The following is a 57,415-nucleotide window of genomic DNA, read 5'->3' on the forward strand; positions in this document are numbered from 1 at the left end:
CGTCCCGCAGGATTTCCAGCACGTCCTCGACGGACTCAGGCCCGCTGGAGAAGGCCTGTGATATACGTTCCAGCCAGGACTTGCCGCCCTGACTGCGACTCGACTGATCGTCGCTCATGAGTCTTGTTCCGTTTCCTCTGCTTCGTAGGGATTGCCAAATCCAAGCTGCGCCAACAGCCGGATTTCGAGGGCTTCCATGACCTCGGCATCATCGTCTTCAATATGATCAAAACCCTGGAGATGCAACATGCCGTGCACCACCATGTGAGCCCAATGGGCGTCCAGGGTTTTGTCCTGCTCCCTGGCCTCTGTCTCGACGACGGGCGCACAAATCACCAGATCTCCGGCCAATGGCACCGTTATACCGGCTGGCGCCTCAAATGGGAAGGACAACACGTTGGTCGGATAGTCCCGCCCGCGATACTGGTGGTTCAGGGCCTGGCTCTCTTCGGTTCCGACAATACGGACCGTCACCTCGGACGGATCCTCGCCCTGCCAGGCCAGTTGCGCCCATTGTTGAACCTGAGACTCCGAGGGTATACCCGGCGCTTCAAAAACCTGTTGAAAATCCACAGTCAACTTGCTCACTGGCCAGTCGCACTCCCGTCATCAAAGGAATCGTAGGCCTCGACAATACGCTGTACCAGCGGGTGGCGCACCACATCTTTCGCTTCGAACCGGGTAAACCCGATGCCCGGCACCTTGCTCAGAACGCTGGCGGCATGAATCAGTCCGGAATTCTGGCCGCGGGGCAGGTCTACCTGTGTAGTGTCGCCGGTAATAACGGCGGTAGAGCCAAAGCCGATCCGGGTCAGGAACATCTTCATCTGCTCCCGGGTGGTGTTCTGGCTTTCGTCCAGAATGATGAACGAGTTGTTCAGTGTACGGCCCCGCATGAACGCCAGCGGCGCAATCTCGATCACGCTTTTCTCGATCAGCCGGGTGACATGATCAAACCCGAGCATTTCATAGAGCGCGTCGTACAGCGGGCGCAGATACGGATCCACCTTCTGGGCCAGATCGCCGGGAAGGAAACCAAGCTTCTCGCCGGCCTCGACTGCGGGCCGAACCAGCAAAATCCGCTTCACCTGCTCGTCTTTCAGGGCCTCAACCGCACAGGCCACCGCCAACCAGGTCTTGCCGGTACCCGCCGGCCCGATCCCGAAGTTGATATCGTGGGTGCGGATGTTATGAACATACTTCTGCTGGTTCGCGCCCCGAGGCTTGGCCTGCAGCTTCGGCGTCTTGATAACCGTCACAGCGCCATCGTAGGGCACGTCCTCCGGCAGGCGCTCAAAGCCGGTTTCCCGGATAAAAAGATGCACAGTATCCGGCGGAATGTCATCCGTGGCCTCGGTTTCCCGATACAGATGCCGGATAACCTCAACGGCCGCCGCCACATGCTCGGTTTCACCTTCCACCCGAAAATGATGACCCCGCCTGCCGACTTTCACGTGCAGGCGCTTCTCAATCATCTTCAGGTTTTCGTCAAACTGGCCACAAAGCGTCGCCAGCCGACGCTGGTCCACCGGGTGCAGGTCAAATTGTCTGTGATCGTTGGCGTTCAAAAGTGCTCCGTTTTGGTTTACTCCCGCTGGTTTCTCTTTCGGGAGTACGTGTTTCTGATGTTCGGGTAACGGGCAAGGGCCGGAGGGGCTTTCCAAAAAGCGCCCGCAAGTACTTCCCTGTAGGGCTCGGTCGCGCCATCCCTGGCGCTCCACGTTTTTGGAAAGCCCCTCCGGCCCTTGCCCTGATAAGTTTATGTGCAGGTCCGAATATGAAAAAACAAGTAGGTCGGATTAGCCGGAGGCGTAATCCGACAGGTTAACTCGTGACTGGCACATTGTTGGATTACGACTTCGTCTAATCCAACCTACAGCCCTATGCATTGCCATCTGGGCTTGGCATGCAAGGTAGTAATCAGCAGAGAGTGGTGGGGCCTTCTTCCCAAAAATGTCGGCGGCCATGGATGGCCGACGCCAAGCGCACATGGATGTGCTCGTAGCGGTTTTTGGGAAGAAGGCCCCACCACTCGCCAAACTCCCAAACCGGACGAATCCCGAATAAGGCCTAAAATAACTCCGAGTTCACAGGCACCCCGCGAAGAGAATTGGGATAGGCCTCCACAATATCGACATCAATAAAGTGCCCAACAACCTCCGGATTCTCATGCCGGAAATTCACAATCCGGTTGTTCTCGGTACGCCCCGCATACTCCCCGGGGTCCTTTTTGGACAGACCGGTCACCAGAATCCGCTGGGTGCTGCCAACCATCTTGCGGCTGATATCCATCACATTCTGATTCAGGCGATCCTGCAGGATGCTCAGACGCTGCTTCTTGACGTCCATCGGCGTATCGTCCGGCAGATCTGATGCCGGCGTACCGGGCCGGGCGCTGTAAACGAAGCTGAAGGACATGTCGAAGCCGATGTCGTTGATCAGCTTCATGGTGTCCTCAAAGTCCTTCTCGGTTTCCCCCGGGAAGCCGATAATGAAGTCCGACGAGAAACTGATATCCGGGCGAATCTTGCGTAGGCGGCGGAGCTTGGATTTGTACTCCAGGGCCGTATGGCCACGCTTCATGGCGGCCAGGATCCGGTCGGAGCCGCTCTGGACCGGCAGATGCAGGTGGCTTACCAGCTCCGGAACGCGTTCGTAGACGTCGATCAGGGCATCCGAAAACTCCACTGGATGGGACGTGGTGTAACGGATACGATCAATACCGTCGATAGTGGCGATCAGTTCAATCAGCTCCGCCAGGTCCATGGTGTCGCCGTCATGGGTTTCGCCACGGTAGGCATTCACGTTCTGGCCCAGCAGGTTCACTTCCCGAACACCCTGGCTGGCCAGATGGGCGACTTCAGCAATGACGTCATCAGCCGGCCGACTGACTTCTTCCCCGCGGGTGTAGGGCACCACGCAGAAAGTGCAGTACTTGCTGCAGCCTTCCATGATCGAAACAAACGCCGAAGGGCCGTCTGCGCCGGGCTCGGGAAGGTTGTCGAATTTCTCGATTTCCGGGAAGCTGACGTCCACCACGCCAACACCGTTACCCTTCGCCCGCACTTCGGTAATCATGTCCGGCAGGCGATGCAGGGTTTGCGGGCCAAAGACCATATCCACGTAGGGTGCACGGTCAATGATGGCCTGGCCTTCCTGGGAAGCCACGCAGCCGCCGACACCGATGATCATCTCGGGCTTTTTGCTCTTCAGCTTTTTCCAGCGGCCAAGCTGGTGAAACACCTTCTCCTGGGCTTTTTCCCGAATGGAGCAGGTGTTTAGCAGCAGGATGTCGGCGTCATCGGGTGAATCGGTCATTTCGACGGTTTCACCGGTTTTGAGTAGGTCTGCCATGCGGGCAGAATCGTACTCGTTCATCTGACAGCCGTGGGTTTTGATGTACAGCTTTTTGGCCATGGGTCTCACGTAATCTGGTGGATGTTGCGCCGGGAACTGGGTGGTTGAAACGGGGCGCCAGCAAAAAGGAACTGCGTATTATAACGGGGTGCTTAAACTTCAACCACCTTTGTCTCGGCTAGTTGCTAGTCCGCTTGTGGTATTATTTCCCGCGTTCTTGCTTGGGTGCAGGAAGTGCTTGGGGGATTGTTTTCCAAAACACGCTACGAGCACATCCATGTGCGCTTGTTTCGGGCCGTCCTTGGCCCTCAACAGTTTTGGAAAACAATCCCCCAATCACTTCCTGGGCGCCTGAGTTGCTTGAAAAACGTAGGTCGGATTAGCCGAAGGCGTAATCCGACAACCTCGGTAACCCAAAACCAAAAAACCAAACACCAAAAAACCAAACACCAAAATGACCCCCGAACGCCTCGCCCGAATCAAACAAACCCTCAACACCCGGCAACCGGACCTGAGCGTCCTCACCGATCAGGTCCACAAACCCCGGAACCTCTCCGCCATCATCCGCTCCTGCGACGCCTTTGGCCTTGCCAACATGCACGTAGTCTGGCCGAAGGAAGGCTTTCGGGCGTTTCGGAAAACCGCGGGCGGCAGCTACAACTGGGTAACCACCCACACCCACCGAAGCATGGACGAAGCGATTGAAAGTCTGAAAGGGCAGGGCCACAAGCTCTACGCCGCGCAGCTTTCCGACCGGGCCATCGATTTCCGGGAGGCGGACTACACGGTGCCCTGTACGGTGATTATGGGTAACGAGGTGGATGGCGTTAGCGTCGATGCGGCAGCCCAGGCGGACGAGCACATCGTGATTCCGATGATGGGTATGGTGGAGTCGCTCAACGTGTCGTCGGCCTGCGCGATTATCCTGTCCGAAGCCCAGAGACAACGAAAACTGGCCGGTATGTTCGACCAGCGCCGGTTGCCGGACGATGAATACAACCGTCTGCTTTTCCGCTGGTGCCAGCCCACGGTTAAACGCTACTGCGACGACCGCAACCTGCCGTACCCGCCCATTGATCCCGAAACCGGCGAATTGATCGACGGCGTAGGCTGGATGCAGGAAGTCCGCAAACTGCGGGCCAGTCGTCAGAGGTGGAACGGTGAAGCCGGGGTCAGATGAAAGCTTTCATCTGACTCCATGTTCGGGCCTGTTTCACTCCTCCCGAGCCTCCAGATACCGCTGAAGCTGCTCCCGCAAAGCCTTGGGAAGCCGGGTAATCGTCAACGCGTCTTTGTCACGGTCATAGTAAACCGCCTGATTCACCAGGTCGGATGAAAACGACACGCTCATGCCACCCCCGGAGCCGGCAATGCGCACCAGCTTCTTCACCTTGCGATGGTCCGGGTGCAGCACTCCGCTTTCCGGCAGTTCGGCAGTTTTCGACGCAAACTCCTTGAACCGCTGCGGCTCGCTCTCGTCCAGGTAGCCTGAAAGCGCCTCGATTTCCACCGGCTCGCCCAGGGCATGTTGCTCCTTGCAGAACTCATAAGCCTTGTTGCGAACCTCGCCGGCCTTCTCCGGCTCCGAGGATTTCGCGAAGGCCTCCACCGCGTCCAGGAAGGTCATGGTTTCCTTTTCCACATCCACCTGATTGGTAAACCCGCACAAACGGATAAACAGCTCTCCTGGCTCCCCGGTGCCACGACCGTGCACCAGTGTCAGGTAACTTTCTGCCGGGTTGTTACCACGCCAGTCATCCAGCTCGATGCGGACGGCCAGATTCAAACGGGAAAGACTGAGGACGTCGGTGGCATCCAGTGCCTGATTGCCATCAAAACGCATGGCACTGTCGGTCTCCAGAATAAAAAGATAAACCACCTCGGCGTCCGCCAAAGCATCGTGGACAATCATCAGATGGCCGTCGAACTCCCCCTGGCTGCCGGTCAGCAGTTCCTGCCACTGTCCGAACAGGCGATCGGTCATGGCGCCGAAGGTTTGTTTGTCTTCCAGGTAGTCCTTCAGCCAGGCGCTGAACGGGCACTCACCCAGGTCCTCGGAAAACCGGCCGTATTTCTTGCCAGGCTTGCTGTTGAACAGACGCTTCATCTGCTTGTGCAGCCCCTCGTAATCGCCACCGGGCTCCTGCAGGGCCTCGCCGGTCACAAGGCGGGCAGGCTGGCCCGGCTGGTACTGGCTGGCGAAGGCAGTGCGGAGGTGTTTGATGGCCATTTTTGGCTCCTGTTCGTTGTTTCGGTTAACTCAGAGAGGCGGGATTCTGCCACGTATTGGCGTTGGATTCATTGGTAGTCTGCTGGTTCTGGGGGTGGGCCGCAGGGCAGGTGCGTATTTTTCTTACGAAAAAACAACTCGCTTCGCTCAGACATCTTTTTTCTAGAGAAAAATACGCACCTACCCCACGTCCACGGGCCTTTCAGTGGTCCGCCAAAAAAAGAATGAGTGTTTTGCTTTGGGAATTAACACCAGGGTATGCCGGCGACGGGGTGGGGGTATCTTTTTCTGCCGGAAAAAGATGTCTGAGCGAAGCGAGTTGTTTTTCCAAAGAAAAAGATACCCCCACCCCGGCGCCAGCCGCCAAAGTAGCCAGCCACCGAAGTAAGGGTATCTCCAGTCAATTCAAAATTTAAACCCGCTTGCTGCGAATCAACTCCTGAACAAGTTTGTTCACAGCCTCAGGAATCTCCTGCTCGCTGTCGGCAGTTGTTGCCGCATTGGCGATGTCAGTGCCGAGGTTAACGGCAATCGCAACCAGACCGTGGGAGGTCAGCAGCTGGGCAACGCGGCGGCGTTCGTCGGCATCGCCGGCGTTTTCTTCGGTGACCACCACGGCCGTTTTGCCCTGGTCGAACAGAGCGCGCTCAACAGCGAGTGCCAGTGCCGGCGCCTGTTTGCCGTTGCAGGCAATGATCGCCGGCTTCTGGGCCAGGCGGCGTTCGCGTTCTTCTACCGAAACCGGATCGAGGGATTCGCCGGAATCGGCCAGGCCTGCAACCATCCCTGCGCCGATGGTGACGTTGGACAGTCGGTCGATCACGATGAAGCTGCCGGTGGCATGGTTGCGCTGGTAGGCGTCGAATGCGATCGGTTGGTTCAGGGTCAGCTCACACAAGCCAATTTCGTTCAGTTGCAGCTGGCTCGGGTTGGCCTGCTGTTCCAGGGTGTTTACGTCGGTCTGATGGTGGATCTTTTTCACCGTACCGGAGGTGAAGGTTGGTCCCAGCTTGATATCGTACAGGCGGCCGGTTTCCAGTGGCGCATCGGTCATCCAGACAATATTGGCGTTGAAGCGGTTGCCAACTTCCGGCTCGTCCTCGACTTTGACCAGCATATCGCCGCGACTGATGTCGATTTCGTCGGTCAGGGTCAGTGTCACCGCCTGATCGATATAGGCCTCTTCGAGATTGCCATCGAAGGTTACGACTTCCTTGACCGTGCTGGTGCGCCGCGAGGGCAGGGCCATCACTTGTTCGCCCGGTCGGATCACGCCGGAGGCAATGGTGCCGCAGAAGCCACGGAAGTTGAGGTTCGGGCGGGTAACGTATTGAACCGGGAAGCGGAAATGCTCCAGGTTCTTGTCCCGGCCTACTTCTACCGTTTCCAGGATTTCCATCAGGGGTTGGCCGGTGAACCAGGGCGTGTTTTCGCTCTTGTTCACCACGTTGTCGCCTTCAAGGGCAGACAGCGGCACGAAGCGGATATCCTTCAGGCCCAGCTTGGCAGCAAACGCCAGGTAGTCGTCTTTGATTTCGTTGAAGCGCTCTTCGCTGAAATCCACCAGGTCCATCTTGTTCACCGCCACGACGATATGGCGGATACCAAGCAGGGAAGCGATGTAGGAATGCCGACGGGTCTGGGTCAGCACGCCGTGGCGGGCATCGATCATCAGGATCGCGACCTGCGCGGTGGATGCACCGGTGGCCATGTTACGGGTGTACTGTTCGTGGCCCGGGGTGTCGGCGATGATGAACTTGCGCTTGTCGGTGGAGAAGTACCGGTAGGCCACGTCAATCGTGATGCCCTGTTCCCGCTCTGCCTGCAGGCCGTCCACCAGGAGGGCGAGATCAAGTTTCTCGCCGGTGGTGCCCATCTTGGCACTGTCGGTTTTCAGGCTGGCCATATGATCTTCGTAGATCATCTTGGTGTCATGGAGCAGGCGGCCGATCAGGGTGCTCTTGCCGTCGTCCACGCTGCCACAGGTGAGCAGACGCAGGAGTTCCTTATTTTCGTGCTGTTTCAGGTAGGCCTGAATATCTTCTGCAATCAGATCAGACTGGTGTGACATCTTAGAAATACCCTTCCCGCTTTTTCTGTTCCATGGAGCCGGCTGAATCGTGGTCGATAACCCGACCCTGGCGCTCGGAGCTCTTGGCCAGCAACATTTCCTGGATGATGTCCGGAAGTGTGTTGGCTTCGGATTCAATGGCGCCCGTCAGCGGGTAGCAGCCCAGAGTCCGGAAGCGAACTGATTTCATCATCGGTTTCTCGCCTTCCTTAAGCGGCATGCGGTCGTCGTCCACCATGATCAGGGTGCCGTCGCGCTCAACAACCGGACGCTCGGCGGCGTAATAGAGCGGGACGATGTCGATGTTCTCAAGGTAGATGTATTGCCAGATATCCAGTTCCGTCCAGTTGGACAGTGGAAACACCCGGATGCTCTCGCCCTTGTTGATCTTACCGTTGTAGATATTCCAAAGCTCCGGCCGCTGGTTCTTGGGATCCCAGCGGTGGTATTCATCCCGGAACGAATAGACGCGCTCCTTGGCGCGGGATTTTTCCTCATCGCGGCGGGCACCGCCGAAGGCAGCATCGAACTTGTATTTGTCCAGCGCCTGTTTGAGGGCCTGGGTTTTCATGACGTCGGTATGTTTCGCACTGCCGTGAGTAAACGGCCCGATCCCCTGATCCACACCTTCCTGGTTGGTGTGCACAATCAGGTCGAGGCCAAATTTTTCAGCGACGTTATCCCTGAACTTGATCATGTCCCGGAATTTCCAGGTGGTATCAATGTGCATCAACGGGAAGGGTGGTTTGCCCGGGTAGAAGGCCTTCAGGGCCAGATGGAGCATTACCGCGGAATCCTTGCCGATGGAGTACAGCATTACCGGATTGTCGAACTCGGCTGCCACTTCCCGGATGATGTGGATGCTTTCCGCTTCCAGCTGTTTCAGGTGCGTGAGGTTGTATGTGGTCATGATAATCCGTTGCCGCCGTGCGGGCCGTTTTGGCTATGCGAATGAATACGGCAACTATACCAGAGGGGGTAAGGGCATAAGAAGACGGCCAACTAGACATTGGCGTTATAACAATATAGCAGTGGCGGGCTCTGGGCTTAAGGAAACCTAGGCTGGAAGCTCAGGCCGGATTGCGGGAATCAGCCAGCAACTTGGCCACGTAGCGGTCGACGTAATCGAAGCCGTTGCCTTCAAACTCAGCGAACTGGATGCCAAGCTGAAACTCATCCCTTGCGATGCGTCGCATGTGAACGATGTTGCCGTCGGCAATGATAGAGACAGGCTGCGTGGCAACGACCGGCACGGCGAAGCGCGTCTTTACCGAAATCCAGTTTCCGGGAGCCGGCGCCTTTTGCTCGGGGATGAGCTGTTTCACCGTTTCCTGGTTACAGGAAATCATCACGCCGGTGCGGGAGAGATTGGACACCGAACAAGTCAGGCAGCAGCCGTCCGGTTTCTCAATAGTAATGTCGGTGGCTACGTCCACCCGCTGTTGGTTGCGCAAATTCAGTTTGGCGGCGACAGGTTTCATGTTGACTCTTCTGGCGTGTCTGGTTGCAAATGAGGCTGCCTTTCCCATAAATCTCTTCCAGAAAAACACTTAAACGCATGAAAGTGTAGTTGTTTACTTTGTGATCAGCAAGAAGCCTGCCGCCTATAGTGGCAGATTTATTAAATCTTTCTGAACAAGACGTCACAAATTTTGATGTCTGTCAGATTATTCCGCCGGTGTTATTGGTCGGACTTTTGCTGCAGGCGGTCCCGTAGCTGGTGTAAAATATTGCCCTTCATTAATTTGTGGGCTCGCGCCGAGCTCCGGGAATTCCAAGCCTTTTATGACAGATAACACCCAGAACCCCGTCGCTTCCGGTAACGGCAAAGTCGGTTTCATCAGCCTCGGTTGTCCCAAGGCTCTCGTAGACTCCGAACGCATCCTCACCCAACTGAGGCTGGACGGTTACGACGTTGTGCCCACCTACAACGACGCTGATGTCGTTGTAGTGAACACCTGCGGCTTTATCGACGCCGCCAAACAGGAATCCCTGGATGCCATCGGCGAGGCCATCAGCGAAAACGGCAAGGTGATTGTCACCGGGTGTATGGGTGTGGAAGCCGACAAGATTCGCGGCACTCACCCCGGTGTACTGGCCGTTTCCGGCCCCCACGCCTATGAGGAGGTGGTCGGTGCGGTCCACCAGTTTGTGCCCCAGAAGAAGCAGCATGACCCGTTCACCGATCTGGTTCCGCCCCAGGGGATCAAACTGACCCCGCGGCATTATGCGTATCTGAAAATCTCCGAGGGCTGTAACCACCGCTGCACCTTCTGCATCATCCCCTCCATGCGCGGCGACCTGGTCAGCCGGCCCATCGGCGATGTGATGGATGAGGCCCAGCGCCTGGTGGACGCCGGTGTGAAAGAGCTGTTGGTAATCTCCCAGGACACCTCGGCCTACGGCGTTGACACCAAGTACCGTACCGGCTTCTGGCAAGGGCGGCCGCTGAAGACCAAGATGCAGTCCCTGTGCGAGGCCCTCGGCGAAATGGGCGTGTGGGTGCGCCTGCACTACGTGTATCCGTATCCCCATGTGGATGACATCATTCCCCTGATGGCCGAAGGCAAGATCCTTCCGTACCTGGACATCCCGTTCCAGCACGCCAGCCCGAAAGTGCTCAAGGCCATGAAGCGCCCGGCCCACGACAGCAAAACCCTGGAACGCATCCGCAAGTGGCGGGACATCTGCCCCGAGCTGACCATCCGCTCCACCTTTATCGTCGGCTTCCCCGGTGAAACCGAAGAAGACTTCCAATACTTGCTGGACTGGCTCGACGAGGCTCAGCTGGATCGCGTTGGCGCGTTCAAATACAGCCCGGTGGAAGGTGCTAAAGCCAACGAACTGGAAGGTGCGGTTCCCGAGGAAGTCAAAGAAGAGCGCCTTGCCCGTTTCATGGAAAAACAGGCAAAGATCTCCGCAGCCCGCCTGCAGGCCAAAATCGGCCAGACGATTGATGTGCTGGTTGATGAGGTCGACGAGGAAGGCGCGATTGGTCGCTCAAAGGCGGATGCGCCGGAGATCGACGGCATGGTTTACCTCAACGATGAGACCGACCTTGTGCCTGGTGAGATCGTTCAGGCGGTTGTTGAGCATGCTGATGAGCATGATCTTTGGGCTCGGCTTCTTTGATGGCTTCCGGCTTGGGCACCTAGCCTGCCGAATTTGGGGGTAGGCCTTGGCGGGGTGTGCCTCCCAAAAACCGCTACGAGCACATCCATGTGCGCTTGGCGTCGGCCATCCATGGCCGCCGACATTTTTGGGAGGCACACCCCGCCAAGGCCTCAAAACTATTGGGGATAGGCAGCAAGCTTGTCCACTGAGCGCAGCCCAATTCAACAAAGCGTCAGACCAGTAGGTCGGATTAGGCGTAGCCGTAATCCGACAAAGGAGTCGGCCGTTCAAAGATGTCGGATTACGCTTCGCTAATCCGACCTACGATTTTGTTTTGATGGTTTGTCTTCGCGAGGACACCACCTACGGTTTGAATGCCGTGGTGGGTAGAGCCTCCCAAAAATCTGGAGCGCCAGGGATGGCGCGACGAAGCCCTACAGGGACGTATTCACGGGCGTTTTTTGGGAGGCTCTACCCACCATGGCAGCCCTCCAAGCTAGCAGGCTAGGGTCGAAGCCAAGAGCCACGACCCAAGCCAAAAAGGTCACCCCCCAAGCTTGCGAACAAGAATCTCGTTGAAAAGCTTCGGATTCCCCTGACCCTTCGAGGCTTTCATCAAAGGCCCCATGAAGCCACCGAGCATCTTCTTGCGCTTCTTCGGGTCTTCCTCGTTCTGGTACTGGGCCACCTGATCCGGCATGCCGGCCAGAACCTCATCCACCATGGCTTCCAGAGCGCCAGTGTCAGACACCTGCTTCAGACCCTTGGTATCGATGATGGCGTCGACATTGTCGTTCTCACCAGACCAAAGCGCCTCAAAAACCTTCTTCGCGCCGGCCGATGAAATCGTATTGTCAGCAACCCGCACCACCAGATCACCCAATTGAGCACCGGTGATCGGCGAATCGGCAACCGATTTCTCTTCCGCATTCAGGCGCGCAGAGAATTCGCCCTGGATCCAGTTGGCAACCAGCTTGGCGTCTTTGCCCTGGCTGGCAGCTTCTTCAAAGAAGGCGGCCAGTTTCGAGTCGCCGCTGAGTAGGCCGGCGTCGTAGTCGTTCAGGCCGTATTGCTCCATAAAGCGGGCTTTGCGGGCGTCCGGCAGTTCCGGAAGGCTGTTGCGGGCTTCCTCAATAAAGGAATCATCAATTTCCACTGGCAACAGGTCCGGGCAGGGGAAGTAGCGGTAGTCGTTGGCCTCTTCCTTGGTGCGCATGGAGCGGGATTCGTCGCGGTCGCCGTTGTACAGGCGGGTTTCCTGCACGATGCTGCCGCCGTCTTCCAGAACGTCAATTTGGCGCTCGACTTCGTGGGCGATAGCCTGCTCCATGAACCGGAACGAGTTCAGGTTCTTGGTTTCGGTACGTGTACCCAGAGTGTCGGACCCCTTCGGTTTCAACGAAATATTCACGTCGAAACGCATGGAGCCCTGGGACATATCGCCGTCGCAGATGCCCAGTGACGTCACGATGCTGTGCAGCTTCTTCGCGAAGGCGACGGCTTCTTCCGCGTTGTTCATATCCGGTTCGGTGACCACCTCAATCAGTGGTGTGCCGGCACGGTTCAGGTCCACGCCGGTCATGCCGTGGAAATCCTCATGCAGGGATTTGCCGGCATCCTCTTCCAGGTGGGCGTGGTGGATTCGAACGCGCTTGGTCTCACCGTTCGGCAGATCAATGTCCACGAAACCGGGGCCGACAATCGGGCGCTCCAGTTGGGTGGTCTGGTAGCCCTTGGGCAGATCCGGGTAGAAGTAGTTTTTCCGCTCGAATACCGAACGGCGCTCGATCTCGGCGTTCACTGCCAGGCCAAACATGACCGCATAGCGGAACGCCTGCTCATTAGGCACCGGTAGGGTGCCGGGCATGGCCAGGTCAACCGCGTTGGCCTGGGTGTTGGGCTCGGCGCCGTAAGCGGTGCTGGAGCCGGAAAAAATCTTGGTCTTGGTGGCGAGCTGAACGTGAATTTCCAGCCCGATCACAATGTCCCACTGCATACTCGTTCTCCTGTCCCGGGCCTATTGCGGTTCACGCTGGTGCCAGTCGGTCACCTGCTGGAATTGATGGGCGGCGTTCAGCAAACGCGCCTCGGAGAAATAATCCCCGATGATCTGCAGTCCCACCGGCAAACCGTCCACGAAGCCGGCCGGTACCGACATGGCCGGAACGCCCGCCAGATTGATGGCGATGGTGAATACGTCTTCCAGGTACATGGTCACCGGGTCACTGGTCTTCTCCCCCTGAATAAAGGCAGGTGACGGCGTGGTCGGGCTCATCAGCACGTCCACTTCCTTGAAGGCATTGATGAAATCCTGCTGGATCAACCGGCGGACCTTCTGGGCCTTGAGGTAATAGGCATCAAAATAGCCGGCGGACAGAGCGTAGGTGCCCACCAGAATCCGGCGCTTCACCTCAGCACCAAAACCCTCCGCGCGGGAGCGGGTGTAAAGATCCATCAGATCCTTCGGATCCTCGCAGCGGTAGCCATAGCGCACACCGTCAAAACGTGACAGGTTGGCTGAGGCTTCTGCTGGTGCAATAACGTAATAGGCCGCAATTGCCAGCTTCGCGTTGGGCAGTGACACCTCTTTGACGGTGGCGCCCAGCTTCTCGTATTCCTTTACCGCGTTGCGAATCTGCTGCTCCATCGCCGGGCTGAGCTGGTCGCTGAAGTACTCCTTCGGCAAACCGATCTTCAGGCCTTTCAGCGGCTCGTTCAGCGTGGCCGTGTAATCCGGCACTTCACGGTCAAGCGATGTTGAGTCCTTCGGATCAAAGCCTGCCATCACATTCAGCATCAGCGCATTGTCTTCTGCCGTGCGAGCCATGGTGCCGCCCTGATCCAGACTGGAGGCAAAGGCAATCATTCCGTACCGGGACACCCGGCCATAAGTGGGCTTCAGGCCAGTAACACCACACAGTGCCGCCGGCTGTCGAATTGAGCCGCCGGTGTCTGTCGCAGTCGCCGCCGGGACCAGTCGAGCCGCAACCGCCGCAGCCGACCCGCCAGACGAGCCGCCCGGCACTCGCTTATTGCCCTCACTCAACCCCCAAGGGTTGGTGACCGCGCCAAAAAAACTGTTCTCGTTGGACGACCCCATGGCGAATTCGTCCATGTTGGTCTTGCCCAGACACACCGCCCCCGCCTGGCGGAAATTCGCCGTAACGGTCGCGTCGTAGGGCGGAACAAAGTTCTCCAGCATCTTCGAACCGCAAGTGGTACGAACGCCGTTGGTACAGAAAATGTCCTTGTGCGCAAACGGGACCCCCGTCCAGGGCGTCGCATTCCCCGCCGCCCGCTGCTCGTCCGCGACCCGGGCATCAGCCAGCGCCTGCTCTTCGGTCACGGTAATAAAGCTGTTGTACTTCGAATCTTCCCGCTTGATGCGGTCGAGGAACTCCTGGGTCAGCTCCACGCTGGAAACCTGGCCGCTCTCCAGCTCCCGGGAAAGCTCTGCTACGGATTTGTTATGCATGACTTGTCCTTTCACTCAATCACTCTGGGAACCAGATAAAGCCCGTTCTCGGTAGCCGGCGCAATCGCCTGGAACGCCTCCCGCTGATTGGTCTCGGTAACCTCGTCAGCGCGCAGACGCTGCACCGCATTCAGCGGATGGGCCATGGGCTCAACCGAATCGGTGTCGGCGGCACCCAGCTGATCCACCAGATCCAGGATATTGCCCAGATCCTTCTCCAGAGCCGAAACCTGCTCGTCATCCACACGAATGCGGGCGAGCACAGCGACTTTCTCAATGTCCTCACGGGAAATGGTCACGCATTGCCTCCCAGATAAATGAAATGTCGGTAATAAATCTTTTGAAAAAGCGGGCCATTCTTGAGCTGCGGGGCCGTTCGGGGAATCCTTTTCAAAATTGTAGAGGGCCATGGATGGCCCGAAACAAGCCCACATGGATGTGCTCGTAGCGTGTTTTGAAAAGGATTCCCCGAATGGCCCTCCACCGAGGCCAGAAAACCAAAGCGAGTATGGTAACAGATTCGAACAATGGCGGGAGGCCCCACCCCATAAGGTAAATGTGTGAACCGTAAGGCGTGAGGCCCGTTAGCGCCTTGCCTGCAGGGGTGCTCACTGCTAAAGTTGCCGCATCTTTTCTTTGCGACTGCAACTCTCAGGTTGAAACTACACGAATGTTGATAAAAAGACTCCGAGGTATCTTCTCCAGCGATCTGTCCATCGACCTGGGCACCGCCAACACCCTGATCTACGTGCGTGAGCGCGGAATCGTGCTGAACGAGCCCTCGGTAGTGGCCATTCGCACCAACAACTCCCAGAAAATGGTTGCCGCTGTTGGCGCCGAAGCCAAGCGCATGCTCGGCCGTACCCCGGGCAACATCACCGCCATCCGCCCCATGAAAGACGGCGTGATTGCAGATTTTGTGGTAACCGAAAAAATGCTCCAGCACTTTATCCATAAAGTGCATGAGAACAGCTTCATTACCCCGAGCCCGAGAGTGCTGGTGTGTGTTCCCAGCAAGTCCACCCAGGTAGAGCGCAAGGCCATTCGCGAATCCGCCCTTGGCGCCGGTGCCCGGGAAGTGTTCCTGATTGAAGAACCCATGGCTGCCGCCATCGGTGCCGGCCTGCCGGTCGAAGAGGCCAGCGGCTCCATGATCGTCGACATCGGTGGTGGTACCACCGAAATCGCCATTATCTCCCTGAACGGCATCGTTTACGCAGAATCCGTGCGGGTTGGCGGCGATAAGTTCGACGAAGCCATTGTTACCTACGTGCGCCGCAACTACGGCAGCCTGATCGGTGACTCCACCGCCGAGCGAATCAAGCACGAAATCGGCTGCGCTTACGAAGGCCTCGAGATTCGCGAGATCGATGTTCGTGGTCGCAACCTGGCCGAGGGTGTCCCCCGGGCATTCACCCTCAACAGCGAAGAAATTCTCGACGCGCTGCAGGAATCCCTGGCGCAGATCGTTCAGACCGTCAAAAGCGCTCTTGAGCAGTCTCCGCCTGAACTGGCGTCCGATATTGCTGAGCGCGGTATCGTTCTGACCGGTGGCGGCGCCCTGCTGCGCGGGCTGGACAAGCTGATCAGCGAAGAAACCGGCCTGCCGGTGATCATCGCTGAAGACCCGCTGACCTGTGTTGCCCGTGGTGGCGGCAAGGCGCTGGAAGTGATTGATCGGGGTGGCATCGGAATGTTCTCCCAGGAGGGATAATCCTGTGGGGAGGGCTCGCCATTAAAACCATCTTCGTCCAGGGGCCTGTTCCCGGCTTCAGACTCCTCATCGTTCTACTCGTATCGGCAGCCCTGGTGGTTGCCGATGCGCGTTTCGACAAGCTCTCAACCGTGCGAAGTACCATCGCAACCGGCCTGGCGCCAGTGTACTGGCTGGGCAATGCACCCTACGAGTTCACTGACTGGGTCGCCGGACTGTTTGAAAACAAACAGGATCTTCAGGAAGAGAACGAAGATCTCCGGGCCCGTTTGCTGATTCTCGAACGCCGTGCCCTGAAATACGCCGCTCTTGCTTCTGAAAACAACGAACTTCGCCGCCTGATGAACTCCTCCGAAGTTCTCGATGACCGGGTCATTGTGGGTGAGGTAGTCGGTGTCTCCCCGGATCCTTTTTCCCACGAGATTATTATCAACAAGGGACGAAGTGACGGCTTGTCGCCAGGCCAGGCCATTCTTGATGCCCATGGTCTGATGGGGCAGGTGGTGCAGAGCAGTCAGATCACCTCTCGCGTGCTGCTGGTCTCCGACAGCAGCCACGCCGTGCCGGTGGAGGTAGTGCGCAATGGTTTGCGGGCAATCCTGCTCGGCACCGGCGATACCGATACCCTGGATCTCGTTCATGTGCCGGATACGGCCGATATCCGTGAAGGCGATCTGCTGGTCAGTTCCGGCCTTGGTGGCCGGTTTCCGAGGGGCTATCCGGTCGCCGAAGTCAGCCGCATTTCCAAGGAGCCGGGCGAGCCCTTTGTGTCTATCGAAGCCACCCCAAAGGCGCAGCTGAACCAGAGCCGTCTGGTGCTGGTGGTTTTCCCGCCCGAGAACGCCGCCCCGATTGAAGCCGAGACAGATGAAGGCCAGCCTGCGGTCAATGTTGGCGCAGAAAACAGCCAGGGAGGGCAGGACTGATGTTATCGGTAATCAGCTATCCGGTTTTCGTGCTCTCAGTGGTTGTTGCCCTGGTGTTCAGCATTTCCCTGTTCCCGGTGGGGTGGTTCGAATTCCGCCCGGAGTGGCTGGGGCTCGTCGTTTTCTATTGGACATTCAGGGCTCCGGCCCAGTTTGGCATCCTGCTGGCGTGGTGTCTGGGCCTGCTGCTCGATGTGCTGGAAGCCACACCCCTTGGTGTGAACGCCATGGCCATGGCGCTGATCGCCTTTCTGGTACTCACCATTCATCAACGGTTGCGTATGTATCCGATGCCTCAGCAGTGCCTGATGGTGTTCCTGTTGCTGGGTATCAATCAGATGCTGGTGCATTTCGTGAAGCAGCTGCTGGGTGCCGACGATGCCGGTTTCAGCTATCTCTGGCCGGCCCTGACCAGCGCGCTGGTGTGGCCGGTATTCTGTATTCTGCTGGACAACATTAACCGCAAACTGGGTTAGCCATGCCATCAATCATTCTCGCCTCGGCTTCGCCGCGCCGGGCGGAGCTGTTGCAGCAAATCGGCCTGAATTTCTCGGTTCGTCCTGCAGACATCGACGAAACACCAGAGCCCGATGAAACTCCGGAACAGTATGTGGAACGATTAGCCCGGGAGAAGGCGCTGGCTGTGGCCGGGTCTTCGCCGGAATGCCTGGTTCTGGGGTCAGATACCTCCGTGGTGCTCGAAGGCAAAATCCTGGGTAAGCCGACAGACCCGGCCGATGCCAGGGAAACCCTGGCCCGACTCTCCGGTGCGACTCACCAGGTCATGACTGCCGTGGCGCTGGCCACCGAAGGCCAATGCCAGTCGGTTCTGGTCATTACCGAGGTTTGTTTCAGGCAGCTTTCTAGCGCAGAGATCGAAGCCTACGTGGCCAGCGGCGAACCCATGGACAAGGCCGGAAGTTATGGAATTCAGGGCCTTGGTGGTATTTTTGTTAATGAGCTCCGGGGTAGCTACAGTGCCGTGGTTGGTCTGCCGCTGCAGGAAACCGCCGCATTGCTGGCTGGTGCCGGTTACCCGGTCTGGAAAAACTGGCCGCGCAGTCTGGAGAGCCAAACATTATGAGTGAAGAGATTCTTATTAACGTCACGCCGGTGGAAACGCGGGTGGCCCTGGTTGAAAATGGCATGCTGCAGGAAGCCTACATAGAGCGCACCAGCAGGAAAGGCATAGTCGGGAACATCTACAAGGGCAAAGTGGTGCGTGTTTTGCCGGGCATGGAAGCGGCGTTCGTCGATATTGGTCTGGAACGGGCTGCATTTATCCATGCCTCCGATGTGGTTCCGAGTCAGTCCAATGGCGATGAGCCTGCCGACACCCCCAAAACCGTTCCCGATATCCGCAGTTTACTCCGGGAGGGGCAGTCCCTGGTGGTCCAGGTTACCAAGGACCCGATCGGCACCAAGGGCGCCCGTCTGACCACCCAGCTTTCAATCCCGTCCCGGTATCTGGTGTTCATGCCCGGTGTCAGCCACGTTGGTATTTCGCAGCGGATTGAGGACGACGCGGAGCGGGCGCGCCTGAAAACCCTCGTTGAGGCGGCCGCAGCGGAAGATCAGGATGTTCAGGGTGGTTATATCATCCGGACGGCAGCGGAAGCGGCGTCACCTGAAGACCTGATCGGCGACATGGCCTACTTGCACCGGTTGAGCCAATCGATCCATGAGCGGATTGCCCGGGTTCAGGCCCCGGCCGTTGTGTACCAGGATCTGCCTCTGTTTATTCGCACCATCCGGGACCTGATCCGGCCGCAGACTGAAAAGGTGCGCATCGACAGCCGCGAGAGTCACCAGAGGGTGATGGAGTTTGTTGAAGAGTTCGTTACGGAATTTGCCGACAAGGTCGAGTACTACCCGGGCGAGCGGCCCATCTTCGACTTGTACTCGGTGGAAGATGAAATCCAGAAAGCCCTGAGCCGAAAGGTCCAGCTCAAGTCCGGTGGTTATGTGATCATCGACCAGACCGAGGCCATGACCACCATCGATATCAATACCGGCGCGTTTGTGGGGCACCGGAACCTGGAAGAGACCATCTTCAAGACCAATCTGGAGGCCGCCAGGGCCATCAGCCGTCAGCTCCGTCTGCGAAATCTGGGCGGCATAATCATCATCGATTTTATCGACATGGAAGACCCAGAGCACCAGCGCCAGGTACACCGGATGCTTGAGAAAATGCTGGAGCGGGATCACGCCAAGACCAAGATCACCGGGGTGTCCGAGCTGGGGCTGGTGGAAATGACCCGCAAGCGCACCACCGAGAGCCTTGGCCAGGTACTTTGCGAGCCCTGCCCGATCTGCGACGGGCGCGGTTTCCTGAAAACTACCGAAACCGTGTGCTACGAAGTCTTCCGGGAAATTCTCCGGGTCAATCGCGCCTACGATGCCGAAAGCTATCTGGTGATGGCCTCCCAGAGTGTGGTGGATCGCCTGCTAGATGAAGAATCGGACAACGTGGCCGATCTTGAAACCTTTATCAGCAAGACCATTCGCTTCCAGGTGGAGCCGTTCTACAGCCAGGAGCAGTACGATGTTGTTCTGCTCTGATCCCGGGAAACTACGCCGGGTACTGGATTAAGGGGCCCGGATGTCCTCTGCCGATCAAGAACCGCCGCTTCCGGAGAACCTCCCTGAGAGTCCTCCCGTTCGGCTATTGGCGCGGCTGGCCAGCCTGATCTGGTGGCTGCTGTTGGCGCTGCTGGTGCTCCTGGCCCTTTACGCCGGGCTTGGTCGTCAGCTGACCCAGAACGTGGACAGCTTTCGCGATGATCTGGCTCGGGAGCTGTCAGATCGACTGGGCCATGATGTCAGTATCGGACGCCTTTCCTCCCAGTGGTACTGGCTCGATCCTTCATTCACAGCCCGCGACATTCAGATCAGCCATCCTGACACCGGCGTCGTTGTTGCCAACCTCCAGCATCTGAATATCCGCTTTGATGCGCTCGCCTCGCTGACCCGTCTGAGAATCGTCTTTGAGGATTTTCAGGCAGACGGTCTTGAGCTGACCGTCAATCAAGAGCGGGGTGGCGATGTCGCTGTCAGAGGTGCAGAAATACCGGAACCGGTTAGCAATCAGTTGCAGGAGTGGCTGGAGCTTGCCGGCAACTGGCTGTCTGACCCCTACGTGAAGATTACCCGCGTCAATCTGGGCATCCGGGACAACCAGGGGAGCCTTCGTCACCTGGATATTCCCCAACTTGACCTGGATTACCGCCGTGGCTTGTTCCATGCCTCGGGCCGCGCCATGCAGTCGGGAACCACCCAGCAGCTGGCCAGCTTTGCCCTCGTAGGCCGCCACTTTTTTCGAGGCGACTTTACCGGTCAGCTGTACCTTGATGTAGATTCCGGCCGGCTGTTTGATGGACTCATCGACGAGTACCAGTGGCGGACGCTCCGGGTGGAAGGGTTCGATCTTGGCGGTGAGGCCTGGCTAACGTTCCGCAATGGCCTTCTGCAACAGGTGACCGGGACGGTTCGAACACCCTATTTGCAGCTGGGTGTCGGGTACGAATCCCTGGCGCCCCTGGAAGACATCCAGGCAAGGTTTGGCTGGCGTCGCCACGACACTGTGATTACGGATGAGACGCTGGTCGAGTCCGGCGCCTTCGCTCTCGGGGAGTGGCATCTGAAGCAGCTTCAATGGACCTGGGACGGCGACGTGGTCTCCCCCTTCAGTCTCCGCCTGGCCCCCTCTGAGGGCGGTATGTCCGTTATTGCCGACGCCCTGCCGCTTGCGCCCACCCGCCGCCTGGCGGCCAGGCTCCCGATATTGCCGGACCGGGCACTCAGGGCTTTGCGCAACTACCGGCCCGGCGGCTTCCTGGATCAATTGAAGATATTCTTTCCCGAGGGAGCCCCGGAGGACTTTGAACTCTCCGGACGTTTGCGCGAAATCAGCGTCCGGGCCCACGGCGGTGCACCGGGCGTCACCTCGGTCAACGGAGACATCTTTCTCGACCGACAAAAGGGATATGTTCGCGTTGCAGCCGGAGAGTCGCCTGCCTCACTGGAGTTTCCGGAGCTTTTCGGTAGCGCCTGGTCATTTCCGCAACTGGACGGCCAGGTGGCCTGGCATCTGGATGGCCCCATTACCCGCGTGTTTTCAGACGGCGTTCGGATGCGCTATGGCGAAGCCACAGAGCTCGACGGTGCGTTTGACCTGAGGATGGACCGCGAGGGCGAGGATAACCTTGGCCTGAGGGTTTCAGTGGAAAACGGCAACGCCGGAATGCTGGCGGATTTTGTTCCGGTCAAAGCCGTCGACCCTGGGCTATACGATTGGCTCACTACGGCCATTCTCAAGGCAGATATCAGTTCGGGAACCTTCTTCGGCCACGGCCAGATAGGCTCTGATGCGCCGAAGGGGGCTTTTGTTACTTCCATGATCTTTGAATTCGATCAGGCATCCGTCCGCTATGATGGCGCATGGCCGGAAGTCACAGGTGCCCGCGGCAATGTCAGGGTTCACAACGGGAACACCGTGGTCCGTCTTGAAGCTGGCCGCACCGGAGGCCTGGACCTCGACTCCGGAACGGTTCGCGTGATTCCCTCCGATCAAGGCACCCGGGTAAGGGTGGATGTGTCGGCTCTGGTACCCGGCGAATCGGTTGATTTCTGGATGGCAAACAGCCCGTTGGGTGATATGGCAGGGACAGAGGTCCAGAAGCTGCAATATGGTGGTGAGTATCAGCTGAATCTTGGTATTGATCTGCCACTGGGTTCGGAACAGCCGCCGGTGGTTGAGGCGACCATTGACGTCGAGAAGGGTTCCGTATCCTATCCGGCTGCAGGGCTGGTCTGGCAATCGGTTCGTGGTGAGCTGACCTATCACAGTGAAGACGGGTTTTCCGGTGGTCCCCTGGCTGCGGAATTTTTCGGTGAGCCGGTTGCCATAGCTCTCAGCAAGGCTCGGGCCGGCAATGCACTCAGCATTCGCCAGTCCGGCTCCCTCCCGGTGCCTGATGTGTTCGCCAGGGCAGGGCTGTCCACCGACTCCGGTTTTGGCCTGCAAGGCAAGGTTGCCTACACCGCCGAACTGGATGTGGGGGCCCAGTCCACATCCGGCATTCGCGTGCGCTCCAGTCTTGAGGGCCTGGCAGTGGACTGGCCGGAACCTCTGTCAAAAACCGCGAGTGAGGCAGCGCCTTTGCGGGCGACCATCAATCCATCCGCTTCCGGCGGCCTTGGCATCACCGGTGATTGGGAAAACCGGGCCACTTTCGACCTGTTGTGGAAAGAAACAGGATTCGATCTGCGCCTGGGTCGTCTGTATCTCGGCACCGAGGTCCTGACCGACATCGATATCAATGCGCTCGATCTTGATGACCGATGGGTTGTTAACACCCGTTCGCAACGCGCCGAAGGCCGGCTGTTAATCCCGCAGAACGGCGATACTGTGAAGGCCGATTTTCAGGTGCTACGGCTCGTCCGTAGCGAGACAGCCCGTGATGATTCGCCGGAATTACTGACGCTGGAAGAGCAACTGGAAGCCTTCCGGGCCCTGGACATGGGCAGCTGGCCGGATATTGATGTGTCGATCGCCGAACTTCAGTTGAATGAGGAATCCCTCGGTCAATGGGGCTTCCGGCTTCGCCCCGAACCGTTCCGGCTGAAAGTGAACGATATTGAAGGTCGCCTCAATTCCCTGACATTGCTGGGAGATATAACCTGGAGCATAGTCGGCGACCGTGAAACCAGCCGGTTCAAGGGATCAATCACCGGCGGCGCCCTGGCGGACCTTAGTGAGCTGTTGAATGCTGAAATGCCGGTCACCAACGAGGGTACCAATATCGAGCTGGACCTGGACTGGCCCGGCCGCCCGGATGAGTTTTCCATACCCGAGCTCAGTGGCTCCGTGAGCCTGAGGCTGGATGAGGGCGTCATCCTTGAACGAAACAACACGGCCCAATTGTTCCGGGTTTTCAATCTGCTGAACTCCGACACACTCTGGCGCCGGCTGAAGCTCGACTTCTCTGATCTGTACGAGCGAGGGGTGGCCTTTGATGCGATCTCGGGCAAGGCGCAGATCATTAACGGGTTGCTGACCATGGACCCGGAGCTGCAGATTGTGGGCCCTTCGGGAGCCTTCAAACTCAGCGGTACCACCAACATGGCCAGCGAGGAGCTGGATATGCGGCTTGTGGTTGTGTTACCCCTGACCCAGAATTTGCCCCTGGCCGCGTTGCTTATGGGGGCAGGAGCGCCAATTGGCGGCGCCCTGTTTGTGCTGGACAAGATTCTGGGCGATCCTCTGAGCAAGCTGACCAGCGCAACCTACAGTGTGACTGGCACATGGGAGGACCCGGAAGTGGATCTGCAGCGGGTATTTGATACCGGAGAGTAACTTTTCTGTTCGGCAATAGCGGAGGCAGTTATGAGTAAGCGTGTTTCCAACCGGGTCGCAGCCATTCAGATGGTCAGCGGCCATGATATCGAGGCCAACCTGGCCGAATCGGAAAAGCTGCTGCACGAGGCGGCCGCACAGGGCGCGTCTGTTGCGGTTCTGCCGGAAAACTTCGCGGTCCTGGCCACGTCCCAGATGATCGATTGTGGTCGCCGGGAAGCGGGCCCGGAACCCATCATCCGATCATTCCTCGCGGAACAGGCCCGAAAACTGGGAATCTGGATCGTTGGCGGATCAATGCCTGTGGCCAAGCGACCGGATGGTTCAGAGATCGGCGATCGTGTCCGGGCAACCTGTCTGGTGTTTGACGACCAGGGCAGGGAAGTTGCCCGCTACGACAAAATCCACCTGTTCGATGCCATGGTAGAAGACGCCCATGGCCAGTACCGGGAATCCGACACCTTTGAGCCGGGCGAGGAGGTGGTTACCGTGGACACGCCCGCCGGCAAGCTGGGCCTGGCTATCTGTTACGACTTGCGCTTCCCGGAACTGTTCCGGCTGCTGCGAGAGCAGGACGTAGACTGGATTTGCCTGCCGAGCGCCTTTACCTGGCAGACCGGCGATGCCCACTGGTATCCGTTGATCCGGGGGCGAGCCATCGAAAACCAGGTGTGGGTAGTGGCGCCGGGCCAGGGTGGCCAGAACAGCGAGCGCCGGCGGACCTATGGCCACAGCCTGATCTGTGATCCCTGGGGCCGGGTGGTCACGGAGATGGGCGAAGGTCCGGGCGTGGTTGCCGCCGAGCTGGATTCAGATCAGGTAGCCAATCTGCGAACCCGCATGCCGGTGTGGGAGCACCGTCGGCTGAAGGGCTGAAACTCACACTGATTCAGCGTCGTCGATGCATTCCCGAAGATAGCGGAACAGTTTCCGGGCCTGGCCGGTGTTTTTCTGTTTCTCCACATCCTTGCGGGCGTTGCGGGCCAGGTTGCGCAGGTGCTGCATATCGGCGCTGGGGCAGTAGCTGAAGAATTCGCCAACAACTGAGTCGCCCTCGGCAATCATCCTGTCCCGCCAACGCTCTGCCAGGTGGTGCCTGCGGGTGTGTTCCTCGCTACCTGCATCAAAGGCGTCAATGGCTTTCGCCAGGGCCTCTGGGTCGTCTTCCTGGCGGATGACTTTGCCAATGTACTGCAGGTGCCGGCGTTTGGCCTCGTTCTGGCGGATACGCCGGGATTCCTCTATCGCCGCACGAAGGGTGTCGCTGATCGGCAGCGTTTCCAGCTGATCATTGCTCAGGTCCAGCATCCGTTTGCCGAGATCCTGCAGGGCGTGCATTTCCCGTTTCAGCTGGGATTTGCTGGGGCCGTCGTATTCCGGTGTTTCGTTGTCGTCTTTCATAAGTTCAGCCTGGTTGTCGGGTTACGCTGCGCTAACCCGACCTACAAAAAAAGAACACCCAACCGTAGGTCGGGTTAGCGCAGCGTAACCCGACACCCGATCAAGCAGAAAAATTCCCGCCAACCGTAGGTCGGGTTAGCGCAGCGTAACCCGACACCCGATCAAGCATAGAAATTCCCGCCAACCGTAGGTCGGGTTAGCGAAGCGTAACCCGACACCCGATCAAGCAGAAAAATTCCCACCAACCGTAGGTCGGATTAGCGAAGCGTAATCCGACAGATGATCAGGCATAGAAAATCGTCGCAAGGCCAAGAAAAGCCATAAACCCGACCACGTCGGTAACGGTCGTGAGAATCACGCTGCCCGCCAGGGCCGGGTCGATATTACGCGATTTGAGAAACAGTGGCAGTACCGTGCCCACCAGCGCCGCGGCAACCAGATTGATCACCAGCGCGGCGGCGATGATGGCACCGATCAGCACATCCTGGAACCAGAGCATGGCGGCACCCGCCACCACGGCGGCCCAGAGCAGGCCATTCAGTATCCCGGACAGGAATTCCCGGTTCAGTAGCCAGCCTACGTTGGCGCCGCTGATCTGGCCGACGGCCATGCCCCGAATCACCAGAGTCAGGGTCTGACTGCCGGCAATGCCGCCCATACTGGCGACAATCGGCATGAGCACCGCAAGCGCCACCACTTTGGCGATGGTGTCTTCAAACAGCCCGATCACGGCAGATGCAGTCAGTGCCGTAATCAGGTTGATGCCTAGCCAGACGGCCCGGCGACGGGTGGTTTTCCACACCGGCGCAAAGGTGTCCTCGTCTTCATCCAGACCCGCCATACTCATCAGGGAGTGGTCCGCATCCTCTCGAATAACGTCAACCACGTCATCGATGGTGATGCGACCCAGCAGTCGGCCTTCCTCATTCACCACCGGCGCCGAGATCAGGTCGTAGCGTTCAAACAAGGTCGCTACCTTGGTGTCGGAAAGGCTTACGGGAATAGGCTCGATGTCGGTATCCATTACTTCCCGCACAGTGGAGGCGGGGTTGGATACCAGCATTTTGGTGATAGGCAGCATGCCAATGAAATCATCCCGCCGGCTGACCACGATCAGGCTGTCGGTCATCGGTGGCAGGGTCCGGTGCCGGCGCAGGTAGCGCAGAACAACGTCAATGCTGATGTCCGGGCGCACCGTAATGGTGTCCGTGTTCATCAGACCGCCGGCGGTGTCCTCCGGGTAGGAGAGCACTTCCTCCACCCGCTGACGGTCCTGCTCGTCCATGGTGTCCAGTACTTCCTGGATCACCGTGTCCGGCAGTTGCTGCAGCAAGTCGGCCAGGTCGTCCGACTCGAAATCCTCGATAATATCCGCCAGTTCCTGGGCGTTCAGCTGGCTCAGGAAGTAACCACGGATATCGTCGCTCAGGTACTGGAGAACTTCGCCTTCCAGCTGCTTGTCGACGAGGTTCCACAGCAGGGCACGCTGCCGGGGCGGAGAGGACTCCAAGAGATGGGCAATATCACTGGGGCTCAGACCACCGTTCAGGATGCGGGCAACCTGCTTCAGTGCGCCACTGTCCAGGGCTTCGCTCAGGGAGCGAAGCCGCTGGCGGGCCTGGCTTTTTTCCAGAATATCGGTCATGAATCACCCGGCGTCAGAAAACGCCTGTATTATAGCGGAGTTAGGCGCTATCGGTGAGAAAGAGTTGTAGGTATTTTACTCGGGGTCAGATGAAAATGGGGTCATGAAGATGGGGTCAGATGAAAAGTTCATGTGACCCCATCTTAATTACTCACCCTCGCCGAAATAATCATTGATCAGTTCGGTCAGGGCCTCAATGGCCTGTTCCTCGTCCGGACCGTCGGCAATAAGCTCCACATCGGTTCCCTGGCTGGCTGCCAGCATCATCACCTGCATGATGTTCTTGGCGTCCACATCCCGGCCCTTGCCGCTTATTCGCACGCTGCTGTCAAACTCGGATGCCGTGGCAACCAGCTTTGCGGTGGCGCGCGCATGCAGGCCCAGTTTGTTGATAATGGTAATCGGGCGGCGAATCATGGTTTGATCAGATCTCTTCCCGGGTCTGCAGGTGTGGCAGTTCGGTATGGCGTACCTGCACATTGTTGTACCGTTGCCGGAAGTACTCACCTAACTGCTCGCACACATACACCGACCGGTGCTGGCCGCCAGTGCAACCAATGGAAATGGTCATATAGCTGCGGTTACTGTCTGCGAAGGAAGGCAGCCAGGTGTCCAGAAATGCCTTCAAATCGTCAATCATTTTCCGGCTTGCCGGTTCTTTTTCCAGAAATTCGATTACCGGCTGATCCGTTCCCACGTATTTCCGGAGGCTCGTATCCCAGTAGGGGTTCGGCAGGCAGCGGACATCGAATACGTAGTCGGAATCCAGCGGTACACCGTGTTTAAAGCCAAAGGATTGAAACAACAGGGCCAGTTCCTGGTCTTTTCGACCCACTACCCGCTGTTTCACCATGTCCCGCAGTTCGTACATGGACATACCGGTGGTGTTCACATACAGGTCCGAAAGCTTGGAGAGTGGTTCAAGAAGCTTCTTCTCGCTGGTAATGGCTTCCCGAAGGGAGGTCCTGTCGTCACTCAGCGGATGCTTTCTGCGGGTGGCATGAAAACGCTGAAGCAGAGACTGCTCGTCGGCATCCAGGAAGATAATTTCAACGGTAACCCCGGTTTCCTGAAGGCGCCGGTAAATCTCTTCGAAATTGGCCAGTTCCCCGGAAAGGTTGCGGGCATCGATACTGACGGCCATCTTGCCCAGCCGGCCAGGCTTGGTCTGGCTGGCTGCCTCCCGGGTGAGGGGGAAAAGCAGGCCAATGGGAAGATTGTCGATGCAATAGAACCCGAGGTCCTCCAGCACATGAAGCGCGGTACTCTTGCCTGAACCAGACCTGCCACTGACAATAATCAGCTTCATGACCAAATTACCTCCACTGCAATGAATATCAGCCGCCTGAGGCGGTCATGCGCTGGTACAGCGTGCTGGCGTCCTCGCATTGCCGGAGGCGATCACAGAATGACCGCTCATTGAACTTCTCGGCCAGTTGGCTAAGCAGCTCCAGGTGTTCGCTGGTTGCCTCCTTCGGGACGATCAGGGCAAAAATCAGATCCACCGGCTGATTGTCGATAGCATCGAATTCAACGCTTTCTTCAAGCGTCATCAGCACGCCCACCACGTGATCAAGGCCTTCCAGGCGGCAGTGGGGGATGGCAATTCCCTGGCCGATGCCGGTGCTGCCCAGGCGCTCACGGGAAATCAGATTGTTGAAAAGCTGGGTCTCGCTGAGCGTGTTGTCCTGATGGTTTATCTGCTCGGCAATAAACTCCAGGGCCCGTTTCTTGCTGGACGCAGGTACCCTGCAGAGGGTGAGCTCCGGAGCAAGAATGTTGTCTATGGTCAGGGATGTATCGCTCATGGATCGACTGCGTTTCCGTTAAAAAAAAGGCTGCGACACGTTAATCATGTCGCAGCTCGATTAGATGAATTGCATGAAAACAGCCAGTTAGCGAGAGCCGTTTCCGTGCATCCGGTCCACATTCTTTTCCTTGTGCTTGAGGATCTGACGGTCCAGCTTGTCGATGAGGGCATCGATGGCTGCGTACATATCCTCGTTTTCTGCCTTTGCGTGAATCTCACCACCAACCACATGCAACGTGGCTTCCGCAATCTGGCGCACCTTTTCCACTTCCAGGGTCACCTGGCAGTTGCTGATGTGGTCAAAGTGACGCTCGAGCTTTTCGAACTTCTCGGAAACATAATCCTTCAGTGCGGGAGTCAGTTCTACGTGATGGCCTGAAATATTGAGTTGCATAGGCGTCTCCTGTTGTCATCATGCCGGCTCCCGGGAGCCGGTCTGGGTGCTGGCGCATTGTGCGCCGGCGAATACGGTGTTGCGTCCCACCCCGGGGTATTCAGACCAGCCGCTTGCGCTCGTTGGACGGCGGAATGTGCATGGCCTCCCGGTACTTGGCAACGGTGCGTCGCGCAACCTTGATTCCCTGTTCCCCTAGCATGGCTGCAATTTTACTGTCGCTCAACGGCTTTTTGGGCGTTTCGGCTGCTATCAGCTTCTTGATCATCGCCCGGATGGCCGTGGAGGAGCATTCTCCACCCTCGTCAGTGCTGACATGGCTGGAGAAGAAATACTTCAGCTCGAAAATGCCCCGGGGGGTATGCATGTATTTCTGGGTGGTTACTCGTGAAATCGTCGATTCATGCATTTCTACCGCCTGGGCGATGTCCGAGAGGATCAACGGCTTCATGGCTTCTTCGCCATGATCCAGGAACCCCTGCTGGTGCTCGACAATACGGGTCGCCACTTTCAGCAGGGTCTCATTGCGGCTCTGCAGGCTCTTGATGAACCATTTGGCTTCCTGCAACTGATCGCGCAGGTAGGTGTTGTCTGCACTGCTGTCCGCACGCCTTATAAGTGAAGCATAGCTGGCATTGACCCGGATGCGCGGTGCAATTTCCGGATTCAGTTCAACACGCCAGCGGCCGTTGTGCTTGCGAACGATGACATCCGGAATGACGTAGTCGGGTTCGGCGCGGTCAATAACGTCGCCCGGCCGCGGGTTCAGGCCGGTGATCAATGCCAGGACTTCCCGCAGCTGGTCTTCTTTCAGGCGGCTGCGGCGCAGCAACTGGGCATAGTCCCGGTTGCCCAGCAGATTGATGTAATGGGTGATCACCAGTCGCGCCTGGGACAGCCAGGGCGTCTCTGGCGGCAGCTGGTTGAGCTGGATCAACAGGCATTCCTGAAGGTCCCGGGCAAACACGCCTGGCGGATCAAAGAACTGAAGGCGGTGCAGGACGGCCTCCACTTCATCCAGTTCAAGAGGGTCTTCCTCGTTCTCATCCAGCAGTCCGGCGTGAATTTCTTCCAGCGGGCTGGTGAGATAGCCCCGCTCATCGACCGCGTCCATCAGGGCATGGGCAATGGCCTGGTCCCGTTCACTCAGCGGGGTCAGATTGAGCTGCCATTCCAGGTGATCCTGAAGCGTTTCGGTGGGCGAGTTGCGGGTCTCGAAATCGTGATCGTTTTCGTCGTCATTGCGGGCTGCCGGGGCGGGGGCGGACTGGTAGATGTCGTCCCAGGCAGTGTCTACCGGCAGGTCGTCCGGAATGTTGTCCGGAATATCGTTTTCAGAGGACCAGTCCGGGCCGTTTTCCGATTCGTCCCAGTCGCTGGACGGTTCCGGCGCGGTTTCAGCAGCTGACTCGCTGGCGTTGGCTTCGCGCTCATCGTTCTCGTTAGCTGCGTCGGTCTGATCGTCGTCCTCGGAAGTCTCCAGCATCGGGTTAGATTCCAGTGCCTGCTGGATTTCCTGCTGGAGGTCGAGTGTGGAGAGCTGGAGAAGCCGGATCGCCTGTTGCAGCTGGGGCGTCATGGTCAGGCTCTGACCCAGCTTTAACTGTAAGGAGGCTTTCATAACCATGGTTCAGGATCCGTCACTCATCAGCGCTTTGTGTCATAAGTCGTGAAAAAATCTTTATATGCCGGTTACTTGCCGTAGTTTTATATTACCCTAGCAAGTTCTTTGCCGAGTTTACTTGCTACAGATCATCAAAACAATGAGCCATTCGGTGTCACAGCCTGAATTCGTCGCCCAGGTAAACTTCCTTGACTTGCTGGTTAGCCAGGATCGCGTCGGCATTGCCGGAGGCGATGATATGGCCGCCGGACACAATGTAGGCGTTTTCGCAGATGTCCAGGGTCTCTCGCACGTTATGATCGGTAATCAATACTCCGATACCCTTGTCCCGCAGGTGCCGGATGATGTGCTTGATGTCACTGACGGATATGGGGTCAACACCGGCGAAGGGCTCATCCAGCAGAATGAAGGCCGGTTCCATGGCCAGCGCCCGGGCAATCTCCACCCGTCGCCGTTCGCCGCCGGACAGGGCCATACCTACGCTGTCCCGGATGTGGGTTATGTGGAATTCCTCCAATAACTCCTCGAGTTTCTTCTCTCGCTCGGCCTTGCCCAATCCCTGGCGGGTTTCGAGGATGGCCATGATATTGTCGCGCACCGACAGTTTGCGGAACACCGAGGCTTCCTGAGGCAGGTAACCAATGCCCTGACGAGCTCGGCCATGCATGGGCAGGGGCGTAATATCCCGGCTGTCGATCGTGATCCGGCCGCGATCGGCGGGCACCAGCCCGACTATCATATAGAAACAGGTGGTTTTACCGGCACCGTTGGGGCCGAGCAGTCCGACAATTTCTCCACTGCGGATTTCCAGGGAAACGTCGATTACCACTTTTTTCTGTTTGTAACTCTTTGCCAGATTACTGGCTCTCAGAACTGCCATCGGTTTCCTGTCTATCAGTGCGTCTGTCGGCGCTGCGTGGCTGAATCACCATCTCGACCCGGCCGCCACCTTCGCCAGTGTCTGCCCCGCCTTCAGCGGTGACAACCCGACCTGCGGTATCATAGTGAATGACGTTGCCACGGAACAGGTTGCCATTCTGCTCGATGACTGCTTCCCGTTCAAAGGTCAGTCGGCTTTCGGTCGCCGACCAGGTAATGTTCAGTGCCCGGGCGTCGGTTTCGCCCTCGCCATCCCGCGCCGGCTGCCGGTACCTGGCCGGAGTGCCAGAGGCTTCAATCCGGCTCAGGCCGCCTTCTGTGCGATACAGGACCACCCGGTCCGCACTCAGGCGGGTGTCGCCCTGCTCAAGTTCCACAGTCCCGGTATAGGTGGCAATGCCCTGGCCGTCGTCCAGGCGGGCATTGTCGGCGGTGACCTTGATGGGGGTGTCGGAATCAAGATCGAAAGCGGCCGTCGGGGCGATCATCGCGACCGTCAGCAGGGCAGCCAGCAGGCTCCGGTATCGGTTAGTTTCCGGTTTCATAGCGTCCTTCCACCTGGGAGTTCAGTTCCAGAATCCGCTCGTCTATCCACGCTTTCATGCCCGTGGCCCGGGTAATGCCGGTAACGTCGCGTATTTCTACGGGTGCGTCTGTGTATACCATGCCCCGGTCGTTATCCAGGGTCAGACTTGATGTTGTCAGGGTGGCGTTCCGTTCGCCAACTGTGCGCTGAATCCGGACATTGTCCGTCAGGTACACTAGATTCTGGTTCTGCAGCAGGCTGCCATTCTCGGCTTCAACAATCCAGGGCAGGGTATTCTCGCCGCCATACAGTTCTGCACGGGGAGATTCCATGGTGGCCAGGTTGCCTTCCTCGAACTGTTCAATGCGGGGGCTGGAGAACCGGATCTTCAGGTTGCCGGATTCGTCGAAAGACGTGTACTTGCCGTTCACCACGAAGCCGTCCGGCTCGGCATCGCCTCGCAGTGCCGCTGCCTCATCATCAATGACCGGTGGCTCATCACTTTGCCAGAGCAAAAAGACCGCTGCCACCACGGTGCCAGCGAGTGCCAGTGTTCGCAGCCAGGGCCGGTCCGGGAGCCAGTTCACGCCTCGGGCTCCAGATAGGGCGCAAGTGCAGAATCCAGCATGCCATGGGCAGTCAGCAGAAGGTCGCAGGCTTCCCGCACCGCGCCTTCGCCACCCCGGGCATGGGTGCAGTAGTCGGCATGTTGCTGCACCAGCCAGTAGCCATTGGGCACGGTGATGCCGAGCCCGGCGAACCTCAGCGCCGGCAGGTCTGGAAGATCGTCGCCCATATAGGCGATGGCCTCGGGGCTGACATCCATGGTGCTGACCAGTTCCTGCAGGGCCACTTTTTTATCCTCGCGCCCCTGCATCAGGTGCGGGATGCCCAGATCCCCCATGCGCTTCTCGGTCAACGGCGACCGGCGGCCGGTGATAACGGCCACGGTAATGCCGGCTGCCATAAGCTGCTTCAATCCCAGGCCGTCCAGAATGTTGAACGCCTTCAGTTCATCGCCTTTGGCGCTGAAGTAAAGCTTGCCATCGCTCATGATGCCATCGACATCCAGGGCAATCAGGCGGATTTTGGCGGCTTTTTCCAGCAGGGCGTCCGGCCATTGGTGCTTCATGTCAAATAGCTCCTCATCGCCCCTAGATTACGCCGGCCCGCAGCAGGTCGTGCATATTGATGGCGCCAATCAGAGCGCCGCCATCGTCCGTCACTGGCAGGGCGTTGATCTTCATTTCCTCCATGATATTCAGTGCTTCCGCCGCCAGATGATCGGCCTGGATGGTTTTGCCATTCCGGGTCATCACTTCATTAATAGGTGTATTGTGAATATCCACCGATCGATCCAGAGTCCGACGAAGGTCGCCGTCCGTAAATATCCCGGTAAGAGTACCTTCCTGGTCGACGACGGTGGTCATGCCAAGGCCTTTTCGGGACATCTCAAGAAGTGCGCCACTCAGGGACGTACCCTCATTGACCACCGGAATCTGATCACCGGTGTGCATGATGTCGGAGACCCGCAGCAGGAGTCGGCGCCCCAGGCTGCCACCAGGGTGGGAGAACGCAAAATCCTCGGCACTGAAGCCGCGGGCCTCCAGCAAGGCGACCGCCAGGGCGTCGCCCATGACCAGGGTCGCCGTTGTTGAAGAGGTGGGCGCCAGGCCCAGGGGGCAGGCTTCCACCATGACGCTGACATCCAGGTTGGCCACGGCTTCCCGGGCCAGGGTGGAACTTGCATTGCCGGTCATGCTGATGAGCGGGGCGCCCATGCGTTTGATCAGCGGCAGAATCGTGATCACTTCGCTGGTGTTACCGCTGTTGGAAATGGCGATGACTACATCCTGAGGCGTGATCATGCCCATATCGCCGTGGCTTGCCTCACCGGGATGAACGAAAAACGAGGGTGTACCGGTGCTGGCCAGGGTGGCCGCAATCTTGTTGCCAATGTGGCCGGATTTCCCCATGCCGGTCACGACCACGCGGCCCTTGCAGTTCATGATAACTTCGCAGGCCCGCGTGAACTGGTCGTCGATCCGGCCCTCAAGGGCATCAATGGCGTCGCGCTCAATGCGGATGGCGCGGATGGCAGAAGATCGGAAATCGCTGGGAGTCTGTTCGGTCATCGGGCTTTCGGCCTGGCTGTCGGGACATTGAAAAAGTTGGGCAGAGTATACCATTTTCACCCGGCAACGATGCCCGGTTACTGAAAGTTCAGTCAAACTGATCATTGCTATCAGTACATTTTGCGCTCTTTGGATTGAGCTCGGACGCTCCTTGGCATAATGTAGCCCCTCTTTGAAAGGTAAGGACTATGGATTCACCGGCTTACATATCGCTCAAGGATGTCGTGTTCTCCCGCTCCGGGCGCCGTATCTTCGACGGTGTCAGCCTGGATATACCCCGTGGGAAAATTACAGCCATTATGGGCCCCAGCGGAACCGGCAAAACCACCCTGCTGCGTCTTATTGGCGGTCAGCTCAAGCCGGATTCCGGCAGTGTTGTGGTGGATGGTCATGAGGTGCCGAAGCTCAGGCGCAAGGCGCTGTACAGTCTCCGGGAAAAGATGGGCATGCTGTTCCAGAGCGGGGCCCTGTTCACCGACCTGAGCGTGTTCGAGAACGTGGCCTTCCCGCTTCGGGTGCACACAAAGCTGCCGGAAGACATGATCCGCGACATCGTTCTGATGAAACTGGAAGCCGTTGGTTTGCGTGGTGCCCGTCAGTTGATGCCCTCGGAATTGTCCGGCGGCATGACGCGTCGGGTGGCCCTGGCCCGCAGTATTTCCCTGGATCCGGAGCTCATCATGTACGACGAGCCGTTTGCCGGCCAGGACCCGATTGCCATGGGCGTTCTGGTAAAGCTGATCCGCGATCTGAACAGTTCCATGGGCCTGACCAGCGTTCTGGTCTCCCACGACGTACCGGAATCCCTGAGCATCTGCCATTACGCCTGCATCATCTCGGACGGCAAGGTGATTGGTGAGGGCACGCCGGAAGAGCTGCGTGCGCACCCTTCCGGGAAGGTCCAGCAGTTTCTCCAGGGGCAGCCGGATGGCCCGGTTCCGTTCCATTACCCGGCCGAGGGCGCCGCTCAGGACTTTGGGTTGTCCGGGGGTGTGTCTTGATTGAGAGAATCGCGGCATTCGGGCGTCTCGGGCTTGATATAGTCTCATCATTCGGTCGCTCAGGTCGTTTCCTGGCGGGCGTTCTGGGCGGCGTGCCCAGGCCGGCCACCGGTTTCCCGCTCCTTTTGAAACAGCTGTACGCCGTTGGTGTGCTGTCCCTGGCCATTATTGTGGTGTCCGGCCTGTTTATCGGCATGGTGTTGGGACTGCAGGGCTACACAATCCTGAGCGATTACGGCTCTGAAGCGGCCATCGGCCAGATGATAGCCCTGACCCTGGTGCGCGAACTTGGGCCCGTAGTGACGGCATTGTTGTTTGCCGGCCGGGCCGGTTCGGCGCTGACGGCGGAGATTGGCCTGATGAAGGCCACCGAGCAGCTGTCCAGCATGGAAATGATGGGCGTGGACCCGCTGCGGCGGGTCATTGCGCCCCGGCTCTGGGCCGGGTTTATTGCCATGCCGGTGCTTGCGGTGATTTTCTCGGTGGTGGGCATCTGGGGCGGTATGCTGGTGGGTGTAGACTGGCTGGGGGTGTTCGAAGGCTCCTTCTGGGGCAACATGCAGTCGTCGGTGGATTTTGTTGATGATGTCCTCAACGGCGTCATCAAAAGCGTTGTTTTCGGCTTTGTCTGCGCCTGGATTGCGGTCTACCAGGGCTATGACTGCGTGCCGACTTCAGCAGGTATCAGTTCGGCGACCACCAAGACCGTGGTGTACTCATCGCTGGCGGTGCTTGGGCTGGATTTTGTTCTGACCGCTGTCATGTTTGGCGATTTCTGAATCATCGATTAACGAGATAATACCGGAGCCGGAAATGGCACAGAGAACCACTGAAATCATCGTCGGCCTGTTCATGATCGCAGGCTGCGCGGCACTGCTTTTCCTCGCGCTGCAGGTGAGCGGGCTGTCGCCAAAGTCGGCCCAGAGCACCTACACCATCTACGCCAATTTCAACGATACCGGCGGGCTTACGCCCAGGGGGCGCGTATCCATGGCCGGAGTGACGGTTGGCTCCATTGAATCCATCAATCTGAACAAAGAGACGTTCCAGGCCCGGGTAACAATGTCGATTCATTCGGAGGTCGATAATATCCCGTCTGACAGTTCCGCAGTTATACGTACATCCGGCCTGCTCGGTGAGCAGTACATTGATATATCCATTGGGGCCGAGATGGACTCGTTGAAAGCAGGCGATACCTTCTATTCGACACAGTCGGCCATGAACCTGGAACGGTTGATCAGCAACTTTGCATCGGGCCGCTGACTCGGACCGGAAAGACTTTACAGGAGATCCTGATGTTTGCACTGAAACACCATATTCTGCTTGGCCTTCTGATGGTCCTGGTTCTGGTTACGCCGGCACAGGCGAGCGAGGCTGAGGATCTTCGCAGCTATGTGGATGAGAACACCCAGCGGCTCGTTAAAAAGCTTAACGAGGAGCGCGGTCTCTATGAGCGTGATCCAGAAGCCTTCTATGAGAGCATGGATCAGGCCCTGACGGATTTCGTGGACTTCCGCCGCATTGCTGCGCGGGTGATGGGGCGTTATGCCCGCCAGACGACGCCCGAACAGCGGGACGATTTTGTGGTCAAGTTCAAGCGCAGTCTTTTTGACAGCTACGCCCAGGCGCTGGTCAACGCGGACAATTTTGAAATTCAGGTCAAGGAAGCGACCATCAATCCCCAGAGCGACGACCGCGCCTCCGTCCAGATGGAAGTCATCAGTGCATCCGGTAACCGTTACCCGGTGACCTATTCGATGTACAAGAACTCCGAAGGCAAGTGGTTGATGGAAAACGTCATCGTTGAAGGCGTGAACATAGGCCTGGCTTTCCGGGATCGGTTCAGTCAGGAAATGGAAGAAAATCGCGGTCAGATCCAGGCGGTAATCGACGGCTGGAGCGATGCGGTTGAGTCCCTGAACCTGGATCAGGAAGTGGACAACTCATGACCGCAGGGCTGCCCCGGGTCCAGCTTTCCGACGGAGCTCTGGTCGTCTCGGGTGAGGTGACCACCGATACTGTCTTTGGCCTGAGAACAGAGGGCGAGAAGCTGATCCGTTCGGTCTCTGCCGATCTGGTGATCGACCTGGATGGTCTGATCACCGCCCACAGTGTGGTTCTTTCCATGCTGCTCTGTTGGCAACGCCTGGCACATCAGACAGGGGTCTCGTTATCGTTCCGGGGCGTCAGTGGCCGTCTTGCCTCTCTGGCGGCCCTGAGCAACCTCGAAGACCAGCTCGTCGGGTTTGGTCCGGAAGCCGTCCATCCCGCCCACTGACTTTCCGGCCCTGGCCCCTTTGTTCACCGGACAGTAAAGCTGACCCGAGCCCCGGAATTGGTTACAATCTCGCCCCTGATTTCAAAACACCCGAGGATTTTCTATGGATGCCACCCAAGTCACTGAGCTGGTCAAGGAAGCATTGCCCGGCTGCGAAGTTCAGGTACAGGTTGATGGTACCCATTATCTGGTCGTCGTGGTGGGTGATGTCTTCGAAGGCCTGCCGACCATCAAACGCCAGCAGCTGATTAACAAGGCGCTGTTCCAGCAGATCATGGATGGTTCAATTCACGCACTTCATCCGAAAGCCTTTACTCCGGCTGAATGGGCTGAGCGCCAGGGCTGAATGGCCCGGACAAAACAGGATATTTATTGTGGATAAACTTCTGATCAGGGGCCGCAAGCCTCTGGATGGCGAAATTCGGATTTCCGGAGCCAAGAACGCCGCACTGCCAATCCTGGCAGCAACCCTGCTGGCGGATGAGCCGGTAACCGTCGGCAACCTGCCGCACCTGCACGACGTAACCACCATGATCGAGCTTCTCGGCCGCATGGGCGTCGAGGTGATTATTGATGAGAAAATGAGCGTGGAAATTCACGCCAATACCATCAAGCATTTCCATGCGCCCTACGAGCTGGTGAAAACCATGCGTGCCTCCATCCTGGTGCTGGGTCCGCTGGTTGCACACTTCGGCGAGGCAGAAGTTTCCCTGCCAGGCGGCTGTGCAATCGGTAGCCGTCCGGTGAATCTGCACATCCATGGTCTGGAAATGATGGGTGCGGATATCAAGGTCGAAAATGGCTATATCAAGGCCAAGACTAACGGTCGCCTGAAGGGCGCCCACATCTTCCTGGATACCGTCACCGTAACCGGCACCGAGAACCTGATGATGGCCGCTGCCCTGGCAGACGGCAAGACCATCCTGGAAAACGCGGCCCGCGAGCCTGAGGTTGTCGACCTTGCCGAGTGCCTGATCGCCATGGGCGCGGACATCAAAGGCCACGGTACCGCCACCATCGAAATCAACGGTGTTGAGCGCCTGCACGGTTGCCATTACAACGTGCTGCCAGACCGGGTTGAAACCGGTACCTACCTGGTAGCTGCGGCTGCGACCGGCGGTCGGGTCAAGCTGAAGGATACCCGGGAAGATCTGCTGGAGGCGGTTGTGCTCAAGCTCGAAGAAGCCGGCGCCCACATCAATACCGGCCCGGACTGGATTGAGCTGGACATGAAAGGCAATCGCCCGAAAGCGGTGAGCCTTCGTACCGCGCCTTACCCGGCGTTCCCCACGGACATGCAGGCGCAGTTCGCCGCCATGAATGCGGTGGCCGAAGGCACTGGCACCATCGTGGAAACCGTGTTCGAGAACCGGTTCATGCACCTGCAGGAGCTGATCCGCATGGGTGCGGATATCACGCTGGAAGGCAACGCCGCCATCATCAAGGGCGTGGACCACCTCACCGGCGCTCCGGTCATGGCCACGGACCTCCGGGCTTCGGCCAGTCTGGTTATTGCCGGACTCATGGCTGACGGCGATACCATTGTCGACCGCATCTATCATATTGACCGCGGCTACGAGTGTATTGAAGAGAAACTGCAGTTGCTGGGTGCCACTATCCGCCGCCTGCCAGCGTGAAAGACATCCATCCAGACAATACGGGAAACCGGAAGAATCCATGACAGATTCCATAACCATCGCCTTGTCGAAGGGACGAATCCTGGAAGAGACCCTGCCGCTGCTCGCAGAAGCGGGCATTGAGCTGATCGACGACGTCAAAAAGTCGCGCAAACTGGTGTTTCCGACAACGGATCCCCATGTGCGGGTATTGATCATCCGGGCCACCGACGTGCCGACCTATGTTCAATACGGCGGGGCTGACCTTGGTGTCACCGGCAAGGATGTTCTGATGGAGCACGGTGGCGAAGGACTGTATGAGCCACTGGACCTGAATATCTCCCGTTGTCGCCTGATGACCGCCGGCCCGAAAGATCAGACTCCGCCATCCGGTCGTATCAAGGTGGCCACAAAATTCGTCAACCTGGCTCGCCGATACTACTCGGCCCAGGGTCGTCAGGCAGACATCATCAAGCTATACGGTGCCATGGAACTGGCGCCGATTCTTGGGCTGGCTGACGAGATCGTCGACATTGTTGATACCGGGAACACGCTGAAGGCGAATGGGCTTGAAGCCCGAGAGCTGATTGAGCATATCAGCAGCCGGTTGGTGGTTAATCGCGCGTCCATGAAGATGAAACACGAGCGTATTAACCCCATAATTGAAAAGATGTCGGTTGCGGTGGATAAGCGCAGGCGGGTTTCGGAGTAAGAATCGGTCAGGGGTGGCTTCCCAAAACACGCTACGAGCACATCCATGTGTGCTTGTTTCGGGCCGTCCATGGCCCTCAACAGTTTTGGGAAGCCACCCCTGACCAATTCCCGAACCTTTGAGCTGCGCCCGGCAGCGTCACGTAGATAGCCCACTTAGGATTTGATTCATGACCGTGAACATCAAACGACTGAACGCCTCACAAAGTGACTTCGACAGCGCCCTGGCCAAACTGCTGGCCTGGGACGATAGCGTTGATCATCAGGTGAACGAGTCGGTGCGTCATATCCTGCATGAGGTGAAAACCCGTGGTGATCAGGCGGTTCTGGAGTTTACCGAGAAGTTCGATCGCCTGAAGGTTGGCTCTGTCGCCGAGCTGGAAATGGACCAGAGCAGATTGCAGAAGGCTCTGGAAGCGATTCCCCGGGACCAGCGCGTGGCCCTGGAAAAAGCCGCTGAGCGGATTCGGGACTATCACGAGCGCCAGAACCAGAAGTCCTGGCAGTATGAAGACGAAGACGGAACCGTGCTTGGCCAGAAGGTAACGCCGCTGGATAGAGCTGGCTTGTATGTGCCCGGCGGGAAAGCCGCTTACCCGTCATCCGTGCTCATGAACGCCATTCCCGCAAAGGTTGCGGGTGTCAGTGAAGTGGTGATGGTTGTTCCGACACCGGATGGTGTGGTGAATGACATGGTCCTGGCCTCCGCCGCGATCGCCGGTGTTGACCGGGTATTTACCGTTGGCGGCGCTCAGGCCGTCGGCGCGCTGGCCTATGGCACAGAAACCATCCCGGCCGTCGATAAAATCGTCGGCCCCGGCAACATTTTCGTCGCCACCGCCAAGCGTGAAGTCTTCGGCGTTGTCGGCATCGACATGATCGCCGGCCCCTCGGAAATCCTTGTGATCTGCGACGGCAAAACCGACCCGGACTGGATCGCCATGGACCTGTTCTCCCAGGCAGAACACGACGAGCAGGCCCAGTCCATCCTGATCAGCCCGGATGTCGAATTCCTGGATGCGGTCGAAGCCAGCATCAACAAACTGCTGCCAACCATGGAGCGCGCCGACATCATCCGCATCTCCATGACCGACCGCGCCGCGTTGATCCACGTCGCCGATCTGAAACAAGCCGCCGAAGTGTCCAACCGCATCGCCCCGGAACACCTGGAACTGTCGGTAGAAGACCCCGAGGCCATGCTCGAAGACATCCGCCACGCCGGCGCTATTTTCATGGGCCGCTACACCGCAGAAGCCCTCGGCGACTACTGCGCCGGCCCGAACCACGTGCTGCCCACCAGCGGCACCGCACGGTTCTCCTCACCGCTGGGCGTCTACGACTTCCAGAAACGGTCCTCCATCATCGGCTTCAGCGCTGCCGGTGCTGACCGCATGGGGCGTGTGGCGTCGGTATTGGCGCGGGGAGAAGGGTTAACTGCTCACGCCCGTTCGGCAGAGTATCGGATCAAGAATTAAGGTTAAGTGTCTGATTCGTTGTCGGATTACGCTTCGCTAATCCGACCTACATGACGACATCGCCCAATGACGCAGGAATTCCGTAGGTCGGATTAGGCGAAGCCGTAATCCGACTGTGGTTTATCTTCCAAAGTATGCAGGGCGGCGGGCAGGTCAATCTCCGAGAATGTCGGCGGCCATGGATGGCCGACGTCAAGCGCACATGGACGTGCGCGTAGCGGTTCTCGGAGATTGACCTGCCTGTCGCCCGTCTGCACCAAACGGAGTGCAAAAGCGATGAGCAAATTCTGGAGCCCCCTGGTAAACGACCTGGTTCCATACGTCCCAGGCGAACAGCCAAAAATGGCCAACCTGGTGAAGCTGAACACCAACGAAAACCCCTTCGGCCCCTCACCAAAAGTCATCGAAGCCATCCAGGCCGAACTGAACGACGGCTTGCGCCTCTATCCGGATCCGGAAGGCGAAAGCCTGCGCCAGACTATCGCGGCTTACCACAAGGTAAAGCCCGAACAGATCTTCCTCGGCAACGGCTCCGATGAAGTCCTGGCCCACATCTTCTTTGGCCTGTTCCAGCACGGCGAACCGATCCTGTTTCCGGACATCACCTACAGCTTCTATCCGGTTTACTGCGGCCTCTATAACATCGAGAGCACAAAAGTACCGCTGACAGAAAGCTTCGAAATCAACCCGGACGACTTCAAGCAACCCAACGGCGGCGTGATCTTCCCGAACCCGAACGCGCCAACCGGGCGGTATCTTGAGCTGCAGTATGTGGAAGAAATCCTGGCTGCCAACCCGGATCGCGTTGTAGTGGTGGATGAAGCCTACATCGATTTCGGTGGCGAGTCGGCGATCACCCTGGTCGACAAGTACCCGAACCTGCTAGTCTCACAGACGCTATCCAAGGCCCGTTCGCTGGCCGGTTTGCGAGTCGGTTTCGCAGTCGGCCACCCAGACCTGATCGAGGCCCTGAACCGGGTCAAGAACAGTTTTAACAGCTACCCACTGGACCGCCTGGCCCTGGCCGGCGCGAAAGCTGCCTACGAGGACGAGGCCTGGTTCCGGAAGTGCTGCGATGGCGTGATCTCCGAGCGCGAGCGTGTAACTACCGCCCTCGAAGATCTTGGATTCGAGGTGTTACCCTCCAGGGCAAACTTCATCTTTGCCCGTCATAAAGATCAGCCGGGCGAGGTTTTAGCCAAAGGCCTGAGGGAGCAGGGCATTATCGTCCGGCACTTCAACAAGCCCCGAATCAGCGAGTTTCTGCGCATTACCATTGGCACTGTTGAGCAGAATGATGCTTTGATTGCTGGCCTCGAATCACTCTAGCCTTTGGAGCTAGCGGGCAGCGCAAGGCAGGCACCCCTTTCCGGGAACCGCTACGAGCACCCGCACGCGGGTCCAGCCAGCAATCATAGATTGCTGTCGTTCGGCTGTCGCATGAAGCTTCGCTTCATAAGCGCTCGGCCTCACCCATGTGCGCTTGACGTCGGCCATCCATGGCCGCCGACATTCCCGGAAAGGGGCGCCTGCCTCGCTCGTCGAACTTCTCAGAAATAGTCCGGAGCGATTACTGATGGCTGAACGAAACGACATCCTGAAGAAAATCAATGAGTGGCTCCAGCCTGGAGATTTCCAAGACTATTGCCCAAATGGCCTACAGGTTGAAGGCAAATCCCAAATCAATACCGTCATCTCCGGCGTTACAGCTTCAAAAGCCTTGATCGAGGCTGCCATCGAAGCAAGCGCCGATATGATCCTGGTCCACCACGGATACTTCTGGAAAGGTGAGGATCAGCGCATTCAGGGGATGAAACGAGAACGTTTGAAGCAAATCCTGGACAACGACATTAATCTTGTCGCCTACCACCTCCCTCTGGATGACCACCCCGAATACGGCAACAATCGTCAGCTGGCGGATGTTCTCAACATCAAGAATCCGCGCCCGTTAGGCGGCTTGGTTTGGGAAGGCGAGCTGGAAGAAGCAATGTCTCCCGAGAAGTTCGGTCTTCACATTGCCAGACAGCTTCACCGTGAACCGCTCTGGGTTGGCGAAGGTCCGACTGCGATCAAACGGGTGGGGTGGTGCACCGGTGCTGCACAGGGGTTTATTAACACCGCCTTGGATGCTGGCCTGGACGCCTATATTAGCGGTGAAATCTCCGAGCCGACGACTCACACGGCAAGGGAATGTGGTATCCACTATTATGCAGCGGGTCATCACGCGACTGAACGTTACGGGGTTCAGGCCCTCGGAAAGGCTCTAGTAGAGGAGTTTGGGGTAACCCACAAATTTATTGACTGTGACAACCCGGTTTAAAAGCTGACCCAGATTCATTCTCAAGGCGAATGGCACTGAATCTGACTGGGCGGGGCGGACACCCCTGTCCGGGAATGTCGGCGGCCAAGGATGGCCGACGTCAAGCGCAGATGGGTGAGGCCGAGCGTTTATGAAGCGAAGCTTCATGCGACAGCCGAACGACAGCAATCTGTGATTGCTGGCTGGCCCCGCTTGCGGGTGCTCGTAGCGGTTCCCGGACAGGGGTGTCCGCCCCGCCCGTTCACCGAAACTAGAAGTCTTAAAATGGCCCGAGTTCCAGAGTAAGGTCAAGCCTTCAATAAATCAGGCCTGCTGAGCCTTATCACCCTTCTTGAGCCCAAAGTCCTCAGCAAGCGTGCCGGAGTCCTTCGGGTCCGTCTTCGGCGCATAATCTCGTGGTGGCTCGGAAGCGTCCTCGCGAACCTCCTCCAGGCGCTTCTTGGAAGTTTCCTGCGCCAACTCCTCCATCCAGTCTTCGTCATTGCAAAGACGGTTGGCACCGCGGGCCATGTGCTGGTTCACATCGCGGTAGGCATCGTTGAAGCGGCGCAGCAAATGGGCCGACTCCATGAAATGTTCATTCACCTGGGCCTGGTAGCGGGTATATTCGCTTCTCAGTTCCTCAATCTGCTGTTCCGCCCGGCGCTGCCGAAGCGACGTTCCCTGCCCGGAACGGCCAACAAATACCCCGATGACAATGCCAACAACCAATGCGGCAATCGCTGCCAGAATCAGGTTTGTCATATGCTGTGTCGTCCTTTTACCTAGAAGTGAGCCAAGCCCCTGTCAGGCCAGTATAACGCCCCAGGCTCCATCATCCCATGATTGTGGCCTGCGCCAATCGTCGTATTGCTGCCCAGGCGGCCAACGTGGCGAAAAATCGCCAAATGCGAGACAATACGGCGCCCAAATTTACGATCAACTTCCGGGAATACCTTGATGACAGCTGCGATGTCCTCCGAAACCAGTGCGACCATGACCCCTTGGCAACGTTACCAGAAGGATCTTGAACGCCCGGATTTCCAGAAGGACTCCGCCCAGGAAGATGCGGTCAAGCGCCTTCAGTCACTGTACGACAAACTGGTGGACGCCGAAAGGGATCGCAGCAAGCCCAAGGCCAAACTTTTGCGCAAGCTCAAGAAAGGCAAGGAAGAGCCGGTCAAGGGCCTGTATTTCTGGGGCGGGGTAGGCCGGGGCAAAACCTACCTGATGGATACCTTTTACGAGTCGCTACCCTTTGATCGCAAGATGCGGGTTCATTTTCACCGCTTCATGCAGCGGGTCCACAGCGAGCTCAAATCCCTCAAGGGCGAGAAAAATCCCCTGGAGCTGGTCTCGAAGAAATTTGCCGATGAAACCCGGGTTATCTGTTTCGACGAGTTCTTCGTGTCCGACATTGGCGACGCCATGATTCTCGCTACCCTCATGGACGGTTTGTTCAGCCGCGGCGTCACCCTGGTGTGCACCTCCAACATCGTCCCGGATGGCCTGTACAAGGATGGCCTCCAGCGGGCCCGGTTCCTGCCGGCTATCGAGCTGGTCAAGAAGCACACCGATGTGGTCAACGTGGATGGCGGAGTAGACTACCGGTTGAGAACGCTGGAGCAGGCGGAGCTCTTTCACTCGCCACTGGATGAAGAAGCGGACGTCAGCCTCCGCAAGAGCTTCGATGCCCTTGCGGTCGAGGCGGCAAAACACAGCAAAACCATGGAAATCAACGGCCGCAAAATCCCGGCCCAGGCTCATGCAGACGACGTGGTCTGGTTTGATTTCAAAGACGTCTGCGATGGCCCCCGGAGCCAGAACGATTACATTGAAATGGCCCGTCAGTTCCACGCCATCATCGTCAGCAATGTGCCGGTTTTGGGCAAAGAGAAAGACGACCAGGCTCGCCGATTCATTAACATGATTGACGAATTCTACGACCGCAACGTCAAAGTCATTATCTCGGCAGCCGCCCCGATTACCGAGCTCTACACCGGCGGCCGCCTGGGCTTTGAATTCGAGCGCACTGAATCCCGCCTGCTGGAAATGCAGTCCCGGGAATACCTCGAAGCCCCCCATAAACCATAAGGCGCGTCGGATTACGCTTCGCTAATCCGACCTACCAGAACTTGCCCCAAGTAGGTCGGGTTAGCAAAGCGTAACCCGACAAACCCAAGCGGAAAGAAGCCACCCAAGAGTAGGTCGAATTAGCAAAGCGCAACCCGACAAACCCGACAGGAAAGAAGTCACCCAAGAGTAGGTCAGATTAGCAAAGCGTAATCCGACGAAAAAACTACCAGACAACCAACAGAGAGATTCAGAAATGAGCACAGACAACGTCGTCATCGTAAGCGGTGTCCGCACCCCCATGGGCGGATTCCAGGGTAGCCTGGCCAGTGTCAGCGCCACCGACCTGGGCGCCCTTACCATCGCTGAAGCTGTAAAACGCGCGGGTCTGCAGCCTGCGGATGTGCAGGAAGTCATCATGGGTAACGTTCTGCCCGCCGGCCTCAAGCAGGGCCCGGCACGCCAGGCCATGCGCAAGGCCGGTCTTCCGGATCACACCGGCGCAACTACCATCAACAAACTCTGCGGCTCCGGCATGAAAGCCGCCATGTTCGCCCGCGACCTGATCAAAGCCGGAAGCAACGACATCATGGTTGCTGGCGGTATGGAGAGCATGTCCAACGCCCCTTACATCCTGCAGGGTGTTCGCAGTGGCTACCGCATGGGGCCTGGCCAGGCACCCCAGGATCACATGTTCCTGGACGGCCTGGAAGACGCCGAAACCGGTCGCCTGATGGGCGCCTTCGCCCAGGAAATGGCCGACAAGAAAGGCTACACCCGGGAAGAAATGGACGAGTACGCCATCACCTCCCTCACGCGGGCCAAGAAAGCAATTGAAGAAGGCCTGCTGAAGGACGAAATCGTCCCCGTAACCGTAAAAAGCCGCAAAGGTGACGTAGTTGTCGAAGACGACGAGCAACCCCACAACGCCAACATCGAAAAGATCCCGAGCCTGCGCCCGGCCTTTGCCAAAGACGGCACGGTTACAGCCGCCAACGCCTCATCAATCTCCGACGGCGCTTCTGCGCTGCTCCTGATGCGCGAGTCCGAAGCTGAAAAACGCGGCCTCAAGCCACTCGCCCGCATCGTTGGCCACAGCACCCAGTCCCAGCATCCTTCCGAGTTCACCTGCGCCCCGGTTGGCGCCATCGAAACCCTGTTCGGCAAGACCGGCTGGAGCAAAGATGACGTAGACCTCTTCGAGATCAACGAAGCCTTCGCCATGGTCGCCATGATGCCCATCCGTGAACTCGGCCTGGACCCCGAGAAAGTCAACATCCACGGCGGCGCATGCGCACAGGGCCACCCGGTCGGCTCCACCGGCTCCCGCCTGCTGGTAACGCTCATGTACGCCCTTCAGCGCTACGGCAAAAAGAAAGGCATCGCAGCCCTATGCATTGGTGGTGGTGAAGCGACCGCCATGGCAATCGAGATGCTCTGATCCGGCTTCGGTTAGCTCTTTGCTTCGGTGCTTCGATAAGGGGCGACAGCCTTTCTGAAACACGCCGTGAATACGTCCCTGTAGGCTTGACGGCAGCATCCCTGCTGCCGACAGTTTCAGAAAGGCTGTCGCCCCTTATCGTCGTACCTTGGGAATGCATTTCGAAGTTCTGGAAGCAGAAGTGGACGTTTCGTCCGGATTTGACGAGGTAGGGCTCGCGGCCTTCGATTTAGCTACGGGCGCTGCCGTCGGGGGGCTCTTCCCGGGAATGTCGGCGGCCATGGATGGCCGACGCCAAGCGCACATGGATGTGCTCGTAGCGGTTCCCGGAAGCCCCACCCCGGCGGCAGTGCTTGCTCCCACGGTTAAAACGAAAAAAAACCACCAAAACCAAAGTGGTTGCATCCAAATTTGTTGTCTATAGTGATTCTGTGCGAAGAAACCCGGCAGCAAGCGGCGGTAATAGAGGTGTGAGAGCAAAATCATACTTTTGACTGATCAAAGCGCCCGAAGGCGTTAGCTATAGTGCCAACATCACGAGCACTGTGCATGAAGCCTCCAATACATCGTGAACACCAATAATCAGAGCAGCGACTCAGAACAACAATGGAGTAGCCTTCCAATGACAAGAAAAACACATCAATGGCAGCGTTGGACAAAATTACCGCTGGCCGTGGCAGTGGCAGCCGGTATGTCCGGTCAGGCAACCGCCTATTCGTTTTATGTGGGTGATGTGGAAGCCCAGTTCAACACCACGCTGTCTGCGGGTGCAGGTTGGCGAGTTGAAGATCGGGACAAGCGACTGATCGCCCAGGGTAACCTCGGTCCTGAGTACGCGCCGGGCGGAGCGCTGGAAAACATTGGCGCCTCCACGAACAACTACGACGACGGTAACCTCAACTTCGAGAGCGGAGACACCTACTCCAAGATCGTCAAAGGCAACAGTGAACTTTACCTCAATTATTACGTCGATAACCCCTATCTGACCCGGGTCGGCGGTCTTCTGCGTGGTCGTTACTGGTACGACTTCGAGCTCAAAGACGAGAGCAGGGCCGTAGATTACGTTGGCCAACAGCGCGAGCTGAACCCCGAGGCCAAGGACAATGCGTCCGGTGGTGAGATTCTTGACGCCTACATCTTCTCTGACTGGTATTTTGGCAACGTCCCTGTGAGCCTTCGCTACGGCAAGCAGGTAGTAAGTTGGGGTGAAAGTACCTTTATTCAGGGTGGCATTAACGTCATCAACCCTGTGGACGTCCCCGCCTTCCGCGCACCGGGTTCCGAGCTGAAAGACGCTCTGCTGCCGGTTGAAATGTTCTACATGTCCGCCGGTGTTACCGAGAACGTCACGGTAGAGACCTTTGTTCAGGCAGATTGGGAGCCCATCCGTCCAGACGATTGCGGCACCTTCTTCTCCACCAACGATTTCGCCCCTGACGGCTGTGGCCCGGTACTCCTTGCTGGCCAATTGCCGGATTCCCAGGCGCTTGCCCAGGGCCTGGTATCGGATCGGGTAGGCGATCGTGAGGCGGATTCCAAAGACCAGTTCGGTGTTGCTCTGCGCTGGTATGTGCCGCAGTTGAACGATTCCGAGCTTGGCTTCTACTACATCAAGTACAACAGCCGTCTGCCATACGTGAGCGGTATTGTGCGGGATCCGGCCAATGGCCAGAACCTGCCCCTGTACTTCATTGAGTACCCGGAAAACATCAACCTTTACGGTGTGAGCATCAACACCACCACCCCGGGTGGCTGGTCGCTGGGTGCAGAGTACTCCTACCGTGACAAGATGCCCCTGCAGTGGAACGCTTTCGAACTTCTGTATGGCGGTAACGAAGTCGTGAACCCGGAGACCGGGCTCCCAGCCAGTCAGTTGCAGGTTATTCGCGAAGCGGAAGCCGGTGGAGCGTCTCTTAACGGCGAAGCGGTAAGAGGTTGGGATGAGTACGGCGTCTCTCAGGCACAGTTCACACTGATCAAGTTCTTCGATCAGGTGATGGGCGCGAGCCGTCTTTCTCTGATTACCGAGTTTGGTGCAACTTACGTTCATGACCTCCCGGATTACGACACAGCCCGTTACGGCAGATCCGGCACCTTTGGTATTGGCCAGTTGCCAGGTGGCGCCTGTGATGGCAGTGGCTCAACCGGAGCGGCTTTGAACATCAACACCAACTACTGTAACAACGAAGGCTTCACAACTGACTTCTCCTGGGGTTACCGTACCCGGCTGGTATGGAGTTACCCGAACGCGCTTGCCGGCGTGAACCTCTCACCGCAGCTGGCGTGGAGCCACGACGTGCAGGGTTACAGCCCGCAACCTGGCGGTGCTTTCAATGAAGGCAGCAAGGCCATTGGTCTTTCGCTGGAAGCGGTGTACCAGAACAAGATTACCGGTGAGATCGGTTACACAAACTTTTTCGGCGGCAAGCCGTATAACGAGTTGACTGACCGCGATTTCGTGAGTGCTAGCGTTTCGTACTCATTCTGAACCCGGAAAGAATTCGTTGAACGAGGGAATTTAAATGAAACTGAACAAGAAACTACTGGCCACGGGCGTACTGGCAGCGAGCATGTTTGCCGGCCAGGCCTGGGGTGCGGTTTCTGCTGAAGAAGCGGCCAAGCTGGGTAACTCGCTGACACCGATGGGCGCAGAAAAAGCCGGTAACGGCGGTGCGATTCCTGCCTGGACAGGTGGTCTGACGACTCCGCCGGCTGGTTACAAAGGGGATGGCATCTATGTGAATCCGTTCGCGGATGAGCAGCCAAAATTCACCATCGATCAGAGCAACGTCGAGCAATACAAGGACAATCTGTCCCCGGGTCAGGTTGCCATGATCAAGCGTTACGACGACTACTTCATGCCAGTGTATGAAACCCATCGTACCGCCGCCTATCCTGAAGATGTGATGGAGCAGACCGTTGAGAACGCAACCACGGTTGAGCTGATCAAGGATGGTAACGGTCTGGGCAACTATCAGTCCGCCACTCCGTTCCCGATTCCCCAGAACGGTCTGGAAGCGATCTGGAACCACATTACCCGCTACCGCGGCGGTTCTGTGCAGCGTAACGTTGGTCAGGTAACCCCCACTGAGGGTGGCCAGTTTTCAGTCGTGAAATTCCAGGACGAGCTGACCTGGCGTACCTACCTGTCTGATTTTGAGCCGGGCATGGATCCGAACGTACTGTTCTACTTCAAACAGGCCATTACCGCGCCGGCACGTCTGGCGGGTAACGTCCTGCTGGTACACGAGACCATCGACCAGGTTGCTGAGCCCCGCCGTGCCTGGGTATACAACGCCGGTCAGCGTCGTGTTCGCCGCGCGCCACAGGTTGCCTATGACGGACCGGGTACCGCGTCTGACGGTATGCGTACCTCGGACAACTTCGACATGTTCAACGGTGCCCCTGACCGCTATAACTGGGAGCTGGTCGGCAAAAAGGAAATGTACATTCCGTACAACTCCTACAAGCTGACTGATCGCAGCCTGAGTTATGACCAGATCATCAAGGCTGGTCACATCAATCAGGACTACACCCGTTACGAGCTGCACCGTGTATGGCACGTGCGGGCAACCCTGAAAGATGGCGCCCGTCACATCTACGCACAGCGTGACTTCTACATTGATGAAGACTCCTGGCAGGCATCCGTCATTGATCACTATGACGGTCGTGGCGAACTCTGGCGCGTAGCCGAAGCCCACAACATGCAGTTCTATGATCAGAACGTGCCCTGGTACGCCATTGAGACCCTGTACGACCTGCTCTCTGGCCGTTACCTCGCGCTTGGTCTGACCAACGAAGAGTCCAACCCGTACGAGTTCGGTGTTGAGCGTCGCTCCAGGGATTACACGCCGGCCGCACTGCGCCGCGCGGGTACCCGGTAAGCGTTCTTCAGAAGACTCAAAAACGGCGGGCCTCTGGGCCCGCCGTTTTTTTTACACCTGAGAAAACCCTTTCACGTCAAAATTTTGCAGCCCACCCCTCAATTGGTTTAACCTTCCTATCATACTAAAGGCGTACCCGATGCTGGTCGCCGATAAAAAGCGTTAGCGAGATCCACTTTTCCGGCGGTGCGAGGCAGTTCAGGCCGGAGTTAAATGGGGCAGTGCGTGAAACCATTCAATGATGGCTGTGCAGCCAACGATGAATTTCAGTCGGCGAATAGTGGTCTTCAGCGAGGTGAGCTGGTCAGGGATCTTCTCAGACAGCGGGTTCAAATCCCCCCGGTTCCATCTGATTCACTGGCCCGGCCGAGGCTTGATGGCAAGATTTCTGAAGCACTGACGTCCAGGAGCGTTCTGTTTGTAGAGGCGCCCTGTGGCTACGGAAAATCCCACGCCGTGGTCAATGCCTTGGGCAGCGCAGACATGACCGCTGATCAGGTTCGGTGGGTTGCCCTTAACTCCCAGGATAATGCGCCCTCCCGCTTTCTGACCTTGCTTGCCATCGCCCTGGACCTGCCAGAAACCCCTGAACAGGGCTTGCAGAGTGGTGCGACCTTCTCGGATACCCTGTCGATGATGCAAGTTGCGCTGGCCCGCAAGAACTCCGGTCAGCCTCGGGTACTGGTGCTGGACAACCTCCAGAACCTCAGCAACCCCGCTGTTGTGGATCTGCTTCAGCAACTGGTTACTGATTTTCCGGCAGGCTCATCCATTGTACTGATATCGCGCAAGGCACTGCCTTTCGAAACACACAGTCTCGAGCTGGAAAATCGGTTCATCCGCATAGGGCCAGAAGCGCTCGAGTTCTCCCGTTCGGAAACCTTCGAGTTTTTTCGGTCGGCCACGACAAACAGCGAACTCACCAGTGTTGCTGTCGACAATCTCTATGACATGACCGAGGGCTGGGCGACGCCGTTGGCCCTTTATCGCCGAGAGGTCTACCAGAATATTGAAAGGAAACCGATTCAGGAAACACCAAGCGTTGAACGATTTCTCAAGGAATCGGTCCTTGGCAACCTGACACCCGGCCAGATGCGTTCGATGCGAGGCATTGCCGAACTTGAGCTTTGTTCCGATGAATTGTTTCTGGCGCTTGAGCCGCTCCTCCCGGAAACCGGTTTCGTTCCCTCCCAGGCTGTTGAGCGTGGGCTGCCGCTGAAGTCCATGCCGGGTCGTGGGCGTTGGTACCGTATTAATCCTTTGTTGCAGGAATGGTTGAAGTCACCGGTAATGGCGGGCTATTCCGAGCGAATGCTGCAGGCGAGTCGGTGGTTTGGCATTCGCGACCAGTTCCCGGAAGCGCTCAAATACGCACTATTGGCTGGCGATGCCGAGGAAGTTATCCGCATTGCTTCGGAAGGGTCAGAGGCTTTGTTACTGGGGCAGGATACCGCGTCACTTCTTCGCCTTCGCAAGAGTCTGCCGGTACAACTGCTGGAACGGAGTGTTCGGCTGAGGATTGTCTATAGCTGGGTTCATGCCATTGGCGGCCAGTTCCGCCAGGCCCGAGCCCTGATTGACGGCCTGGCCGAGCCTGACCAGAAAGAACAGGCGGCACGCATCTGTGCTCTGAGAGCCTTTATCTTGCGGGGTGAGGGCAGTGTTGGCCCGGCCCTGGAAATGGCGGATCGGGCCCTGGCGGAAGGTGAGCTCAGTACCCAGGGCCAGTTGGTGACCCAGATGGTACGCTCCAGCGCCCTGTGTGCGGCGGGTCGGTTCCAGGAAGCGCGGGAAGCCAATCGCGCAGCGTCGAGACTGGCCAGGGAAGCAGGGGATTCCGGTTCAGAAGCCCTGGCGGTTTACGCCCATGCCCGGATCGAACTGGGCAAAGGCGCCCTGAAACACGCAGAGCAGTTGTTGCGCACCGGTCTAGATACCGCCATGCAGGAGCTCTCCCGCCCCGCACGAATTGGGGAGACCCGGCTGCAGTTGAATCTGGTGTTGGTGCTCTGGCACCAGGGCCGGGAAGCGGAGGCCGACCGTTTGTTGGTTACCTGCGGACGCCATGCCGAACAGACCCGCGATTTGGGTCTGCTATTGGCAATGACGATCCGCGTGTTGATGTGCCGTGCCCAGGGCCGGCTCGAGGATGCCTTTGTCTGGATTGGCCGGGCGGAACGTACCATGCATTCCTGGCAGGTTGACGAATCGCTGTTCGTACCCGTGCTCGAGGCCCTGAAAGCCAATTGTTGGCTGTCCCAGAACCAGATCGACAGTGCCGACCAGGCGGTTCGTAAGCTGGCCCCGTATCGGGAGGCTGGCTGCGTGCCGGAGCTGTTCCCGATGATGCCGGGGCTTTTGGACTGCCTGCAGGTGCGGGTCGATCTTGCCCGTGGTGACCTTGTCCGGGCCCGGGAAACCCTTCAGGGAATCCGGGAGCGCTACGAAGGAGCTATTCCCTGGGGCGTGGAGTTGCACATGCGCTTGCTGGAGGCAGTGATCGTTCTGGATGAAAAGGGGCCGGTGGTTGCCGTGAAGATCCTGTCCACCGTGGTTACCGAGGCGGCGGCAGAGCACTTCATCAGTCCCTTCCGGGAACTGCGCAGTGAGCTCCAGGAACTGATGGTAAAAGGCTTTGGCCAGATGCCGGAGGGTGCTTTCAAAGAGGCATTGGGCGAGCTGTTCGAGTTGCGGGCCAGTGCAGCCGGTGCTGACACCCTGGCGGAACCGATCAGCGAGCGGGAGCAGGGCGTGCTTGAATTGATTGCCAAGGGGCTGTCAAACCAGGAAATTGCCGACAAACTGCACATATCCCTTCACACGGTGAAAACCCACGCTCGCCGAATCAATGCCAAACTGGAAGTGAAATCCCGGACTCAGGCTATTGTCCGGGCCCGGGAGCTGGGGCTGCTTTAAGCTCATCAATCCTCGCATCCTTCTCGGCCCAGATCTCACTCACCCAGCGCTGAAACGCGACCCGGGTCTCCCGGTTGTTTTCGTAATCCATCCCCAAAAACTCGGCGGGAATTTCGCGCGTCCGCACCTCAATAATAATCCTGCGGATCCGCCCACACAGGTAATCCCAGAAGCCTGCGCGGCCGTCGGGATACACAATAGTGACATCCAGCATGGTATGGATCATCTCGCCCATGGCGCCCAGTACAAACGCGGTACCGCCTGCTCTTGGTTTCAAGAGGTGCTTGAAGGGTGAATTCTGGCGGTCATGCTTCTCGGGTGTAAACCGGGTGCCCTCCATGAAGTTAAAGATCGTCACCGGAGTGTAGCGAAACTTTTCGCAGGCAGCCTGGGTGGCCGCCACATCCTTGCCCTTGAGCTCAGGGCGTTTGGCAATCTGTTCTTTGGTGTGGCGGTGCATGAAGGGAAAGTCCAGTGCCCACCAGGCAACCCCGAGAAACGGCACCCAGATCAGCTGTTTCTTCAGAAAGAACTTCAGCAGGGGGATCCGGCTGTTGAGCACATACTGAATGGCGGGAATGTCGGCCCAGCTCTGGTGGTTGCAGGTAACAAAATACCAGTGCTCCCGGCTGAGGTTTTCAACCCCACGCACATCCCAGTGGACCTTGTGCAGAAGATCCATCAGCAGGTTGTTGAATCCGATCCAGACCCACGCGATGTTGTTCAGGATCACCGTGCAGCCCTTGCGAATGGCGGTAATCGGCAGCACGAGTTTAAGCAGGGCGAATACCAGAAGAACAGGAAACAGCACCAACGTGTTACACAGGATAAGCAGGGCCGCCAAAGTCCCCTTCAGCGGCGCGGGAAGAAAATCGAGCATGGGGTAGGGTCTCTAACCTTCAGCCGGGTTGGTAGTCAGTGATGATTGGCGGGGCAACAAGCCGGTTGCCGCTTCCGTGGAGGCCAGTTGCTCAAGGCTGCCCGGCTCCAGGTTACGGACCACGTTGCGGAAATCGTCGTCATAGAATTCCAGGTTGTTGTAATGAATCATTGCCCGGATCTCTTCTATATATTCTTCGCCCCGTTCGGAATAGCCGAGCAGGCCTTCAGCAAGTTCCAGGCCGGACAAAGGAGCATTGTTACGGCGGTCTTTTAGCCGAACGTCCCGCAACAGCTGGTAGGTGGGGTGGCGGTTCAGGTTCTGGATGTAAGCTCGAACCGACCGGTAAGGCGAGGAGAACTTGGCCACCTCATGGCTGGCGCCATCGGCACGACTGAGGGGAACCAGACCGCAGCCTTTGGAAAAACACCATTGGCCGAACAGATTGTTGCCCTTGGTCGCAAAACGGGAGGTGCCCCAGGCAGATTCGTTGGCAGCCTGGGCCAGGATCAGGGACGGAGGAATTACGTCCAGGCGCTTGCGTAAAAGCGCAAACTGCTCGTCGCTGCCTGGCTCGGCGTCCACCCTTAACCGCTCGGATTGCTGGGCCAGCCAGTTGTATTCTTTGCTGGTCAGCTTGTCCTTGTCAGCAAGGCTGTCCAGGTAGTCGCGTTCAATCAGGATCCGGGAATTGGCCAGCACAATCCGTGGGTATAGAAACGAGAAGAACGCGGCTTTTTTCTCGGTGGTGTCCCGGTACTGTGAGAAGTCGGGCAGATCGTCATTGGCCCAATGGGGCAAAGGTGGCAGGGAGGATAATGCAGGTTCGGATCCAGAGTTATCAGAATTGCCCTGGTCAACGTTCGCCTGAGGCGTATAGAAACCACCCCCGATCGCAAACGCAATCAGGGGAATCATCAGCATGACTGCCCGTTTACCCGCAGACATAAAACCTCTCGTTAAAGTCGATATGGCAAGAATTATAACAGGTTATACGAGAGCGTCTGCCTGTTGGGTTTTGTCCCCTGGTTCTGCGGTCAGGGCAGGCGGGTCGCAATGACCAGGCCGATCTGCTCCTCGTTGCCTTCGGTGGTCCGGAAGCGCAGGTAGAACTGATCCTGGCTGTCGGTATGAAAGCCCTCCAGTACGAGGTTCCCGGCGGTGAACTGCACCTGGCCATCGCCGGACTGACTGTAGGTCAGGGCGATGTCCGGCAGGTTCTCAAGAGCCGGCTTTGTAACCGTCTCGTTGGCGACGGAATGGGTACTGGTCAGGGCGACTGGTGAAAGCGTCGCGGCACTGGAGGAATCAATGGTCAGCAACGCATTGTCAAAATGCCGGATGCGGTTTGTATCCGGTGACAGGGCGAAGGCTATGCCCTGAAGCCGGAAATGACCCGTGGCGGGTGCACTGTTGCCGGTTTGCTCTGCCGCGATCAAAAGTCCGTCACCGAGGGGGCTGTCGTCCAGATTGAACGCCATCAGGGTGCCGTCCGGTGTGCTGGCGCCTACACCGATGTCTGGTTGCGAGAAATCACCGGATGCGGTGGTGATGTCCAGGTTCAGCCGGCCAATATCCACATCGCCTTTGCTGAGCCGCGAAGTTCGGTTGCTCAGGGTCCAGGATTCTGTTCGGGTGCCGGTGGGGTCCGTGGTGACATTGCCTGAGTTACCGCGTTGCACCGTTGTAAAGCTCTGTGATTGGCTGACCGTGCCGCCATTAATCTGCCATTGGCCCACGCCTGCTTCGATGGCCAGGGGCGTTGTCTCGCTGCTGAACCGGGTTCCGAGGTACAGGGTGTTGTATTCGCGCCCACTCAGAGCGTCCGCGTCGAAGCCTTCCTTGCGAAGCAGATTGATTTCAAGAACCGACAGATACTGGTCTTCCAGAGTAGCCAGCCGCCGCAACTGGTCGCCGTCAGCTTCCAGCTTGATAGCCTTGCCAGCACTGAAATAGCCGGTGATTACCCGGTCCGGGCCCGTGGTTTCATCCACGGGAGCGCTGGTGAAGGCATCCAGGTAGTAGGGATTGCGGGTCCAGCCAATGATTTTCGAGCTGCCACGGCCGGTAATGCTCTGGAACAGTGCCCGGCCGGCCAGCAAGCGGGTATCTTCCAGTAATGTGGCCGCCCCGGGTGAGGATGAGTGGGTGTTGCGTTCCCAGTCTTCGGAGCCACGCACGAAGAAATTGTTACCCTCCTGATGAATCAGGGCTTCCCGGTCGTAAGGGATATCGTTTGCCAGAGATGTAACGCGGATATTGAAAGCATCGAAACTGGTGAGCGTCAGGGCCGGGTAAACATAGCCGGTGCCGTTAACGTCCGTAAGCACCTCTTCCTGTGCGGTGCGAACGCCCCATTGTCCCGACCCACTGATGGAAGGCTCCAGAAACGTCTGCCCCAGCTCAATGCCCAGGAATACCGAGTTGTAGTCCGCGGAACTGGCGCTGATCTTGCCCGAGGAGGTCTCGTCCAGCACCGCGTAATCGGCCATGGCGCTCACGTACCGGGCGAAGTCTCCCCGGTTTTCCAGAACATCCAGGGCACCACCAAGCCCAACATTCGAAGGAATATCAATTTCAAAGTCGTGCACCTGATCGGCCAGGGTAGACCAGACATACTTGTTGAGGCACAGCTCGCCACCCTCATCGGCAACGCAATCCATAATGGTCTGGAACTCACCTGCCGTGTAGCTACTGAGAGTGTTGCGCACCAGATACTCGGAAAATGGGTTCACCTTCACATCCCGGTCGGCATCGGCGGCCAGGGCACGCATGCGGGTATTGCCGTAACTGGCATCAATAATCACATCCGGCCCCAGGGGCAGACCGTTGGTGAATTCGATAATGGTGAAGCCTTCGCTGTCGGTGCGGGTGGAAATCGCGGGTTCATCAAGCACAGACAGGGCCTGGTTGGTGTAGTAAACACTCACCCTGTCCGGCTGTACGATTCTCAGGTTGCGGCGGGTAGGCTCGCCCTCGCTGGTGACACCACCCGGTACTTCCATGGTCACCCGGACTTGATTGCTGGCAAGGCCACCGGCGTTGTTGGAATCGCCGGTGCTACCGGAGCTGAAATCATCAACCGGATTCTTGTTTCCAGCGAAGTCGTTGGGCTGGCTGGCCGCGCCCTCAATGGCGTCTTCGCCACTTCCGCATCCGGCGGTGAGCAACAGAGTTGAGGA

General features: G+C 57.9%; 52 protein-coding genes (2 of these 52 only partly in view). 25 read left to right on the forward strand and 27 right to left on the reverse strand.

The annotated features are described in order from the left end of the window. The 4 genes from KEHDKFFH_RS01045 to miaB form a co-directional block, all read right to left on the reverse strand. On the reverse strand, window positions 1-118 hold the start of the coding sequence (locus KEHDKFFH_RS01045; RefSeq protein ID WP_064228670.1) for an HlyC/CorC family transporter. 728 nt of this gene lie to the left of the window's left edge; the window shows 118 of its 846 coding nt (coding positions 1-118); the start codon lies at window positions 116-118; the stop codon falls past the left edge of the window. Next, a complete protein-coding gene (gene ybeY, locus KEHDKFFH_RS01050; protein ID WP_064228671.1) occupies window positions 115-588 on the reverse strand; it encodes an rRNA maturation RNase YbeY in 474 nt (157 codons plus the stop codon). Before ybeY ends, KEHDKFFH_RS01045 begins: the two co-directional genes overlap by 4 nt. After that, a complete protein-coding gene (locus KEHDKFFH_RS01055) occupies window positions 585-1,568 on the reverse strand; it encodes a PhoH family protein (protein WP_064228672.1) in 984 nt (327 codons plus the stop codon). The genes ybeY and KEHDKFFH_RS01055 overlap by 4 nt, the downstream gene beginning before the upstream one ends. 502 nt (window positions 1,569-2,070) lie before the next feature. Then, on the reverse strand, window positions 2,071-3,417 hold the full coding sequence (gene miaB / locus KEHDKFFH_RS01060; RefSeq protein ID WP_104320209.1) for a tRNA (N6-isopentenyl adenosine(37)-C2)-methylthiotransferase MiaB: 1,347 nt from the start codon (window positions 3,415-3,417) through the stop codon (window positions 2,071-2,073). Window positions 3,418-3,811: 394 nt separating this feature from the next. On the opposite strand from miaB, the gene trmH reads away from it, so the two are divergent. Continuing rightward, entirely contained in the window at window positions 3,812-4,537 is a 726-nt protein-coding gene (gene trmH / locus KEHDKFFH_RS01065) for a tRNA (guanosine(18)-2'-O)-methyltransferase TrmH (protein WP_104320210.1), read from the forward strand. A gap of 33 nt (window positions 4,538-4,570) precedes the next feature. Here the strand turns inward: trmH and KEHDKFFH_RS01070 are convergent, their stop codons facing one another. The 4 genes from KEHDKFFH_RS01070 to KEHDKFFH_RS01085 form a co-directional block, all read right to left on the reverse strand. Next, window positions 4,571-5,587, reverse strand: coding sequence for a nucleoid-associated protein (locus KEHDKFFH_RS01070; protein ID WP_104320211.1), 1,017 nt, complete (start codon window positions 5,585-5,587; stop codon window positions 4,571-4,573). Window positions 5,588-5,999: 412 nt separating this feature from the next. Continuing rightward, window positions 6,000-7,658 (reverse strand): sulfate adenylyltransferase subunit CysN, encoded by a 1,659-nt coding sequence (gene cysN / locus KEHDKFFH_RS01075; protein WP_104320212.1) that lies wholly within the window; start codon window positions 7,656-7,658, stop codon window positions 6,000-6,002. Window position 7,659: 1 nt separating this feature from the next. Next, window positions 7,660-8,568 (reverse strand): sulfate adenylyltransferase subunit CysD, encoded by a 909-nt coding sequence (gene cysD / locus KEHDKFFH_RS01080; RefSeq protein ID WP_014577758.1) that lies wholly within the window; start codon window positions 8,566-8,568, stop codon window positions 7,660-7,662. A gap of 160 nt (window positions 8,569-8,728) precedes the next feature. After that, window positions 8,729-9,139, reverse strand: a complete 411-nt coding sequence (locus KEHDKFFH_RS01085) for a PilZ domain-containing protein (protein WP_104320213.1) — start codon at window positions 9,137-9,139, stop codon at window positions 8,729-8,731. 304 nt (window positions 9,140-9,443) lie between these two features. On the opposite strand from KEHDKFFH_RS01085, the gene rimO reads away from it, so the two are divergent. After that, window positions 9,444-10,790: a 30S ribosomal protein S12 methylthiotransferase RimO gene (rimO, locus tag KEHDKFFH_RS01090; RefSeq protein ID WP_104320214.1), complete on the forward strand. Its 1,347-nt coding sequence runs from the start codon at window positions 9,444-9,446 to the stop codon at window positions 10,788-10,790. Window positions 10,791-11,316: 526 nt separating this feature from the next. On the opposite strand, the gene gatB is transcribed toward rimO, so the two are convergent. From gatB to gatC, 3 genes are read right to left on the reverse strand one after another with little or no spacing between them, the layout of a single operon-like run. Continuing rightward, a complete protein-coding gene (gene gatB / locus KEHDKFFH_RS01095; RefSeq protein ID WP_104320215.1) occupies window positions 11,317-12,768 on the reverse strand; it encodes an Asp-tRNA(Asn)/Glu-tRNA(Gln) amidotransferase subunit GatB in 1,452 nt (483 codons plus the stop codon). 21 nt (window positions 12,769-12,789) lie between these two features. Continuing rightward, the gene (gatA, locus tag KEHDKFFH_RS01100) at window positions 12,790-14,247 is read right to left on the reverse strand and encodes an Asp-tRNA(Asn)/Glu-tRNA(Gln) amidotransferase subunit GatA (RefSeq protein ID WP_104320216.1); all 1,458 of its coding nucleotides are present in this window, start codon (window positions 14,245-14,247) and stop codon (window positions 12,790-12,792) included. Between the two features lie 11 nt (window positions 14,248-14,258). Continuing rightward, a complete protein-coding gene (gene gatC / locus KEHDKFFH_RS01105) occupies window positions 14,259-14,546 on the reverse strand; it encodes an Asp-tRNA(Asn)/Glu-tRNA(Gln) amidotransferase subunit GatC (RefSeq protein WP_008170132.1) in 288 nt (95 codons plus the stop codon). A gap of 374 nt (window positions 14,547-14,920) precedes the next feature. Between gatC and KEHDKFFH_RS01110 the strand changes: the two genes are divergently transcribed. From KEHDKFFH_RS01110 to KEHDKFFH_RS01140, 7 genes are read left to right on the forward strand one after another with little or no spacing between them, the layout of a single operon-like run. Then, entirely contained in the window at window positions 14,921-15,961 is a 1,041-nt protein-coding gene (locus KEHDKFFH_RS01110; protein WP_008170134.1) for a rod shape-determining protein, read from the forward strand. 29 nt (window positions 15,962-15,990) lie between these two features. Then, window positions 15,991-16,887, forward strand: coding sequence for a rod shape-determining protein MreC (gene mreC / locus KEHDKFFH_RS01115; RefSeq protein WP_104320217.1), 897 nt, complete (start codon window positions 15,991-15,993; stop codon window positions 16,885-16,887). Beyond that, a complete protein-coding gene (gene mreD / locus KEHDKFFH_RS01120) occupies window positions 16,887-17,363 on the forward strand; it encodes a rod shape-determining protein MreD (protein WP_064228680.1) in 477 nt (158 codons plus the stop codon). The genes mreC and mreD overlap by 1 nt, the downstream gene beginning before the upstream one ends. Window positions 17,364-17,365: 2 nt before the next feature. Further along, window positions 17,366-17,971 (forward strand): Maf family protein, encoded by a 606-nt coding sequence (locus KEHDKFFH_RS01125; protein WP_104320218.1) that lies wholly within the window; start codon window positions 17,366-17,368, stop codon window positions 17,969-17,971. Further along, window positions 17,968-19,449 (forward strand): ribonuclease G, encoded by a 1,482-nt coding sequence (gene rng / locus KEHDKFFH_RS01130; protein ID WP_104320219.1) that lies wholly within the window; start codon window positions 17,968-17,970, stop codon window positions 19,447-19,449. The genes KEHDKFFH_RS01125 and rng overlap by 4 nt, the downstream gene beginning before the upstream one ends. Window positions 19,450-19,489: 40 nt before the next feature. Further along, the gene (locus tag KEHDKFFH_RS01135) at window positions 19,490-23,245 is read left to right on the forward strand and encodes a YhdP family phospholipid transporter (RefSeq protein WP_104320220.1); all 3,756 of its coding nucleotides are present in this window, start codon (window positions 19,490-19,492) and stop codon (window positions 23,243-23,245) included. A gap of 30 nt (window positions 23,246-23,275) precedes the next feature. Beyond that, window positions 23,276-24,121, forward strand: coding sequence for a carbon-nitrogen hydrolase family protein (locus tag KEHDKFFH_RS01140; protein WP_104320221.1), 846 nt, complete (start codon window positions 23,276-23,278; stop codon window positions 24,119-24,121). A 3-nt stretch (window positions 24,122-24,124) separates the two neighbouring features. Here the strand turns inward: KEHDKFFH_RS01140 and yjgA are convergent, their stop codons facing one another. The 12 genes from yjgA to KEHDKFFH_RS01200 all read right to left on the reverse strand — a co-directional run bounded on the left by yjgA (window position 24,125) and on the right by KEHDKFFH_RS01200 (window position 33,659). Further along, entirely contained in the window at window positions 24,125-24,646 is a 522-nt protein-coding gene (gene yjgA, locus KEHDKFFH_RS01145; RefSeq protein ID WP_104320222.1) for a ribosome biogenesis factor YjgA, read from the reverse strand. A gap of 283 nt (window positions 24,647-24,929) precedes the next feature. After that, on the reverse strand, window positions 24,930-26,291 hold the full coding sequence (mgtE, locus tag KEHDKFFH_RS01150; RefSeq protein ID WP_104320223.1) for a magnesium transporter: 1,362 nt from the start codon (window positions 26,289-26,291) through the stop codon (window positions 24,930-24,932). A gap of 147 nt (window positions 26,292-26,438) precedes the next feature. After that, the gene (locus KEHDKFFH_RS01155; protein WP_104320224.1) at window positions 26,439-26,708 is read right to left on the reverse strand and encodes an HPr family phosphocarrier protein; all 270 of its coding nucleotides are present in this window, start codon (window positions 26,706-26,708) and stop codon (window positions 26,439-26,441) included. A gap of 7 nt (window positions 26,709-26,715) precedes the next feature. Next, window positions 26,716-27,600, reverse strand: coding sequence for an RNase adapter RapZ (gene rapZ, locus KEHDKFFH_RS01160; RefSeq protein ID WP_104320225.1), 885 nt, complete (start codon window positions 27,598-27,600; stop codon window positions 26,716-26,718). A 28-nt stretch (window positions 27,601-27,628) separates the two neighbouring features. Continuing rightward, a complete protein-coding gene (ptsN, locus tag KEHDKFFH_RS01165) occupies window positions 27,629-28,099 on the reverse strand; it encodes a PTS IIA-like nitrogen regulatory protein PtsN (protein ID WP_088827622.1) in 471 nt (156 codons plus the stop codon). A gap of 87 nt (window positions 28,100-28,186) precedes the next feature. Then, entirely contained in the window at window positions 28,187-28,495 is a 309-nt protein-coding gene (gene hpf / locus KEHDKFFH_RS01170) for a ribosome hibernation promoting factor (protein ID WP_008170154.1), read from the reverse strand. Window positions 28,496-28,595: 100 nt separating this feature from the next. Further along, complete coding sequence (locus KEHDKFFH_RS01175) at window positions 28,596-30,122, reverse strand: RNA polymerase factor sigma-54 (RefSeq protein ID WP_192875724.1); 1,527 nt, start codon at window positions 30,120-30,122, stop codon at window positions 28,596-28,598. A 151-nt stretch (window positions 30,123-30,273) separates the two neighbouring features. Further along, window positions 30,274-30,999 (reverse strand): LPS export ABC transporter ATP-binding protein, encoded by a 726-nt coding sequence (gene lptB, locus KEHDKFFH_RS01180; RefSeq protein ID WP_104320226.1) that lies wholly within the window; start codon window positions 30,997-30,999, stop codon window positions 30,274-30,276. After that, a complete protein-coding gene (gene lptA, locus KEHDKFFH_RS01185) occupies window positions 30,977-31,543 on the reverse strand; it encodes a lipopolysaccharide transport periplasmic protein LptA (protein ID WP_104320227.1) in 567 nt (188 codons plus the stop codon). Before lptA ends, lptB begins: the two co-directional genes overlap by 23 nt. Further along, window positions 31,527-32,111 (reverse strand): LPS export ABC transporter periplasmic protein LptC, encoded by a 585-nt coding sequence (lptC, locus tag KEHDKFFH_RS01190; protein ID WP_104320228.1) that lies wholly within the window; start codon window positions 32,109-32,111, stop codon window positions 31,527-31,529. Before lptC ends, lptA begins: the two co-directional genes overlap by 17 nt. Then, on the reverse strand, window positions 32,108-32,656 hold the full coding sequence (locus tag KEHDKFFH_RS01195; RefSeq protein WP_104320229.1) for a KdsC family phosphatase: 549 nt from the start codon (window positions 32,654-32,656) through the stop codon (window positions 32,108-32,110). The genes lptC and KEHDKFFH_RS01195 overlap by 4 nt, the downstream gene beginning before the upstream one ends. A gap of 22 nt (window positions 32,657-32,678) precedes the next feature. Beyond that, entirely contained in the window at window positions 32,679-33,659 is a 981-nt protein-coding gene (locus KEHDKFFH_RS01200; protein WP_104320473.1) for a KpsF/GutQ family sugar-phosphate isomerase, read from the reverse strand. A 188-nt stretch (window positions 33,660-33,847) separates the two neighbouring features. Between KEHDKFFH_RS01200 and KEHDKFFH_RS01205 the strand changes: the two genes are divergently transcribed. From KEHDKFFH_RS01205 to KEHDKFFH_RS01255, 11 genes are all read left to right on the forward strand, one after another. Beyond that, window positions 33,848-34,660, forward strand: a complete 813-nt coding sequence (locus KEHDKFFH_RS01205; protein WP_104320230.1) for an ABC transporter ATP-binding protein — start codon at window positions 33,848-33,850, stop codon at window positions 34,658-34,660. Next, entirely contained in the window at window positions 34,657-35,439 is a 783-nt protein-coding gene (gene mlaE, locus KEHDKFFH_RS01210) for a lipid asymmetry maintenance ABC transporter permease subunit MlaE (RefSeq protein ID WP_064228694.1), read from the forward strand. Before KEHDKFFH_RS01205 ends, mlaE begins: the two co-directional genes overlap by 4 nt. A gap of 34 nt (window positions 35,440-35,473) precedes the next feature. Further along, entirely contained in the window at window positions 35,474-35,923 is a 450-nt protein-coding gene (mlaD, locus tag KEHDKFFH_RS01215) for an outer membrane lipid asymmetry maintenance protein MlaD (RefSeq protein ID WP_104320231.1), read from the forward strand. Between the two features lie 32 nt (window positions 35,924-35,955). After that, complete coding sequence (locus KEHDKFFH_RS01220) at window positions 35,956-36,609, forward strand: MlaC/ttg2D family ABC transporter substrate-binding protein (protein ID WP_104320232.1); 654 nt, start codon at window positions 35,956-35,958, stop codon at window positions 36,607-36,609. Then, window positions 36,606-36,938, forward strand: coding sequence for an STAS domain-containing protein (locus tag KEHDKFFH_RS01225; RefSeq protein ID WP_104320233.1), 333 nt, complete (start codon window positions 36,606-36,608; stop codon window positions 36,936-36,938). Before KEHDKFFH_RS01220 ends, KEHDKFFH_RS01225 begins: the two co-directional genes overlap by 4 nt. Before the next feature lie 103 nt (window positions 36,939-37,041). Next, window positions 37,042-37,284: a BolA family protein gene (locus KEHDKFFH_RS01230; protein WP_064228698.1), complete on the forward strand. Its 243-nt coding sequence runs from the start codon at window positions 37,042-37,044 to the stop codon at window positions 37,282-37,284. Between the two features lie 28 nt (window positions 37,285-37,312). Beyond that, entirely contained in the window at window positions 37,313-38,575 is a 1,263-nt protein-coding gene (gene murA, locus KEHDKFFH_RS01235; protein ID WP_014577731.1) for a UDP-N-acetylglucosamine 1-carboxyvinyltransferase, read from the forward strand. Between the two features lie 40 nt (window positions 38,576-38,615). Further along, on the forward strand, window positions 38,616-39,266 hold the full coding sequence (gene hisG, locus KEHDKFFH_RS01240; RefSeq protein WP_104320234.1) for an ATP phosphoribosyltransferase: 651 nt from the start codon (window positions 38,616-38,618) through the stop codon (window positions 39,264-39,266). A 169-nt stretch (window positions 39,267-39,435) separates the two neighbouring features. Further along, entirely contained in the window at window positions 39,436-40,740 is a 1,305-nt protein-coding gene (hisD, locus tag KEHDKFFH_RS01245) for a histidinol dehydrogenase (protein WP_104320235.1), read from the forward strand. Between the two features lie 276 nt (window positions 40,741-41,016). Continuing rightward, window positions 41,017-42,069, forward strand: a complete 1,053-nt coding sequence (gene hisC, locus KEHDKFFH_RS01250) for a histidinol-phosphate transaminase (protein ID WP_104320236.1) — start codon at window positions 41,017-41,019, stop codon at window positions 42,067-42,069. 247 nt (window positions 42,070-42,316) lie between these two features. After that, window positions 42,317-43,060 carry a Nif3-like dinuclear metal center hexameric protein gene (locus KEHDKFFH_RS01255; RefSeq protein WP_104320237.1) on the forward strand — a complete coding sequence of 248 codons (744 nt, stop codon included), beginning with the start codon at window positions 42,317-42,319 and terminating at the stop codon, window positions 43,058-43,060. Window positions 43,061-43,363: 303 nt separating this feature from the next. Here KEHDKFFH_RS01255 and KEHDKFFH_RS01260 read toward each other — a convergent pair whose 3' ends face one another. Then, entirely contained in the window at window positions 43,364-43,804 is a 441-nt protein-coding gene (locus KEHDKFFH_RS01260) for a Z-ring associated ZapG family protein (protein WP_008170195.1), read from the reverse strand. A 231-nt stretch (window positions 43,805-44,035) separates the two neighbouring features. Here KEHDKFFH_RS01260 and zapE point away from each other — a divergent pair, with 231 nt between their 5' ends. The 5 genes from zapE (at window position 44,036) to KEHDKFFH_RS01290 (ending at window position 53,353) form a co-directional block, all read left to right on the forward strand. Then, complete coding sequence (zapE, locus tag KEHDKFFH_RS01265; RefSeq protein WP_192875735.1) at window positions 44,036-45,133, forward strand: cell division protein ZapE; 1,098 nt, start codon at window positions 44,036-44,038, stop codon at window positions 45,131-45,133. A gap of 235 nt (window positions 45,134-45,368) precedes the next feature. Next, window positions 45,369-46,553: a thiolase family protein gene (locus tag KEHDKFFH_RS01270; RefSeq protein WP_104320239.1), complete on the forward strand. Its 1,185-nt coding sequence runs from the start codon at window positions 45,369-45,371 to the stop codon at window positions 46,551-46,553. Between the two features lie 622 nt (window positions 46,554-47,175). Beyond that, window positions 47,176-49,041, forward strand: a complete 1,866-nt coding sequence (locus tag KEHDKFFH_RS01280) for a DUF1302 domain-containing protein (RefSeq protein WP_104320241.1) — start codon at window positions 47,176-47,178, stop codon at window positions 49,039-49,041. 34 nt (window positions 49,042-49,075) lie between these two features. Continuing rightward, window positions 49,076-50,437 (forward strand): DUF1329 domain-containing protein, encoded by a 1,362-nt coding sequence (locus KEHDKFFH_RS01285; RefSeq protein ID WP_104320242.1) that lies wholly within the window; start codon window positions 49,076-49,078, stop codon window positions 50,435-50,437. A gap of 213 nt (window positions 50,438-50,650) precedes the next feature. Further along, the gene (locus KEHDKFFH_RS01290; RefSeq protein ID WP_104320243.1) at window positions 50,651-53,353 is read left to right on the forward strand and encodes a LuxR C-terminal-related transcriptional regulator; all 2,703 of its coding nucleotides are present in this window, start codon (window positions 50,651-50,653) and stop codon (window positions 53,351-53,353) included. Here the strand turns inward: KEHDKFFH_RS01290 and KEHDKFFH_RS01295 are convergent. From KEHDKFFH_RS01295 to KEHDKFFH_RS01305, 3 genes are all read right to left on the reverse strand, one after another. Further along, window positions 53,319-54,233, reverse strand: coding sequence for an acyltransferase (locus KEHDKFFH_RS01295; protein ID WP_104320244.1), 915 nt, complete (start codon window positions 54,231-54,233; stop codon window positions 53,319-53,321). The genes KEHDKFFH_RS01290 and KEHDKFFH_RS01295 overlap by 35 nt on opposite strands. A gap of 12 nt (window positions 54,234-54,245) precedes the next feature. Further along, window positions 54,246-55,181 (reverse strand): glucosaminidase domain-containing protein, encoded by a 936-nt coding sequence (locus KEHDKFFH_RS01300; RefSeq protein WP_064228710.1) that lies wholly within the window; start codon window positions 55,179-55,181, stop codon window positions 54,246-54,248. 89 nt (window positions 55,182-55,270) lie between these two features. Then, window positions 55,271-57,415, reverse strand: partial view of a hypothetical protein gene (locus tag KEHDKFFH_RS01305; protein ID WP_104320245.1) — the 3' portion only. 27 nt of this gene lie beyond the right edge of the window; only the last 2,145 of its 2,172 coding nucleotides appear in the window; its start codon lies beyond the right edge, outside the window — the gene reads right to left on this strand; its stop codon occupies window positions 55,271-55,273.

The organism is Marinobacter maroccanus, assembly GCF_002933275.1.
Taxonomy (GTDB): Bacteria; Pseudomonadota; Gammaproteobacteria; order Pseudomonadales; family Oleiphilaceae; genus Marinobacter; species Marinobacter maroccanus.

Bases quoted from the DNA above. Each gene is read 5' to 3' on its own strand.
- miaB (WP_104320209.1), bottom strand. From the start codon at position 3,417: ATGGCCAAAAAGCTGTACATCAAAACCCACGGCTGTCAGATGAACGAG.
- trmH (WP_104320210.1), top strand. From the start codon at position 3,812: ATGACCCCCGAACGCCTCGCCCGAATCAAACAAACCCTCAACACCCGG.
- KEHDKFFH_RS01070 (WP_104320211.1), bottom strand. From the start codon at position 5,587: ATGGCCATCAAACACCTCCGCACTGCCTTCGCCAGCCAGTACCAGCCG.
- cysN (WP_104320212.1), bottom strand. From the start codon at position 7,658: ATGTCACACCAGTCTGATCTGATTGCAGAAGATATTCAGGCCTACCTG.
- cysD (WP_014577758.1), bottom strand. From the start codon at position 8,568: ATGACCACATACAACCTCACGCACCTGAAACAGCTGGAAGCGGAAAGC.
- KEHDKFFH_RS01085 (WP_104320213.1), bottom strand. From the start codon at position 9,139: ATGAAACCTGTCGCCGCCAAACTGAATTTGCGCAACCAACAGCGGGTG.
- rimO (WP_104320214.1), top strand. From the start codon at position 9,444: ATGACAGATAACACCCAGAACCCCGTCGCTTCCGGTAACGGCAAAGTC.
- gatB (WP_104320215.1), bottom strand. From the start codon at position 12,768: ATGCAGTGGGACATTGTGATCGGGCTGGAAATTCACGTTCAGCTCGCC.
- gatA (WP_104320216.1), bottom strand. From the start codon at position 14,247: ATGCATAACAAATCCGTAGCAGAGCTTTCCCGGGAGCTGGAGAGCGGC.
- mreD (WP_064228680.1), top strand. From the start codon at position 16,887: ATGTTATCGGTAATCAGCTATCCGGTTTTCGTGCTCTCAGTGGTTGTT.
- KEHDKFFH_RS01125 (WP_104320218.1), top strand. From the start codon at position 17,366: ATGCCATCAATCATTCTCGCCTCGGCTTCGCCGCGCCGGGCGGAGCTG.
- rng (WP_104320219.1), top strand. From the start codon at position 17,968: ATGAGTGAAGAGATTCTTATTAACGTCACGCCGGTGGAAACGCGGGTG.
- KEHDKFFH_RS01135 (WP_104320220.1), top strand. From the start codon at position 19,490: ATGTCCTCTGCCGATCAAGAACCGCCGCTTCCGGAGAACCTCCCTGAG.
- KEHDKFFH_RS01140 (WP_104320221.1), top strand. From the start codon at position 23,276: ATGAGTAAGCGTGTTTCCAACCGGGTCGCAGCCATTCAGATGGTCAGC.
- yjgA (WP_104320222.1), bottom strand. From the start codon at position 24,646: ATGAAAGACGACAACGAAACACCGGAATACGACGGCCCCAGCAAATCC.
- mgtE (WP_104320223.1), bottom strand. From the start codon at position 26,291: ATGACCGATATTCTGGAAAAAAGCCAGGCCCGCCAGCGGCTTCGCTCC.
- KEHDKFFH_RS01155 (WP_104320224.1), bottom strand. From the start codon at position 26,708: ATGATTCGCCGCCCGATTACCATTATCAACAAACTGGGCCTGCATGCG.
- rapZ (WP_104320225.1), bottom strand. From the start codon at position 27,600: ATGAAGCTGATTATTGTCAGTGGCAGGTCTGGTTCAGGCAAGAGTACC.
- ptsN (WP_088827622.1), bottom strand. From the start codon at position 28,099: ATGAGCGATACATCCCTGACCATAGACAACATTCTTGCTCCGGAGCTC.
- hpf (WP_008170154.1), bottom strand. From the start codon at position 28,495: ATGCAACTCAATATTTCAGGCCATCACGTAGAACTGACTCCCGCACTG.
- KEHDKFFH_RS01175 (WP_192875724.1), bottom strand. From the start codon at position 30,122: ATGGTTATGAAAGCCTCCTTACAGTTAAAGCTGGGTCAGAGCCTGACC.
- lptB (WP_104320226.1), bottom strand. From the start codon at position 30,999: ATGGCAGTTCTGAGAGCCAGTAATCTGGCAAAGAGTTACAAACAGAAA.
- lptA (WP_104320227.1), bottom strand. From the start codon at position 31,543: ATGAAACCGGAAACTAACCGATACCGGAGCCTGCTGGCTGCCCTGCTG.
- KEHDKFFH_RS01195 (WP_104320229.1), bottom strand. From the start codon at position 32,656: ATGAAGCACCAATGGCCGGACGCCCTGCTGGAAAAAGCCGCCAAAATC.
- KEHDKFFH_RS01200 (WP_104320473.1), bottom strand. From the start codon at position 33,659: ATGACCGAACAGACTCCCAGCGATTTCCGATCTTCTGCCATCCGCGCC.
- KEHDKFFH_RS01205 (WP_104320230.1), top strand. From the start codon at position 33,848: ATGGATTCACCGGCTTACATATCGCTCAAGGATGTCGTGTTCTCCCGC.
- mlaD (WP_104320231.1), top strand. From the start codon at position 35,474: ATGGCACAGAGAACCACTGAAATCATCGTCGGCCTGTTCATGATCGCA.
- KEHDKFFH_RS01220 (WP_104320232.1), top strand. From the start codon at position 35,956: ATGTTTGCACTGAAACACCATATTCTGCTTGGCCTTCTGATGGTCCTG.
- KEHDKFFH_RS01225 (WP_104320233.1), top strand. From the start codon at position 36,606: ATGACCGCAGGGCTGCCCCGGGTCCAGCTTTCCGACGGAGCTCTGGTC.
- KEHDKFFH_RS01230 (WP_064228698.1), top strand. From the start codon at position 37,042: ATGGATGCCACCCAAGTCACTGAGCTGGTCAAGGAAGCATTGCCCGGC.
- hisG (WP_104320234.1), top strand. From the start codon at position 38,616: ATGACAGATTCCATAACCATCGCCTTGTCGAAGGGACGAATCCTGGAA.
- hisD (WP_104320235.1), top strand. From the start codon at position 39,436: ATGACCGTGAACATCAAACGACTGAACGCCTCACAAAGTGACTTCGAC.
- hisC (WP_104320236.1), top strand. From the start codon at position 41,017: ATGAGCAAATTCTGGAGCCCCCTGGTAAACGACCTGGTTCCATACGTC.
- KEHDKFFH_RS01255 (WP_104320237.1), top strand. From the start codon at position 42,317: ATGGCTGAACGAAACGACATCCTGAAGAAAATCAATGAGTGGCTCCAG.
- KEHDKFFH_RS01260 (WP_008170195.1), bottom strand. From the start codon at position 43,804: ATGACAAACCTGATTCTGGCAGCGATTGCCGCATTGGTTGTTGGCATT.
- zapE (WP_192875735.1), top strand. From the start codon at position 44,036: ATGACCCCTTGGCAACGTTACCAGAAGGATCTTGAACGCCCGGATTTC.
- KEHDKFFH_RS01270 (WP_104320239.1), top strand. From the start codon at position 45,369: ATGAGCACAGACAACGTCGTCATCGTAAGCGGTGTCCGCACCCCCATG.
- KEHDKFFH_RS01280 (WP_104320241.1), top strand. From the start codon at position 47,176: ATGACAAGAAAAACACATCAATGGCAGCGTTGGACAAAATTACCGCTG.
- KEHDKFFH_RS01285 (WP_104320242.1), top strand. From the start codon at position 49,076: ATGAAACTGAACAAGAAACTACTGGCCACGGGCGTACTGGCAGCGAGC.
- KEHDKFFH_RS01290 (WP_104320243.1), top strand. From the start codon at position 50,651: ATGGGGCAGTGCGTGAAACCATTCAATGATGGCTGTGCAGCCAACGAT.
- KEHDKFFH_RS01295 (WP_104320244.1), bottom strand. From the start codon at position 54,233: ATGCTCGATTTTCTTCCCGCGCCGCTGAAGGGGACTTTGGCGGCCCTG.
- KEHDKFFH_RS01300 (WP_064228710.1), bottom strand. From the start codon at position 55,181: ATGTCTGCGGGTAAACGGGCAGTCATGCTGATGATTCCCCTGATTGCG.